59 protein-coding genes, 2 tRNA genes and 1 pseudogene (2 of these 62 cut by a window edge) are annotated in these 56,726 nt (G+C 52.4%); 26 read left to right on the top strand and 36 right to left on the bottom strand.

Going from position 1 to position 56,726, the window contains the following annotated elements:
* The 10 genes from agaW to HV345_RS02820 form a co-directional block, all read left to right on the top strand.
* Positions 1-683: the 3' portion of a PTS N-acetylgalactosamine transporter subunit IIC gene (agaW, locus tag HV345_RS02865; protein WP_181636226.1), read on the top strand. It extends 97 nt beyond the left edge of the window; only the last 683 of its 780 coding nucleotides appear in the window; the start codon falls outside the window, past its left edge; its stop codon occupies positions 681-683.
* Positions 673-1,551: a PTS N-acetylgalactosamine transporter subunit IID gene (gene agaE, locus HV345_RS02860; protein ID WP_181546435.1), complete on the top strand. Its 879-nt coding sequence runs from the start codon at positions 673-675 to the stop codon at positions 1,549-1,551. The genes agaW and agaE overlap by 11 nt, the downstream gene beginning before the upstream one ends.
* A 16-nt stretch (positions 1,552-1,567) precedes the next feature.
* Entirely contained in the window at positions 1,568-2,002 is a 435-nt protein-coding gene (agaF, locus tag HV345_RS02855) for a PTS galactosamine/N-acetylgalactosamine transporter subunit IIA (protein ID WP_016157552.1), read from the top strand.
* On the top strand, positions 1,999-3,132 hold the full coding sequence (gene nagA, locus HV345_RS02850) for an N-acetylglucosamine-6-phosphate deacetylase (protein WP_181636225.1): 1,134 nt from the start codon (positions 1,999-2,001) through the stop codon (positions 3,130-3,132). The genes agaF and nagA overlap by 4 nt, the downstream gene beginning before the upstream one ends.
* Before the next feature lie 301 nt (positions 3,133-3,433).
* Positions 3,434-4,588 carry an AgaS family sugar isomerase gene (locus tag HV345_RS02845; protein ID WP_181636224.1) on the top strand — a complete coding sequence of 385 codons (1,155 nt, stop codon included), beginning with the start codon at positions 3,434-3,436 and terminating at the stop codon, positions 4,586-4,588.
* A gap of 12 nt (positions 4,589-4,600) precedes the next feature.
* The gene (kbaY, locus tag HV345_RS02840) at positions 4,601-5,476 is read left to right on the top strand and encodes a tagatose-bisphosphate aldolase subunit KbaY (RefSeq protein ID WP_181636223.1); all 876 of its coding nucleotides are present in this window, start codon (positions 4,601-4,603) and stop codon (positions 5,474-5,476) included.
* A 185-nt stretch (positions 5,477-5,661) separates the two neighbouring features.
* Complete coding sequence (agaB, locus tag HV345_RS02835) at positions 5,662-6,138, top strand: PTS galactosamine transporter subunit IIB (protein WP_047413959.1); 477 nt, start codon at positions 5,662-5,664, stop codon at positions 6,136-6,138.
* A 54-nt stretch (positions 6,139-6,192) separates the two neighbouring features.
* Complete coding sequence (gene agaC, locus HV345_RS02830; protein ID WP_181636222.1) at positions 6,193-6,993, top strand: PTS galactosamine transporter subunit IIC; 801 nt, start codon at positions 6,193-6,195, stop codon at positions 6,991-6,993.
* Positions 6,983-7,774, top strand: a complete 792-nt coding sequence (gene agaD / locus HV345_RS02825) for a PTS galactosamine transporter subunit IID (RefSeq protein WP_047499692.1) — start codon at positions 6,983-6,985, stop codon at positions 7,772-7,774. Before agaC ends, agaD begins: the two co-directional genes overlap by 11 nt.
* A 53-nt stretch (positions 7,775-7,827) precedes the next feature.
* Complete coding sequence (locus tag HV345_RS02820; RefSeq protein WP_181636221.1) at positions 7,828-8,547, top strand: galactosamine-6-phosphate isomerase; 720 nt, start codon at positions 7,828-7,830, stop codon at positions 8,545-8,547.
* A 137-nt stretch (positions 8,548-8,684) separates the two neighbouring features.
* Here the strand turns inward: HV345_RS02820 and rsmI are convergent, their stop codons facing one another.
* Positions 8,685-9,548 carry a 16S rRNA (cytidine(1402)-2'-O)-methyltransferase gene (gene rsmI / locus HV345_RS02815; RefSeq protein ID WP_016154652.1) on the bottom strand — a complete coding sequence of 288 codons (864 nt, stop codon included), beginning with the start codon at positions 9,546-9,548 and terminating at the stop codon, positions 8,685-8,687.
* Between the two features lie 63 nt (positions 9,549-9,611).
* On the opposite strand from rsmI, the gene HV345_RS02810 reads away from it, so the two are divergent.
* From HV345_RS02810 to dolP, 4 genes are read left to right on the top strand one after another with little or no spacing between them, the layout of a single operon-like run.
* Positions 9,612-11,663 (top strand): penicillin-binding protein activator, encoded by a 2,052-nt coding sequence (locus HV345_RS02810; protein WP_181636220.1) that lies wholly within the window; start codon positions 9,612-9,614, stop codon positions 11,661-11,663.
* Positions 11,621-12,016, top strand: coding sequence for a YraN family protein (locus HV345_RS02805; protein ID WP_019077774.1), 396 nt, complete (start codon positions 11,621-11,623; stop codon positions 12,014-12,016). Before HV345_RS02810 ends, HV345_RS02805 begins: the two co-directional genes overlap by 43 nt.
* 34 nt (positions 12,017-12,050) lie before the next feature.
* Positions 12,051-12,641, top strand: a complete 591-nt coding sequence (gene diaA / locus HV345_RS02800) for a DnaA initiator-associating protein DiaA (RefSeq protein ID WP_003024948.1) — start codon at positions 12,051-12,053, stop codon at positions 12,639-12,641.
* A gap of 9 nt (positions 12,642-12,650) precedes the next feature.
* Positions 12,651-13,226 (top strand): division/outer membrane stress-associated lipid-binding lipoprotein, encoded by a 576-nt coding sequence (gene dolP / locus HV345_RS02795; RefSeq protein ID WP_003024954.1) that lies wholly within the window; start codon positions 12,651-12,653, stop codon positions 13,224-13,226.
* Positions 13,227-13,275: 49 nt separating this feature from the next.
* Here the strand turns inward: dolP and HV345_RS02790 are convergent, their stop codons facing one another.
* The gene (locus tag HV345_RS02790; protein ID WP_016154656.1) at positions 13,276-13,911 is read right to left on the bottom strand and encodes an NAD(P)H-binding protein; all 636 of its coding nucleotides are present in this window, start codon (positions 13,909-13,911) and stop codon (positions 13,276-13,278) included.
* 37 nt (positions 13,912-13,948) lie between these two features.
* Positions 13,949-14,377, bottom strand: a complete 429-nt coding sequence (locus HV345_RS02785; RefSeq protein WP_016154657.1) for a YhbP family protein — start codon at positions 14,375-14,377, stop codon at positions 13,949-13,951.
* 43 nt (positions 14,378-14,420) lie between these two features.
* Between HV345_RS02785 and HV345_RS02780 the strand changes: the two are divergent.
* Positions 14,421-14,730 (top strand): annotated as a pseudogene (locus HV345_RS02780) (GIY-YIG nuclease family protein).
* Here HV345_RS02780 and HV345_RS02775 read toward each other — a convergent pair.
* Positions 14,717-15,220, bottom strand: a complete 504-nt coding sequence (locus HV345_RS02775) for a GNAT family N-acetyltransferase (protein ID WP_016154659.1) — start codon at positions 15,218-15,220, stop codon at positions 14,717-14,719. The pseudogene HV345_RS02780 and the gene HV345_RS02775 sit on opposite strands and share 14 nt — an antisense overlap.
* Positions 15,214-15,738, bottom strand: a complete 525-nt coding sequence (locus tag HV345_RS02770; protein ID WP_016154660.1) for an SCP2 domain-containing protein — start codon at positions 15,736-15,738, stop codon at positions 15,214-15,216. The genes HV345_RS02775 and HV345_RS02770 overlap by 7 nt, the downstream gene beginning before the upstream one ends.
* A 219-nt stretch (positions 15,739-15,957) precedes the next feature.
* Here HV345_RS02770 and HV345_RS02765 point away from each other — a divergent pair, with 219 nt between their 5' ends.
* The 3 genes from HV345_RS02765 to HV345_RS02755 all read left to right on the top strand — a co-directional run bounded on the left by HV345_RS02765 (position 15,958) and on the right by HV345_RS02755 (position 18,928).
* Positions 15,958-16,953 carry a peptidase U32 family protein gene (locus HV345_RS02765; protein ID WP_016154661.1) on the top strand — a complete coding sequence of 332 codons (996 nt, stop codon included), beginning with the start codon at positions 15,958-15,960 and terminating at the stop codon, positions 16,951-16,953.
* Between the two features lie 8 nt (positions 16,954-16,961).
* Positions 16,962-17,840 (top strand): U32 family peptidase, encoded by an 879-nt coding sequence (locus HV345_RS02760; RefSeq protein ID WP_019077776.1) that lies wholly within the window; start codon positions 16,962-16,964, stop codon positions 17,838-17,840.
* Between the two features lie 80 nt (positions 17,841-17,920).
* Positions 17,921-18,928: a luciferase-like monooxygenase gene (locus HV345_RS02755; RefSeq protein WP_181636219.1), complete on the top strand. Its 1,008-nt coding sequence runs from the start codon at positions 17,921-17,923 to the stop codon at positions 18,926-18,928.
* A gap of 89 nt (positions 18,929-19,017) precedes the next feature.
* Here HV345_RS02755 and mtr read toward each other — a convergent pair whose 3' ends face one another.
* The 12 genes from mtr to HV345_RS02695 all read right to left on the bottom strand — a co-directional run bounded on the left by mtr (position 19,018) and on the right by HV345_RS02695 (position 32,978).
* Positions 19,018-20,262 carry a tryptophan permease gene (mtr, locus tag HV345_RS02750; RefSeq protein ID WP_016154664.1) on the bottom strand — a complete coding sequence of 415 codons (1,245 nt, stop codon included), beginning with the start codon at positions 20,260-20,262 and terminating at the stop codon, positions 19,018-19,020.
* Positions 20,263-20,415: 153 nt separating this feature from the next.
* On the bottom strand, positions 20,416-22,347 hold the full coding sequence (locus tag HV345_RS02745) for a DEAD/DEAH family ATP-dependent RNA helicase (protein WP_016157565.1): 1,932 nt from the start codon (positions 22,345-22,347) through the stop codon (positions 20,416-20,418).
* On the bottom strand, positions 22,340-22,420 hold the full coding sequence (gene yrbN, locus HV345_RS02740) for a protein YrbN (protein ID WP_010723222.1): 81 nt from the start codon (positions 22,418-22,420) through the stop codon (positions 22,340-22,342). The genes HV345_RS02745 and yrbN overlap by 8 nt, the downstream gene beginning before the upstream one ends.
* Before the next feature lie 106 nt (positions 22,421-22,526).
* Positions 22,527-23,411, bottom strand: coding sequence for a lipoprotein NlpI (nlpI, locus tag HV345_RS02735; RefSeq protein WP_003024982.1), 885 nt, complete (start codon positions 23,409-23,411; stop codon positions 22,527-22,529).
* Between the two features lie 109 nt (positions 23,412-23,520).
* Positions 23,521-25,653 carry a polyribonucleotide nucleotidyltransferase gene (gene pnp / locus HV345_RS02730; RefSeq protein ID WP_008785911.1) on the bottom strand — a complete coding sequence of 711 codons (2,133 nt, stop codon included), beginning with the start codon at positions 25,651-25,653 and terminating at the stop codon, positions 23,521-23,523.
* Between the two features lie 246 nt (positions 25,654-25,899).
* On the bottom strand, positions 25,900-26,169 hold the full coding sequence (rpsO, locus tag HV345_RS02725; RefSeq protein ID WP_000059465.1) for a 30S ribosomal protein S15: 270 nt from the start codon (positions 26,167-26,169) through the stop codon (positions 25,900-25,902).
* A 272-nt stretch (positions 26,170-26,441) separates the two neighbouring features.
* Positions 26,442-27,386 (bottom strand): tRNA pseudouridine(55) synthase TruB, encoded by a 945-nt coding sequence (gene truB / locus HV345_RS02720; RefSeq protein ID WP_047358518.1) that lies wholly within the window; start codon positions 27,384-27,386, stop codon positions 26,442-26,444.
* Positions 27,386-27,790: a 30S ribosome-binding factor RbfA gene (rbfA, locus tag HV345_RS02715; RefSeq protein WP_003024988.1), complete on the bottom strand. Its 405-nt coding sequence runs from the start codon at positions 27,788-27,790 to the stop codon at positions 27,386-27,388. The genes truB and rbfA overlap by 1 nt, the downstream gene beginning before the upstream one ends.
* Positions 27,791-28,010: 220 nt before the next feature.
* Positions 28,011-30,701: a translation initiation factor IF-2 gene (infB, locus tag HV345_RS02710; RefSeq protein WP_016154667.1), complete on the bottom strand. Its 2,691-nt coding sequence runs from the start codon at positions 30,699-30,701 to the stop codon at positions 28,011-28,013.
* Positions 30,702-30,725: 24 nt separating this feature from the next.
* Complete coding sequence (gene nusA, locus HV345_RS02705) at positions 30,726-32,213, bottom strand: transcription termination factor NusA (protein ID WP_003024992.1); 1,488 nt, start codon at positions 32,211-32,213, stop codon at positions 30,726-30,728.
* A gap of 28 nt (positions 32,214-32,241) precedes the next feature.
* A complete protein-coding gene (rimP, locus tag HV345_RS02700; RefSeq protein ID WP_003024996.1) occupies positions 32,242-32,694 on the bottom strand; it encodes a ribosome maturation factor RimP in 453 nt (150 codons plus the stop codon).
* 207 nt (positions 32,695-32,901) lie between these two features.
* Positions 32,902-32,978, bottom strand: a tRNA-Met gene (locus tag HV345_RS02695).
* A gap of 334 nt (positions 32,979-33,312) precedes the next feature.
* Here HV345_RS02695 and argG point away from each other — a divergent pair.
* Positions 33,313-34,656 carry an argininosuccinate synthase gene (gene argG, locus HV345_RS02690; RefSeq protein WP_003024998.1) on the top strand — a complete coding sequence of 448 codons (1,344 nt, stop codon included), beginning with the start codon at positions 33,313-33,315 and terminating at the stop codon, positions 34,654-34,656.
* A gap of 205 nt (positions 34,657-34,861) precedes the next feature.
* Here argG and HV345_RS02685 read toward each other — a convergent pair.
* The 3 genes from HV345_RS02685 to HV345_RS02675 form a co-directional block, all read right to left on the bottom strand.
* A tRNA-Leu gene (locus HV345_RS02685) sits at positions 34,862-34,948 on the bottom strand.
* Between the two features lie 9 nt (positions 34,949-34,957).
* Complete coding sequence (gene secG, locus HV345_RS02680; RefSeq protein WP_003025000.1) at positions 34,958-35,290, bottom strand: preprotein translocase subunit SecG; 333 nt, start codon at positions 35,288-35,290, stop codon at positions 34,958-34,960.
* 167 nt (positions 35,291-35,457) lie between these two features.
* Positions 35,458-36,351 carry a LysR family transcriptional regulator gene (locus HV345_RS02675; protein WP_181636218.1) on the bottom strand — a complete coding sequence of 298 codons (894 nt, stop codon included), beginning with the start codon at positions 36,349-36,351 and terminating at the stop codon, positions 35,458-35,460.
* Between the two features lie 148 nt (positions 36,352-36,499).
* Between HV345_RS02675 and iadA the strand changes: the two genes are divergently transcribed.
* Entirely contained in the window at positions 36,500-37,633 is a 1,134-nt protein-coding gene (gene iadA / locus HV345_RS02670) for a beta-aspartyl-peptidase (protein WP_181636217.1), read from the top strand.
* Between the two features lie 10 nt (positions 37,634-37,643).
* A complete protein-coding gene (gene dcuC / locus HV345_RS02665; RefSeq protein WP_181636216.1) occupies positions 37,644-39,110 on the top strand; it encodes a C4-dicarboxylate transporter DcuC in 1,467 nt (488 codons plus the stop codon).
* A 45-nt stretch (positions 39,111-39,155) separates the two neighbouring features.
* Here the strand turns inward: dcuC and glmM are convergent, their stop codons facing one another.
* The 4 genes from glmM to rlmE all read right to left on the bottom strand — a co-directional run bounded on the left by glmM (position 39,156) and on the right by rlmE (position 44,096).
* A complete protein-coding gene (glmM, locus tag HV345_RS02660) occupies positions 39,156-40,493 on the bottom strand; it encodes a phosphoglucosamine mutase (RefSeq protein ID WP_181636215.1) in 1,338 nt (445 codons plus the stop codon).
* On the bottom strand, positions 40,486-41,334 hold the full coding sequence (gene folP, locus HV345_RS02655) for a dihydropteroate synthase (protein ID WP_181636214.1): 849 nt from the start codon (positions 41,332-41,334) through the stop codon (positions 40,486-40,488). Before folP ends, glmM begins: the two co-directional genes overlap by 8 nt.
* Before the next feature lie 98 nt (positions 41,335-41,432).
* Positions 41,433-43,367, bottom strand: a complete 1,935-nt coding sequence (gene ftsH / locus HV345_RS02650; protein WP_019077783.1) for an ATP-dependent zinc metalloprotease FtsH — start codon at positions 43,365-43,367, stop codon at positions 41,433-41,435.
* Positions 43,368-43,466: 99 nt separating this feature from the next.
* Positions 43,467-44,096, bottom strand: coding sequence for a 23S rRNA (uridine(2552)-2'-O)-methyltransferase RlmE (rlmE, locus tag HV345_RS02645; RefSeq protein ID WP_003025015.1), 630 nt, complete (start codon positions 44,094-44,096; stop codon positions 43,467-43,469).
* A 125-nt stretch (positions 44,097-44,221) separates the two neighbouring features.
* Between rlmE and yhbY the strand changes: the two genes are divergently transcribed.
* Complete coding sequence (gene yhbY, locus HV345_RS02640) at positions 44,222-44,515, top strand: ribosome assembly RNA-binding protein YhbY (RefSeq protein WP_003025016.1); 294 nt, start codon at positions 44,222-44,224, stop codon at positions 44,513-44,515.
* Between the two features lie 153 nt (positions 44,516-44,668).
* Here the strand turns inward: yhbY and greA are convergent, their stop codons facing one another.
* Positions 44,669-45,145 (bottom strand): transcription elongation factor GreA, encoded by a 477-nt coding sequence (greA, locus tag HV345_RS02635; RefSeq protein WP_016154674.1) that lies wholly within the window; start codon positions 45,143-45,145, stop codon positions 44,669-44,671.
* A gap of 248 nt (positions 45,146-45,393) precedes the next feature.
* Here greA and dacB point away from each other — a divergent pair, with 248 nt between their 5' ends.
* The gene (gene dacB, locus HV345_RS02630; RefSeq protein ID WP_181598822.1) at positions 45,394-46,827 is read left to right on the top strand and encodes a serine-type D-Ala-D-Ala carboxypeptidase; all 1,434 of its coding nucleotides are present in this window, start codon (positions 45,394-45,396) and stop codon (positions 46,825-46,827) included.
* Between the two features lie 95 nt (positions 46,828-46,922).
* On the opposite strand, the gene cgtA is transcribed toward dacB, so the two are convergent.
* The 4 genes from cgtA to rplU form a co-directional block, all read right to left on the bottom strand.
* Positions 46,923-48,095 carry an Obg family GTPase CgtA gene (gene cgtA, locus HV345_RS02625; protein WP_016154676.1) on the bottom strand — a complete coding sequence of 391 codons (1,173 nt, stop codon included), beginning with the start codon at positions 48,093-48,095 and terminating at the stop codon, positions 46,923-46,925.
* A 15-nt stretch (positions 48,096-48,110) separates the two neighbouring features.
* Complete coding sequence (locus HV345_RS02620; protein ID WP_016154677.1) at positions 48,111-49,076, bottom strand: DMT family transporter; 966 nt, start codon at positions 49,074-49,076, stop codon at positions 48,111-48,113.
* Between the two features lie 127 nt (positions 49,077-49,203).
* Complete coding sequence (gene rpmA / locus HV345_RS02615) at positions 49,204-49,461, bottom strand: 50S ribosomal protein L27 (RefSeq protein WP_003025030.1); 258 nt, start codon at positions 49,459-49,461, stop codon at positions 49,204-49,206.
* Between the two features lie 19 nt (positions 49,462-49,480).
* A complete protein-coding gene (gene rplU / locus HV345_RS02610) occupies positions 49,481-49,792 on the bottom strand; it encodes a 50S ribosomal protein L21 (RefSeq protein ID WP_003025032.1) in 312 nt (103 codons plus the stop codon).
* Positions 49,793-50,049: 257 nt separating this feature from the next.
* On the opposite strand from rplU, the gene ispB reads away from it, so the two are divergent.
* Together ispB and sfsB are read left to right on the top strand one after the other, a co-directional pair.
* Positions 50,050-51,021, top strand: a complete 972-nt coding sequence (gene ispB / locus HV345_RS02605; RefSeq protein ID WP_046276012.1) for an octaprenyl diphosphate synthase — start codon at positions 50,050-50,052, stop codon at positions 51,019-51,021.
* Positions 51,022-51,242: 221 nt separating this feature from the next.
* Complete coding sequence (sfsB, locus tag HV345_RS02600; RefSeq protein WP_016154679.1) at positions 51,243-51,527, top strand: DNA-binding transcriptional regulator SfsB; 285 nt, start codon at positions 51,243-51,245, stop codon at positions 51,525-51,527.
* Between the two features lie 59 nt (positions 51,528-51,586).
* Here the strand turns inward: sfsB and murA are convergent, their stop codons facing one another.
* From murA to mlaF, 7 genes are all read right to left on the bottom strand, one after another.
* Positions 51,587-52,846 carry a UDP-N-acetylglucosamine 1-carboxyvinyltransferase gene (gene murA, locus HV345_RS02595; RefSeq protein WP_003839949.1) on the bottom strand — a complete coding sequence of 420 codons (1,260 nt, stop codon included), beginning with the start codon at positions 52,844-52,846 and terminating at the stop codon, positions 51,587-51,589.
* Between the two features lie 53 nt (positions 52,847-52,899).
* Positions 52,900-53,154, bottom strand: coding sequence for a BolA family iron metabolism protein IbaG (gene ibaG / locus HV345_RS02590; RefSeq protein ID WP_003025040.1), 255 nt, complete (start codon positions 53,152-53,154; stop codon positions 52,900-52,902).
* A gap of 169 nt (positions 53,155-53,323) precedes the next feature.
* Positions 53,324-53,617, bottom strand: coding sequence for a lipid asymmetry maintenance protein MlaB (gene mlaB / locus HV345_RS02585; protein ID WP_016154680.1), 294 nt, complete (start codon positions 53,615-53,617; stop codon positions 53,324-53,326).
* On the bottom strand, positions 53,617-54,252 hold the full coding sequence (gene mlaC / locus HV345_RS02580) for a phospholipid-binding protein MlaC (RefSeq protein ID WP_016154681.1): 636 nt from the start codon (positions 54,250-54,252) through the stop codon (positions 53,617-53,619). Before mlaC ends, mlaB begins: the two co-directional genes overlap by 1 nt.
* Before the next feature lie 18 nt (positions 54,253-54,270).
* The gene (gene mlaD / locus HV345_RS02575; protein WP_016154682.1) at positions 54,271-54,828 is read right to left on the bottom strand and encodes an outer membrane lipid asymmetry maintenance protein MlaD; all 558 of its coding nucleotides are present in this window, start codon (positions 54,826-54,828) and stop codon (positions 54,271-54,273) included.
* Positions 54,829-54,832: 4 nt separating this feature from the next.
* Entirely contained in the window at positions 54,833-55,615 is a 783-nt protein-coding gene (mlaE, locus tag HV345_RS02570; protein WP_003025053.1) for a lipid asymmetry maintenance ABC transporter permease subunit MlaE, read from the bottom strand.
* Positions 55,616-55,622: 7 nt separating this feature from the next.
* Positions 55,623-56,435 (bottom strand): phospholipid ABC transporter ATP-binding protein MlaF, encoded by an 813-nt coding sequence (mlaF, locus tag HV345_RS02565; protein ID WP_016154683.1) that lies wholly within the window; start codon positions 56,433-56,435, stop codon positions 55,623-55,625.
* A gap of 214 nt (positions 56,436-56,649) precedes the next feature.
* On the opposite strand from mlaF, the gene HV345_RS02560 reads away from it, so the two are divergent.
* Positions 56,650-56,726: the 5' end (the start) of a calcium/sodium antiporter gene (locus tag HV345_RS02560; RefSeq protein WP_016154684.1), read on the top strand. It continues 901 nt past the right edge of the window; 77 of the gene's 978 nt are visible here — the first part of the coding sequence; it begins with the start codon at positions 56,650-56,652; its stop codon lies off the right edge, out of view.

Raw genomic sequence — 56,726 nt, 5'->3', positions numbered from 1 at the left:
TTGTTCTCGGGCCGCTGGTCGGCCTGATTCTGGGCGATCTGCATACCGGTATTTTGACAGGTGGTACGCTGGAACTGGTGTGGATGGGCCTGGCCCCGCTGGCTGGGGCTCAGCCGCCAAACGTGATTATCGGCACTATCGTGGGAACCACGTTTGCCATAACGACAGGAGTAAAACCCGAAGTTGCCGTAGGAGTGGCGGTACCGTTCGCCGTCGCGGTACAGATGGGGATTACCTTCCTGTTCTCTGTGATGTCAGGGGTGATGGCTCGGTGCGATCGCATGGCAGCAAATGCCGATACCGCAGGAATTGAGCGGGTCAACTATTTGGCGATGCTGGCGCTGGGGACCTTCTATTTTTTATGCGCGTTCCTGCCGATTTACTTTGGTGCGGAACATGCCAAAACCGCTATAGATGTTCTGCCGACTCGTCTGATTGACGGCCTCGGCGTGGCAGGCGGCATCATGCCAGCTATCGGCTTCGCCGTACTGCTGAAAATCATGATGAAAAACGTCTATATCCCCTACTTCATCCTGGGTTTTGTAGCCGCAGCCTGGCTCAAACTCCCTGTGCTGGCGATCGCAGCAGCAGCACTGGCAATGGCGCTGATCGATTTTCTGCGTAAATCACCTGAACCTACAGCTCCCGCAGCACAAAAAGAGGAATTCGAAGATGGCATCTAATCAAACGGCTCTGCCGAACGTTTCCGAAACCGAAGAAACGCTGCTGTCCGGCATCAATGAAAACGTCTACGAAGACCAGAATATCGGTGCCGAGCTGACGAAAAAAGATATCAACCGTGTTGCCTGGCGTTCAATGTTATTACAAGCCTCTTTTAACTACGAACGTATGCAGGCATCAGGATGGTTGTACGGCCTGTTACCTGCACTGAAAAAGATCCATACCAACAAGCGCGATCTGGCGCGTTCGATGAAAGGCCATATGGGCTTCTTCAACACGCACCCGTTCCTGGTCACGTTTGTTATCGGGATTATCCTTGCGATGGAACGCTCCAAGCAGGATGTAAACAGTATTCAAAGCACCAAGATTGCCGTAGGTGCTCCACTTGGCGGTATCGGTGATGCCATGTTCTGGTTAACGTTATTGCCTATTTGCGGTGGTATCGGGGCCAGTCTGGCGCTGCAAGGTTCTATTCTTGGCGCAGTTGTCTTTATTGTTATGTTTAACGTGGTTCATCTTGGTCTGCGCTTTGGGCTAGCACACTATGCTTATCGAATGGGCGTTGCTGCCATCCCGCTAATAAAAGCTAACACCAAAAAGGTTGGACATGCTGCATCCATCGTTGGGATGACGGTGATCGGCGCGCTGGTAGCGACCTATGTTCGCCTGAGCACTACGCTGGAAATTACTGCTGGCGACGCGGTTGTGAAACTGCAAACAGACGTTATAGACAAATTGATGCCAGCATTTTTACCGCTGGTCTACACATTGACTATGTTCTGGCTGGTCCGTCGTGGCTGGAGTCCTCTTCGTCTTATCGCCATTACCGTGGTGCTTGGCGTCGTAGGTAAGTTCTGTCACTTCCTGTAAATATAAGGGGTTGTAGATGTTAGGTATTATTTTGACGGGCCATGGCGGGTTTGCCAGCGGAATGGAAAAAGCGATGAAACAGATTTTGGGTGAACAGACTCAGTTCATCGCCATCGACTTTCCGGAAACCTCAACCACAGCCTTACTCACCTCGCAACTTGAACAGGCAGTGAGTGAACTGGATGCTCAGCAAGACATCGTGTTTCTAACAGACCTGTTGGGCGGGACGCCATTTCGCGTAGCTTCTACGCTGGCCATGCAAAGGCAAGGTACTGAAGTGATCACCGGTACCAATCTACAACTGCTACTGGAGATGGTGCTGGAGCGCGACGGCCTGAGCAGCGAAGCGTTTCGTGTGCAGGCGTTGGAGTGCGGACACAGGGGTTTAACCAGTCTGGTGGACGAGCTGGGACGCTGTCGCGAGGAAAACCCCGTTGAGGAAGGGATATGACAAAGCGATTGCGCGCCAGGCGTCTACTAACCGAACAAGGATGGCTGGATGATCATCAGTTATATATTGAAGACGGTATCATTGCAGCAATAGAGCCAATCCCATCCGGAGTTATGAAGCGCGACGCTGAACTGCTTTGTCCAGCTTACATTGATACCCACGTACATGGTGGTGCAGGCGTCGATGTGATGGATGAGGCACCGGATACGCTCGACAAACTGGCGATGCACAAAGCGCGTGAAGGGGTAGCCAACTGGCTACCCACTACCGTCACCGCTCCTCTACCGGATATTCACAGTGCGCTGGAGCGTATTGCCCGTCGCTACCATTGCGGCGGGCCTGGCGCACAGGTGCTGGGCAGTTATCTTGAAGGCCCATATTTTACGCCGCAGAACAAAGGGGCGCACCCGCCTGAGCTTTTCAGGGAACTGGAGCTCAGTGAACTGGATGAACTGATTACGGTTTCCCAGCACACATTGCGCGTCGTTGCGCTGGCACCAGAAAAAACTGGCGCATTGCAGGCTATCGAATATCTGAAGCGGCGCAACGTCCGAGTGATGCTGGGCCACAGCGCAGCCAACTGGGAACAAACCCGCGCGGCCTTTGATGCAGGTGCTGACGGATTGGTTCACTGCTATAACGGTATGACTGGCTTACATCACCGGGAGCCCGGTATGGTTGGCGCAGGGTTAACCGACCCTCGCGCCTGGCTGGAGCTTATCGCTGACGGACACCATGTCCACCCGGCGGCCATGAAGCTGTGCTGCTGTTGCGCGAAAGAGAGACTGGTGCTGATCACAGATGCCATGCAGGCTGCAGGAATGCCTGACGGGCGCTATTCGCTCTGCGGTGAGCAAGTGGAAATGCGCAGCGGAATTGTGCGTACCACGTCCGGTGGCCTGGCTGGCAGCACGCTCTCGGTTGATGCAGCCGTACGAAATATGATCGAGTTCACCGGGATAACGGCAGAAGAGGCAATTCATATGGCCTCTCTCCACCCTGCACGTCTGTTGGGAATCGATCGCCAACTGGGATCGTTAGCAGTGGGTAAACGTGCCGACGCGATCGCGCTTAATAGCGGGCTGCATTTACAACAGATCTGGATTCAGGGTCAGGCTCTCCCCCTTTGACCTTTCATTTTGTCTTGTGTTGGCCTGCGATCCTTGATCGCAAGGCCTTTCTTTTCCTTTCGCTTAAGGAAATACTCAACCACCTTACAACAACTCTTATCTTTATAGATCAATAAGATAATTACATTCCTCGCTCTCACGATCACAATTTTCGTTTTATTTCATTTCATCTTATTGACCTTTCGATTTCTTTTCTATAGATTTTAATTAATAGATTATATGAGCAAGTGAAACGAAACGAAAGATAGCGATATTTTCGCCAGCGTCTTATGTGGATTTTACAAGACTAAGGACTTAAGTTATGCCAGAAACCTATACCCCTGTTACTGCGGTAACGGGCACCTGGACCGAAGAAGAGATCCGTCAACAACCTGCCAGTTGGATCCGTTCTCTCACCAATATCGACAATATTCGATCCGCCATTGATAGCTTTCTTGCGCCATTGTTGCGCAAAAACGATCTGCGGATCGTACTAACCGGGGCCGGGACCTCAGCATTCATTGGCGACATCATCGCCCCGTGGCTGGCAAGCTACACCGGAAAAAACATCACTGCCGTTCCGACCACTGACCTGGTCACCAATCCGATGGATTATCTGAATCCCGCACATCCACTGCTGCTAGTTTCTTTCGCTCGCTCAGGTAACAGCCCAGAAAGCGTTGCTGCAGTAGAACTGGCTAATCAGTTTGTATCTGAGTGTTATCACCTGCCAATCACCTGTAACGAAGCTGGTTGCCTGTATCAAAACGCAGTCGCAAGCGACAATGCCTTTGCTCTGTTAATGCCCGCAGAGACACATGACCGTGGTTTTGCCATGACCAGCAGCATTACCACCATGATGGCCAGTTGCCTGGCAGTATTCGCCCCAGAGAAAATCAATAGTCAGACCTTCCGCGACGTAGCCGATCGGTGCCAGGCGATCCTGACTTCACTGGGCGATTTCAGCGACGGTGTGTTCGGCAATGATCCGTGGAAACGGATCGTCTACCTTGGTAGCGGTGGATTACAGGGAGCTGCGCGTGAATCGGCACTGAAAGTTCTGGAACTGACTGCGGGTAAACTGGCTGCATTTTATGACTCCCCGACCGGCTTTCGTCACGGTCCAAAGTCGCTGGTTGATAACGAAACGCTGGTAGTGGTTTTTGTTTCCAGCCACCCCTATACACGTCAGTACGATCTCGATCTATTGGCAGAGTTACGCCGCGATCGTCAGGCGCTACGAGTTGTCGCAATTGCCACACAAACCCATGAAGTGATTGAAGCTGGCCCACATATTCTGCTGCCGCCAGCACGCTCTTTCATTGATATGGAATTAGCGTTCTGCTTCCTGATCTACGCCCAGGTCTTTGCTTTGACGCAATCCATTAACATCGGCAATACACCGGATACGCCTTCTGCCAGCGGCACTGTGAACCGCGTTGTACAGGGCGTTGTTATTCATCCCTGGAACGCCTAAAAGGATCGTTATATGAGCATTATTTCCACAAAATACCTCCTGCTGGATGCACAAAAAAAAGGCTACGCCGTACCCGCCTTCAACATTCATAACGCCGAGACGATCCAGGCGATCCTTGAAGTATGCAATGAAATGCGATCGCCGGTGATCCTCGCCGGAACCCCAGGTACCTTTAAGCATATTGCACTGGAAGAGATCTATGCACTGTGCAGCGCTTATTCCACCAGCTACGACATGCCGCTGGCGTTACATCTCGATCATCATGAGTCTCTGGACGATATTCGCCGCAAAGTAAATGCAGGAGTACGCAGCGCAATGATCGACGGCAGCCATTTCCCGTTTGAAGAAAACGTGAAACTGGTTAAATCCGTCGTAGATTTTTGCCATGCCAAAGATTGCAGCGTCGAAGCAGAGTTAGGTCGCCTCGGCGGTGTTGAAGATGACATGAGCGTGGATGCCGAAAGCGCCTTCCTCACCGATCCACAAGAAACCAAACAGTTTGTTGAGCGTACCGGCGTAGACAGCCTTGCTGTCGCCATTGGTACGGCTCACGGCCTCTACACCAAAACGCCTAAAATCGATTTCCAACGGCTGGGTGAAATTCGTGAAGTAGTCGACGTTCCACTGGTACTACATGGCGCAAGCGATGTCCCTGACGAATACGTCCGCCGCACGATCGAACTTGGTGTGTGCAAAGTTAACGTTGCTACCGAGCTGAAGATTGCTTTTGCCGATGCAGTCAAAGCGTGGTTTGCGGAAAATCCACAAGGTAATGATCCCCGTTATTATATGCGGGTCGGTATGGATGCGATGAAAGAAGTGGTGCGTAGCAAAATTAATGTATGCGGCTCAGCAAACAAATTGATGGCTGTCCGCGAATTATCGTGACCATCGTTATATTTCTTTTTTATTCTTGAGTGCTATCTGCATAATGTCTTTTAGCACTCATTATTCGAATAATAGAGATATATAGCGTTTAAATTACGCTGAATAAATTCACAAACTTGATACTGCAATAATAATATATTTCAATAATCTATGTAATTCAATCTTTTTATGGTGAGGATTAAAATATGAGTGGTCCAAAAATTCTGTTAACCCGCATTGATAACCGATTAGTACATGGACAGGTTGGTGTCACATGGACATCCACAATTGGTGCTAACTTGTTGGTCGTTATTGATGATGACGTTGCTCAAGATGAAATTCAGCAGAAATTAATGAGCATCACTGCTGAAACTTACGGTTTTGGCATCCGCTTTTTTTCCATAGATAAAACCATAAACGTTATCGGTAAGGCCGCACCACATCAGAAAATTTTTCTTATTTGTCGGACGCCACAAACAGTAAGAAGATTGCTCGAAGGAGGTATTCAACTGAACGATGTCAATGTGGGTAACATGCATTTCTCTGAAGGCAAAAAACAGATAAGCAGCAAAGTTTACGTTAATGAACAAGATCTTGATGACCTGCATTTTATAAAAAAACAGGGTGTTAATATTTTTATTCAGGATGTCCCTGGAGATCAAAAAGAACAGATTCCTGATTAAAAGGCTAAACAACTTTTTCATAATAAAAGGATTTATTTTCTTGAGGTGATATATATGCATGAAATAACCCTTATTCAGGGTATATCCCTGGCTGCATTAGTTTTCTTTCTTGGAATCGACTTTTGGCTGGAAGCCTTGTTTTTATTCAGACCGATTATTGTATGTACTTTAACCGGCGCTATTCTGGGTGATATTCATATTGGCCTAATAACAGGTGGTTTGACCGAGTTGGCTTTTGCTGGCCTAACCCCCGCAGGAGGCGTACAGCCACCCAATCCAATAATGGCCGGTTTAATGACCACTGTTATCGCATGGTCTACCGGCGTGGATGCCAAAACGGCCATCGGTCTTGGTTTGCCCTTCAGCCTTCTAATGCAATACGTAATATTGTTCTTTTACTCAGCATTCTCTCTGTTTATGGCAAAAGCCGATAACTGTGCGAGAGAAGCAAACACAAGCGCATTTACGCGTCTGAACTGGCTGACAACACTGATTGTTGCTTCTTCATACGCCATCATCGCCTTCCTGTGTACGTATCTGGCACAGGGCGCTATGCAGTCACTGGTAAAAGCCATGCCCGCCTGGTTAACACATGGATTTGAAGTGGCGGGGGGCATTTTGCCTGCTGTTGGTTTTGGTTTGTTGCTCCGCGTGATGTTCAAAGCACAGTACATACCTTACCTGATTGCTGGCTTCCTCTTCGTCTGCTACATCCAGGTTAACAACCTACTGCCCCTCGCCGTATTGGGCGCAGGCTTCGCCGTATATGAATTTTTCAATGCGAAAGCCAAACAGCAGGCTCAACTTGCCACTAATAAAAACAATGAAGAAGGGGACTATAGCAATGGGATCTGAAATCAGTAAAAAAGACATTACTCGCCTTGGCTTTCGCTCGTCATTTCTTCAGGCCAGCTTTAACTATGAAAGGATGCAGGCAGGTGGTTTTACCTGGGCTATGCTCCCGGTACTAAAAAAAATTTATAAGGATGATAAAGCCGGTCTAAGCGCGGCGATGAAAGATCATTTAGAATTTATCAATACCCACCCTAATCTGGTCGGTTTTCTGATGGGATTATTGATCTCAATGGAAGAAAAGGGGGAAAACCGCGACACAATTAAAGGCTTGAAAGTGGCGCTATTTGGACCTATCGCCGGGATCGGCGATGCCATTTTCTGGTTCACCTTACTACCTATTATGGCGGGGATCTGTTCATCTTTCGCCAGCCAGGGAAACATACTGGGGCCAATTTTGTTTTTCGCCGTTTATTTGATGATCTTTTTCTTGCGCGTCGGCTGGACGCATGTCGGTTACTCGGTAGGTGTTAAAGCTATCGACAAAGTACGAGAAAATTCGCAGATGATCGCCCGCTCAGCAACGATCCTCGGGATCACAGTTATTGGCGGGCTTATCGCATCCTATGTGCACATTAACGTTGTAACTTCTTTTGCAATCGACAGTACCCACAGCGTGGCATTACAGCAGGATTTTTTCGATAAAGTATTCCCGAATATTTTACCGATGGGCTACACGTTACTGATGTACTACCTGTTGCGGGTGAAAAAAGCACATCCAGTACTGTTAATCGGCGTGACGTTTGTACTGTCAATTATCTCTTCAGCACTCGGCATACTTTAAACGAAATAAGGGTGAAGCAGCCTGCAACACCCTACTTCAAAAGGACTCGAAAAATGCAATATATTCAGTATTGCGACAATTATGATGTATTGAGCGATCGCGCCAGCGAACAGTTAATTACGCTGATACAGAATAAACCTGATGCAACCATCTGTCTGGCAACAGGAGGCACCCCCCTTCTCACATATCGCTACTTTGTCGAGAAAATTAACCAACGTAATATCGATTTTAATCGAGTGGTTTTCGTGAAATTGGATGAGTGGGTCGGTATTCCGTTGAACTCTCCTGCAACGTGTGAATCTTTCCTGCAACAACACATCGCTCAACCGCTGGGTTTACGAGCTGAACAGTTGGTTGGTTTTCAATCTGAAAATGTTAACGAGCAGGAATGCGAGCGCATCACAGAGATTATTGCCAGCCGAGGCGGCCTCGATTTATGTCTGCTCGGAATAGGCAAAAATGGCCATTTGGGATTGAATGAACCCACAGAGCTCCTGGAGCCGTTTTGCCATATCAGCGTACTTGAGGAGAAAACACGCCATCATGACATGTTAAAAACAGCTGGTAGTCGTGTGACTCACGGCATTACGCTGGGATTGAAAGACATCCTGAATGCAAAAGAGATTTTGTTGCTGATAGCAGGTGATGGGAAGCACGATGCGGTAGAAAAATACCTAGCCGCCTCCGTTACTACTACTATTCCTGCTTCATTTTTATGGTTGCACCGCAATGTCAGTTGCCTGATTGACGGCTCACAATATCCTGATAAATAAAATTTACAGCAACCGCCACATCCCCCTGACGCAGCAACGCGTTGCAGTTTGCCTTTTAACTGCAACGCTTTCAGCGATTTCTTCCGACATTTCTTCCGACATTTCTTCCGACAAGCCGGTGATTAATGCAGGCCTTCTTACTCCCCCTGCTGTTCCAGCGCGTACTTATACAGCGCATTCTTCTTCACGCCGTGGATCTCAGCGGCCAGTGCGGCGGCCTTTTTCAGCGGCAGTTCTGCCTGCAATAAGGCCAACGTACGCAGCGCATCAGCCGGAAGGTCGTCTTCTTGCGCTTTGTGTCCTTCGACAATCAGCACCATTTCGCCTTTACGACGGTTTTCATCTTCCTTGACCCACGCCAGCAGTTCGCCGACCGGCGCACCGTGAATGGTTTCCCAGGTTTTGGTCAACTCACGCGCCAACACCACGTAGCGGGATTCGCCCCAGACGGCAACCATATCTTCCAGGCTATCCAGCAAACGGTGGGTGGATTCATAAAAAATAAGCGTACGCGGTTCAGCCTCAATGGCTTTCATCGCATCACGACGCCCTTTCGATTTGGCAGGCAGAAAACCTTCATAGCAAAAGCGGTCTGAAGGCAGACCTGCAGCGCTCAGGGCAGCAATCGCCGCGCAAGGGCCTGGCAGGGGAACAACGCGGATCCCTGCTTCGCGGCAGGTCCGTACCAGATGGTAGCCAGGATCGTTAATCAGCGGCGTTCCGGCATCGGAAACCAGCGCAATGTTTTGCCCTTCTTTAAGCTTCGCCACCAGCGTTTCGGCCTTTTGTTGCTCGTTGTGGTCATGTAAAGCGAACAAACGCGCGTTAATCGCGAAGTGTTGTAACAAGAGTCCTGTATGACGAGTGTCTTCAGCGGCAATCAAATCAACGGCTTGTAAAACTTCGAGCGCTCGTTGGGTAATATCAGCCAAATTTCCTATAGGAGTAGGTACAATAAAGAGTTGGCCTTGAGAATTATCCGCCGATTCGTGTTGTTTCATTGTGTCGTCCGTATTGCCGATTTAATATTGAGCATTGAGTAAAAAAATATCACTGGATACAGTATGGTACCCTCAACATTTTCTCGTTTGAAAGCCGCACGCGCGCTACCAGTCATTCTGGCTGCACTGATTTTTGCAGGCTGTGGCACCCAGGCACCAGACCAGAGTGCAGCCCATATGCAGGGCACTGCGCAGGCTGATTCCGGCTTTTATCTGCAACAAATGCAGCAAAGCTCAGATGATAGCAAGACCAACTGGCAATTACTCGCCATTCGTGCACTGCTGAAAGAAGGCAAGAGCCAGCAGGCTTTCGAGCTGTTCAACCAGCTACCACAGAAGCTAAGCGATACCCAGCGTCGTGAGCAGTCACTGCTGGCTGTCGAAATTAAGCTCGCGCAGAAAGATGTCGCTGGCGCACAGGCCCTGCTGGATAAGCTAACCCCCGCCGATTTTGATCAAAACCAGCAGGCGAGATACTGGCAGGCGCAAATCGACGTCAACCAGGGTCGTCCATCGCTGACTTTACTGCGCGCCCTGATCGCCCAGGAACCGCTGCTGGCCGCGAACGCTAAGCAGAAAAACATGGATGCCACCTGGCAGGCGCTGTCATCCATGACCCAGGAGCAAGCGCAGACGCTGGTCATCAATGCGGATGAAAACGTGCTGCAAGGCTGGTTGGATCTCCAGCGCGTCTGGTTCGATAACCGTAACGATCCAGACATGATGAAAGCCGGTATTGCTGACTGGCAGAAACGTTATCCACAAAACCCGGGGGCAAAACTATTGCCAACGCAGTTGGTTAACGTGCAGAGCTTTAAACCCGCTTCCACCAGCAAAATTGCTCTGCTGTTGCCGCTGAACGGTCAGGCCGCTGTATTTGGCCGTACTATTCAGCAAGGCTTTGAAGCTGCGAAAAATATGGGTACTCAACCCGTAGCGGACCCTGCTGTTGCCGCGCCTGCTGCGGATACAGCGGCTGCGACGACCACGGAACAGCCGCAAACGACTGACGGTGTTGCCAGCCCGGCTCAGGCGTCAGTAAGCGATCTGACCAACGAGACGCCAGCACAGCCAGAAGCTACAGCTCCACAACCAACAGCGCCTGCACAGCCAACAACCGCCAGCGCACCAGCGAATCCGTCCGCAGAGCTGAAAATCTACGACACGTCATCACAGCCGCTGAATCAGATCCTGACTCAGGTTCAGCAGGATGGCGCCAGCATCGTGGTTGGCCCACTGTTGAAGAACAATGTTGAAGAGCTGATGAAAAGCAACACGCCATTAAACGTCCTGGCGCTTAATCAGCCGGAGTCGGTAAAAAACCTGCCGAACGTCTGCTACTTCGCTCTGTCGCCAGAAGATGAAGCGCGCGACGCAGCACGCCACATTCGCGATCAAGGAAAACAGACGCCGCTGTTGTTGATCCCGCGGAGTTCGTTAGGCGATCGCGTTGCCAACGCCTTTGCACAGGAGTGGCAAAAACTGGGTGGCGGCGTGGTGCTGCAGCAGAAGTTCGGCTCCACCACTGAGCTGAAAATGGGCGTCAACGGCGGCTCGGGGATCTCCCTGACGGGCAGCCCGGTCGCCTCTTCTGTACCCGCGCAGCCTGGCGTGACGATTGGCGGTCTGACCATTCCGGCAGCACCTACCGATGCGCAAATCACCGGCGGCAGCGGTCGTGTTGATGCCGTATATATTCTGGCAACGCCGGAAGAAATTGCATTTATAAAGCCGATGATCGCCATGCGCAACGGTAGCCAGAGCGGTGCCACGCTGTACGCCAGCTCCCGTAGCGCGCAGGGAACTGCCGGCCCGGATTTCCGTCTGGAGATGGAAGGCTTGCAGTACAGCGAAATTCCGATGCTGGCAGGCGCTAACGCCCCTCTCATGCAGCAGGCGCTGGGCGCGGTTCGTAACGACTACTCGCTGGCACGTATGTACGCGATGGGCGTCGATGCCTGGTCGCTTGCCAACCACTTCTCGCAAATGCGTCAGGTGCAGGGTTTCGAAATTAACGGCAACACCGGAGCCTTAACCGCAACGCAGGATTGTGTGATTAACAGGAAGTTATCATGGCTCAAATACCAGCAAGGACAAGTCGTCCCCGCCAGTTAACGAGTAAACAGACCGGTGACGCGTGGGAATCCACCGCGCGTGACTGGCTGCAGAGCAAGGGACTGCATTTTATCGCCGCCAACGTGCATGAGCGTGGCGGCGAAATCGACCTGATAATGCGTGAAGGCAACACCACCGTATTTGTTGAGGTTCGCTATCGGCGCTCAGCCCAGTTTGGCGGTGCAGCGGCGAGTGTGACCCGGAGCAAACAACACAAATTATTACAGACTGCCCGCTTGTGGCTTGCGCGCCACAATGGAAGTTTTGATACTGTGGATTGCCGGTTCGATGTGTTAGCCTTCACCGGAAATGATGTTGAGTGGTTTAAGGACGCGTTCAACGACCGCTCATAGTTGAAGATTCAGAGCCTGGTTCTTAAGGATTAGCGTGTTAGATAGAATTAAAGTCTGCTTTACAGAAAGCATTCAAACTCAGATAGCTGCGGCTGAAGCACTTCCGGATGCGATCTCCCGTGCAGCCATGACGCTGGTTCAGTCCCTGCTCAATGGCAACAAAATTCTCTGTTGTGGTAATGGGACGTCCGCTGCCAACGCACAGCATTTTGCTGCCAGCATGATCAATCGTTTTGAAACAGAGCGCCCAAGTTTACCTGCGATTGCACTAAATACTGATAATGTGGTCTTAACTGCGATTGCCAACGATCGCCTGCACGATGAAGTTTATGCAAAACAAGTCCGTGCGCTGGGACATGCAGGTGATGTTCTGCTGGCAATCTCTACGCGTGGTAATAGCCGCGATATCGTAAAAGCCGTTGAAGCCGCCGTGACACGCGACATGACAATTGTCGCACTGACCGGGTATGACGGAGGGGAGCTGGCCGGGTTACTGGGGCCGCAGGATGTTGAAATCCGTATCCCTTCACACCACAGCGCCCGCGTTCAGGAAATGCATATGCTGACGGTCAACTGCCTTTGCGATCTCATCGATAACACGCTTTTCCCTCACCAGGATGATTAAGGAGTACACATGAAGGCATTTTCGCCGCTTGCTGTGATTATCGCTGCCCTGCTACTGCAAGGCTGTGTCGCTGCCGCCGTTGTCGGAACTGCTGCTGTCGGCACCAAAGCCGCGACGGATCCTCGCAGTGTAGGCACCCAGGTAGATGACGGAACCCTGGAATTACGCGTCAATACCGCGTTGTCGAAAGATGCCCAGATCAAGAAAGAGGCGCGTATCAACGTGAGCGCGTATCAGGGTAAAGTGCTGCTGGTCGGTCAGTCGCCAAATAGCGAACTGTCTGCGCGAGCAAAACAGATTGCGATGGGCGTAGAAGGTACCACTGAGGTCTTTAACGAGATCCGTCAGGGTCAGCCAATCGGCCTGGGCGATGCGTCTAACGATACCTGGATAACCACTAAAGTACGTTCCCAGTTGCTGACCAGCGATCAGGTGAAATCCTCTAACGTGAAAGTCACCACCGAAAACGGGGAAGTGTTCCTGTTGGGTCTGGTAACTGAACGTGAAGCGAAGGCTGCGGCAGACATCGCCAGCCGGGTAAGCGGCGTGAAACGCGTCACGACGGCTTTTACGTTTATTAAGTAAGACTGCTACAAATGCCGGATGGGGACGCCAGAGCGTCCTCTCCGGCATTTTATTTGGCTCTTTCGCGCAGTTCGGAAGAGGTCAGGATCGAAACGCCTTCATGTCCAGGCGCCAGTGCCTCCGCCAGCATAGCCCGGGCTACATCACGCGCCTCAATCGACTTCCAGTTCCCCGGTAGCAGCCGAAATAACGGCGCTAAAAACCTCTCATTCGCCCGCTGTTTATCCCGTTCTCCGAGTAACATTGAAGGCCGAACAATCGTCAGCCGCGGCCAATTTTGCGCGATCAGCGCCTGCTCCATTTCCCCTTTCACCCGGTTATAAAAAAACGGTGAATTGGCATTGGCACCCATCGAACTGACCACCAGCATATGCTGAGCGCCCAACCGACGCCCCGTCAGGGCCGTGTCCACCACCAGCGTATAGTCAGCATGGATAAACGCTTCTTTGCTACCCGCTTCACGCCGGGTGGTTCCCAGACAACAAAAGACAATATCTACCGGATCGGTGACCTGCGCCAGCGCATCGGTTAGCTGCGGATCATAGGGATTATAGACGCCAGCCGTATCAGCCAGCGGTCGACGTGTCGGCGCCGTGATGGCATTGACCCGGGGTTCATTGAGCAGCATACGCAGCAAATTTCCGCCTACCAGCCCCGTTGCGCCTGTTATTAATACCTGACTCATCGCTAATCTTCCCCTGACTCTTTAATCACTCTATTAACTATAGATCACGTTGCCAGTGCATTTTTTTGCCAAAGCCCAGCGTGTTGTCCGTGAATTTGACTTCATCCAGTCGAATCTCCCACACGGGCGCAGGCAGCATTCTGGCAACCGGGAAACGGCGGTTGTAGGCATTACGCGCGGCTTCACTCTCCTGCCCTTCAAGACGCCGGATTTCCCCTTTAAACTGTACGCCACGAATCAGGGCGACCGTTTTGGGCTGACCATTTACCGTGCCGGCAATCGCCGCGCGCGGCCCGGACATCTGCGCATGGCGCGTTTTCTCTTCGGTCAGCACATAGAACACCATCTTCTGCGCATCAAACAGGTAAAACGCATTGGCGCACCATAATTCACCGTCATGATGTACACACCAGGTCACGACGTGCTGCTTTGCCAGCCAGCGGGTCACCGCAGTCAGTGTTTCCATTTCTGTTCTCTTTTATACTGTAGGCCTGAAAATTATCACGTCGATGGTGACAATGACACCCTGGTATCTGTACCTGATCCGTACTGCGGACAACGCCTTATACACCGGAATAACCACCGATGTGCAGCGCCGCTATAAGCAGCATCAAAGTGGGAAAGGCGCGAAGGCGCTGCGCGGAAAGGGGGAACTCACGTTGGCATTTGCGGCTCAGGTCGGCGACCGTTCGCTGGCCCTGCGCTTAGAATATCGCGTCAAACAGCTTACAAAGCGGCAGAAAGAGCGCCTTGTTGAAGGCGAAGGGCTTGAGGCACTACTGAGCAGCCTGCAAACCCCCGGCGCTTAAAAACGATTGAAGTAGTCGTGGTATTCCACAAGGCCCGTCACACCCTCCAGCGCATCTTCCGCCAGGCGATGAACCTGGAACGCGCTTTCGGTGCCCGGCCAGCGGCAACGTAGGTCATGATGGGCAGCCAGCTCAAAACCAAAGCGGCTGTACAGCGCCGGATCGCCCAGCGTAACCACCGCGGCGTAACCAAACTCGTTCAGGGAATCGAGTCCTTCATAGACCAGCTGACGCGCCAGGCCCTGCCCACGGTAGTTTTCATCCACCGCGAGCGGCGCCATGCCGACCCATTGCAGGTCTTCGCCCTGGACATCGACAGGGCTGAACGCGACGTAACCCACTACCTGACCTTCGTCATCGGTAGCAACCAGACCCAGCGTTATGAAACCGTCTTCACGCAGGTCGTGCACTAATTTGGCTTCCGCATCGCTCTCAAATGAACGACGCAGCAATGCATCAATACCTGGGGCATCAATGGGAATTTCAACTCGAATCAGCATGGCTCACCTACCGAAGTCTGTTTGGTTTCTGGCGACGTTTTCATTCCCGCCTCAACAAAATCCGCCAACTGCATCAGCATGACGCGCAACGCTTTAGGCATCTGATCCAGTTCGATGGCGTCCATCAGATTTTTAACATACAGCCCTAATTCTGTATCACCTTCAATCACCAGGCGACGCTGGAAGAACAGCGTATCCGGATCCTGCTTACGCGCCGCGATCATCAGGAGATCGCTGGCATCCGCGCTAAAACTCACATCCGCCTCTGCATTCTGGCTGACGATAAGTTTATCGTTCTCAACAGAGGTATACCATTTAAGGCCAATGTCACGCACATGAATGCTCAGCCAGCGACCGTCGAGAAACTCCAGCTCCCCATCGGCCAGCGCCTGACTAAACTGCCAGCTCAGGACCTGCTCCAGAACCTGGCGCTTCAGCGCAAAGGGCGTCAGTTTAACCGGTACACTCATCAGAGAAGGACCAAAATGTACTAAGCGTGAACGCAGTTTATCCAACACGAGCTTTACTCCCTGTTTCAATTATCCTGCTATTTTGCCATATCAAATAAACGACATAGCGGCATAAATCAACAATTCGCTACGAAATTGTTACCTCTTATTGGTATCACCAATACGACTTTAACTGCCTCAAATCAAAAATTGTCTCAGCAAGGTTAACTAAAATCCCTCTTCGTTAACATTTCTGCGCCCTTTACGGCGCAACGTTCAGGATAAATTATGGAGCTGCTCTGCCCTGCCGGAAACCTCCCGGCGCTTAAGGCGGCCATCGAGAACGGCGCTGATGCGGTCTACATCGGGCTGAAAGATGATACCAACGCCCGTCATTTCGCCGGCCTTAATTTTACCGAGAAAAAATTGCAGGAAGCGGTGAGTTTTGTCCATCAGCACCGCCGTAAGCTGCACATCGCGATTAACACCTTTGCGCATCCGGATGGTTACGCGCGCTGGCAACGTGCCGTAGATATGGCGGCGCAACTGGGTGCGGATGCGCTGATCCTCGCCGACCTCGCCATGCTTGAGTATGCCGCAGAGCGCTACCCGCATATTGAGCGTCATGTCTCTGTTCAGGCATCTGCAACCAATGAAGAGGCGATTAATTTCTATCATCGCAACTTTGATGTCGCCCGCGTGGTACTGCCGCGCGTACTGTCTATTCACCAGGTGAAGCAGCTCGCTCGCGTCACGCCAGTTCCCCTGGAAGTGTTCGCCTTTGGCAGTCTGTGCATTATGGCGGAAGGCCGCTGCTATCTTTCATCCTATCTGACGGGCGAGTCTCCTAATACGGTTGGCGCCTGCTCCCCTGCCCGTTTTGTTCGCTGGCAGCAGACCCAACAAGGGCTGGAATCCCGTCTTAATGAAGTGCTGATCGACCGCTATCAGGACGGAGAAAACGCCGGTTATCCGACGCTGTGTAAAGGCCGCTATCTGGTTGATGGCGAGCGCTATCATGCGCTGGAAGAACCCACCAGCCTGAATACGCTGGAGCTGCTGCCAGAACTGCTGGCGGCCAATATTGCCTCGGTGAAAATCGAAGGGCGTCAGCGTAGCCCGGCCTACGTCAGCCAGGTGGCGAAAGTGTGGCGCCAGGCGATCGACCGCTGTATGGCCGACCCGCAAAACTACGCCCCACAGGCCGCGTGGATGGAAACGCTCGGTTCAATGTCCGAAGGCACGCAGACCACGCTTGGCGCGTATCACCGTAAATGGCAGTGAGAGAAGCAATGAAATATTCCTTAGGGCCGGTGCTGTGGTACTGGCCGAAAGAAACGCTGGAAGATTTTTATCAGCAGGCCGCCACCAGCCAGGCCGACGTTATCTACCTTGGCGAAGCGGTGTGCAGTAAACGCCGCGCCACCAAAGTAGGCGACTGGATCGATATGGCGAAATCGCTCGCTGGCAGCGGTAAACAGGTGGTGCTGTCAACGCTGGCGCTGGTGCAGGCCTCCTCTGAGCTGGGAGAACTGAAACGCTATGTCGAAAACGGCGACTTCCTGCTGGAAGCCAGCGATCTCGGCGTGGTAAACATGTGTGCCGAGCGTAAGCTGCCGTTTGTCGCCGGGCATGCGCTCAACTGCTACAACGCGGTAACCCTGCGTTTGCTGCTCAGGCAGGGCATGGTGCGCTGGTGTATGCCGGTAGAACTGTCCCGTGACTGGCTAGTCAATCTGCTCAACCAGTGTGAAGAGCTGGGTATTCGCAATCAGTTTGAAGTAGAGGTACTGAGCTACGGGCATCTGCCGCTGGCGTACTCTGCCCGCTGCTTTACCGCACGCTCTGAAGACCGTCCAAAAGACGAGTGTGAAACCTGCTGCATCAAATACCCGAATGGGCGCGATGTGCTGTCGCAGGAGAATCAGCAGGTCTTTGTCCTCAACGGCATCCAGACCATGAGCGGCTATGTCTATAACCTGGGTAACGAGCTGACGTCCATGCAAGGCCTGGTTGATATTGTGCGTCTGTCCCCTTCAGGCAGCGACACGTTCGCCATGCTCGATGCCTTCCGCGCCAATGAAAATGGCACTGCCCCATTACCGCTTGCTGCCCACAGCGACTGCAATGGCTACTGGAAGCGGCTGGCAGGTCTTGAACTACAGCCGTGATTAATAGCTCACTTTGTTAACAACATTCGCTAATCTTTAATGCAGTATTAAAAGATTAACCGGTAACAAAGTGAGCCGTTATGACTGACAAAACTATTCCGTTCTCGGTGCTGGATCTGGCGCCGATCCCTGAAGGATCTTCGGCAAAAGAGGCCTTCACACACTCGCTTGATCTCGCTCGACTGGCCGAAAAGCGCGGCTACCACCGCTACTGGCTGGCAGAACATCACAACATGACCGGCATCGCCAGCGCGGCGACCTCTGTGCTGATTGGCTATCTGGCTGCCAATACCACCACGCTGCATCTTGGTTCTGGCGGCGTTATGCTGCCCAACCATTCGCCGCTGGTGATCGCCGAGCAGTTCGGTACCCTGAATACGCTGTATCCGGGGCGAATCGATCTCGGGCTTGGCCGCGCGCCGGGTAGCGACCAGCCGACCATGCGCGCGTTGCGCCGCCATATGAGTGGTGATATCGATAACTTCCCGCGCGACGTAGCTGAACTGGTGGACTGGTTCGACGCCCGCGATCCAAATCCTCATGTACGCCCGGTTCCCGGCTACGGCGAGCAGATCCCGGTCTGGTTATTAGGCTCCAGCCTGTACAGCGCACAGCTGGCAGCCCAGCTCGGCCTGCCATTTGCCTTCGCCTCGCACTTTGCTCCGGATATGTTGCATCAGGCGCTGCATCTGTATCGCACCCAGTTCAAGCCCTCAGCGCGTCTGGCAAAGCCGTATGCGATGGTGTGCATCAACATCATTGCCGCCGACAGCAACCGCGATGCCGAATTTCTTTTCACCTCAATGCAGCAGGCGTTTGTGAAACTGCGTCGTGGCGAAACCGGCCAGCTACCGCCACCGGTAGAGAATATGCATCAGCTGTGGTCCGCTTCCGAGCAGTACGGCGTACAACAGGCTCTGAGCATGTCGCTGGTTGGTGATAAGGCGAAAGTGCGACACGGTCTCGACGCCATTTTGCGTGAAATCCAGGCCGATGAAATTATGGTTAACGGCCAGATTTTTGATCATCAGGCACGTCTACATTCGTTTGACCTGGCGATGCAGGTGAAAGAAGAGTTGGTGGGGTAATCGTTGTTTTGCCCGGTGGCATTTGGCTTACCGGGCCTACGAGATCGTATAGGCCGGATTAGGCGCAACCGCCATCCGGCACTAAAAGGTTACTGGTACACAGGCAACAAATTCACGCTCGACAGAATATGGATAACCGCGTTGCCGATACCGAATACCAGGATCAGCGCAATCATCGGCTTGCCGCCCCAGACACGGAATTTCGGGCTGCCAAAACGCTCGCGGGATTTACGGGCCAGCAGCGCCGGAACAATGGCGGCCCAGATGGTCGCGGCAAGCCCTGCATAGCCAATGGCGTACAGGAAACCGTTCGGCCACAGCAGGCCACCGACAATCGGCGGGACAAACGTCAGCAATGCCGTTTTAAAACGTCCCATTGCCGAGTCATCAAAGCCAAACAGATCCGCCAAATAGTCAAACAGACCGAGCGTGACCCCGAGGAATGAACTCGCCACCGCAAAGTTGGAGAACACCACCAGCAGCAGATCCAGACTGCGGCTGTTCAGCACGCCGCTCAGCGCCTGTACCAGCACATCAATGTTACCGCCCTGCTGCGCAATACCGATAAATTCCGGACGCGGGATGTTACCCATCGTCCCCAGCAACCATACGGTATACAGCACCAGCGCCAGCAGCGTGCCGTACACCAGGCACTTAACGATGGTCTTCGGATCTTTGCCGTAATACTTCATCAGGCTCGGGACGTTGCCGTGATAGCCGAATGAGGCCAGGCAGAACGGTAACGTCATCAGCAGGTACGGCGTATACGAAGCGTTGCTCTGCGCCACGTTAAACAGCGTAGTGGGCGTAACATGCCCCAGCAGACTGCCGAAGGTCAGGAAAAAAGTAATCACCTTCGCGCCCAGCACAATCGCCGTCATGCGGCTAACCGCTTTGGTGCTTAACCACACCACGAACGCCACCAGCAGCGCAAAACCAAGACCCGCCGCACGCGCCGGAACGTTCAGCGACATCTCCGAGAAGGTGTGATGCAGGATCGAACCACTCGCCGAGATATACGCATAGGTAAGGATATAGAGAACGAAAGCAATCGAGATGCCGTTCACAACGTTCCAGCCTTTGCCCAGCAGATCTTTCGTGATGGTGTCAAAGCTGGAACCAATGCGGTAATTGAGGTTAGCTTCCAGGATCATCAGCCCGGAGTGCAGCATGCAAAACCAGGTGAAGATCAGCGCCGCCATTGACCAGAAGAACCACGCCCCGGACATGACCACTGGCAGAGAAAACATCCCCGCGCCAATAATGGTGCCGCCGATGATCACCACGCCGCCAAGCAGCGAAGGTGACGTTTGGGTGGTGGTTAGTGTTGCCATTTAGCCATCTCTCCAGTCATTTATATTGTGACTACATTTCAATGTGCTGCACTGTACCAGTACACGAGTACAAATGAAATAAAAAAAGCCCCGATTGTTGAGATCGGGGCTGTATATTTTACTTTACGGTATTAAACCGTAATTTCGCATGGATTACGCATCACCGCCGAAACGACGACGACCAGCGGAATCATCACGACGCGGAGCAGAAGAATCGTCACGACGCGGACCGCGGTTGCCTTCACGACGTTCGCCGCTGAAACGGCGACCTTCGCTACGACCGCCTTCACGACGCTCGCCGCTGAAACCACGACCTTCGCCACGACCGCCTTCACGACGCTCACCGCTGAAACGGCCACCGCCACGACGCTCACCACCGGTGTGCGGAACTGCATCGCCAACCAGCTGCATGTTCATCGGCTTGTTCAGGATGCGAGTACGGGTAAAGTGCTGCAGCACGTCGCCCGGCATACCTTTCGGCAGCTCGATGGTTGAGTGGGAAGCAAACAGCTTGATGTTACCGATGTAACGGCTGCTGATATCGCCTTCGTTAGCAATCGCACCAACGATATGACGGACTTCAACACCGTCATCACGGCCCACTTCAATGCGGTACAGCTGCATATCGCCAACGTCACGACGTTCACGACGCGGACGGTCTTCACCACCACGGTCATTACGGTCACCACGCGGGCCACGATCGTTGCGGTCACGCGGACCACGATCGTCACGGTCGCGGAATTCGCGTTTCGGACGCATCGGCGCATCTGGCGGCAGGATCAGCGGACGTTCGCCCTGAGCCATTTTCAGCAGTGCGGCTGCCAGCGTTTCGATATCCAGTTCTTCTTCCGGCTGCATTTTCGCCAGCAGAGCACGGTACTGATCCAGATCGCTGCTTTCCAGCTGCTGCTGTACTTTAGCGGCGAATTTTTCCAGACGGCGTTTGCCCAGCAGGTCTGCGTTCGGCAGTTCTACTTCCGGAATAGTCAGCTTCATGGTGCGTTCGATGTTACGCAGCAGACGACGCTCACGGTTCTCAACGAACAGCAGCGCACGACCCGCACGGCCCGCACGACCAGTACGGCCGATACGGTGAACGTAAGATTCGGAATCCATCGGGATGTCGTAGTTAACAACCAGGCTGATACGCTCAACGTCCAGGCCACGGGCCGCAACGTCGGTAGCAATCAGAATATCCAGACGGCCATCTTTCAGACGCTCCAGAGTCTGCTCACGCAGGGACTGGTTCATGTCGCCGTTCAGTGCAGCGCTGCTATAACCGCTACGCTCCAGCGCTTCTGCCACTTCCAGGGTCGCATTTTTGGTACGAACGAAGATAATCGCCGCATCAAAGTCTTCTGCTTCCAGGAAACGCACCAGCGCTTCATTTTTACGCATGCCCCAGACGGTCCAGTAGCTCTGGCTGATGTCAGGACGGGTAGTTACGCTGGACTGAATGCGTACTTCCTGCGGCTCTTTCATAAAGCGGCGGGTAATACGACGAATCGCTTCCGGCATAGTCGCGGAGAACAGAGCGGTCTGATGACCTTCCGGGATCTGCGCCATGATGGTTTCAACGTCTTCGATGAAGCCCATACGCAGCATTTCATCAGCTTCGTCCAGTACCAGACCGCTCAGTTTGGAGAGGTCCAGAGTACCGCGCTTCAGGTGGTCCAGCAGACGGCCCGGCGTACCGACAACGATCTGTGGTCCCTGACGCAGGGCACGTAATTGCACGTCATAACGCTGGCCGCCGTACAGGGCAACCACGTTCACGCCGCGCATGTGTTTAGAGAAATCCGTCATGGCTTCTGCAACCTGAACCGCCAGTTCGCGGGTCGGTGCCAGCACCAGAATCTGAGGTGCCTTCAGCTCAGGATCAAGATTGTTGAGCAGCGGTAAAGAGAACGCTGCAGTTTTGCCGCTACCCGTCTGGGCCATACCCAGAACATCGCGGCCGCCCAGCAGATGCGGAATGCACTCTGCCTGGATTGGAGATGGTTTTTCGTAACCCAGATCGGTAAGGGCTTCAAGGATAGGAGCCTTCAGGCCCAGATCTGCAAAAGTGGTTTCGAATTCAGCCATGTAGTACGTGTGCCTCAAAATTAATGGCGGCCAGTCTACATAACTCATCATGAAATTGATCTGCAATTTTCATTGAAAAGTGTGAACCGGCTCAAAGTAGGTGTATTAACGAACAACAACGCCCTCACCCGTGAAGGTGATGGCAATCAAAAAAGATTACGGGCTGATGTGTACGTCAGCTATTGCTGGTCCGATTCTGCCAGGTCATCTTGGTCCTGGCCCAGGAGCGATAATTCCAACAATGCGTATCGGTGCTCAACAAAGTTATGAACGTTGTTAGCCACCGCCAGTTTGAACAATGCCGTAGCGTTGTCCAAATCCCCCAGACTTAGGTAGTACTTACCTAAATAGAAGTTGGTTTCACTGAGATGCTCAGCGAGCGAGGTGTTATCCGTTGCGTCCGCCTTTAGGCGTTCCATCAGCGTTGCTTCGCTAATGTTGCCCAGGTAGAACTCGACAATGTTCCATCCCCATTGCTCTTTATCCGATTTCTCAAAGCGTTGCTTTAACGCTTCTTTAGCCTGCTTCTCATCGAGCTTCTGCTCGGCGAGATAAAGCCACAGACTACGGAAAGGATCATTGGGATCGTCTTGATAAAACGCTAGCAGATCATCTTGCGCTAACTTGTCGCGACCGCCGTAATACAATGCGATACCGCGATTTAAGTGCGCGTAGTTGTAAGTTGGATCAAGCTCAAGTACAGAATCAAACGCTTCATAGGCAGCATCAAAATTGCCTGCCTGCGTTAAATATATACCTAAGTAATTGAATACTTCAGGCATATCTGGTCGGATTGCCAGCGCTTGTGAAAAATCATTTCGCGCCAGTGCCCTCAGACCGAGACTATCATACAACACTCCGCGCTCATATAAAAGCTGTGCGCGTTCGTCATCGGTTAAAGCCCGACTGGCAAGAATTTGTTCCATACGTGCCAGAATCACTTCCTGCTGCAAAGTCGGTTGCAATGGTACTGCGAGGACTTCACTCTTACGCCAGGCGGAATTACTGCATCCAGCCAGCGTGAGTGCTGTCGCAACGAAACACCAGCGCAAAAAAGGCTTCATTTCCCACTCCCGAAGACAACGATTGAATGAACGTCCAGGTTCCCCGGTTGCTAACAAGGCGTCCTGCCGGGTTAAAAGCCCTCCGCTTTCACGGAGGGCAATGGCAACCTTACTCGCCCTGGCTTGCCGGAGCTTCCGGTTCGCCTGCAGGCTGAGACTGCTCAGTTGCTTCTTTAATGCTCAGACGTACACGGCCCTGGCGATCAACTTCCAGAACTTTGACCGGTACTTCCTGGCCCATCTGCAGGTAATCGGTCACTTTCTCAACGCGTTTGTCAGCGATCTGAGAGATGTGTACCAGACCTTCTTTACCGCCACCAATGGCAACGAATGCGCCAAAGTCAACGATACGGGTCACTTTACCATTGTAGATACGGCCTACTTCGATCTCTGCGGTGATCTCTTCGATACGACGGATAGCATATTTCGCTTTCTCGCCGTCGGTCGCAGCAATCTTCACAGTACCATCATCTTCAATTTCAATGGTGGTGCCGGTTTCTTCGGTCAGAGCACGGATAACAGAACCGCCTTTACCGATAACGTCTTTGATCTTGTCCGGGCTGATCTTGATGGTGTGGATACGCGGAGCGAACTGAGAAATGTCACCACGCGGTGCGTTGATCGCTTGTTCCATCACACCCAGGATGTGCAGACGCGCACCTTTAGCCTGGTTCAGAGCAACCTGCATGATCTCTTTGGTGATACCTTCAATTTTGATATCCATCTGCAGTGCAGAGATACCGTCGCGGGAACCCGCCACTTTGAAGTCCATATCGCCCAGGTGGTCTTCGTCGCCCAAGATGTCAGACAGAACAACAAAGTTGTCGCCTTCTTTCACCAGACCCATCGCGATACCCGCAACGGCAGCTTTGATCGGCACGCCTGCGTCCATCAGCGCCAGAGAAGCACCACATACGGAAGCCATGGAAGAAGAACCGTTAGATTCGGTGATTTCAGAAACCACACGTACGGTGTACGGGAATTTATCCAGTTCCGGCATCACTGCCAGTACGCCACGCTTCGCCAGACGACCGTGACCAATCTCACGACGCTTCGGAGAACCGACCATACCGGTTTCACCTACGCAGTACGGAGGGAAGTTGTAGTGGAACAGGAAGTTGTCAGTACGCTCGCCCATCAGCTCGTCAAGGTTCTGCGCATCACGAGTGGTGCCCAGGGTCGCAGTAACCAGCGCCTGAGTTTCACCACGGGTGAACAGTGCGGAACCGTGGGTACGCGGCAGAACGCCAGTACGCACGTCCAGACCACGGATCATGTCTTTTTCACGACCATCGATGCGCGGCTCGCCTGCCAGTACGCGGCTGCGAACAACATTTTTCTCGATAGCGTGCAGGATTTCACCCAGTTCGTTAGCGTCCAGGGTTTCGTCTTCAGCCACCAGAGTTGCGATGGTTTCAGATTTGATCACGTCAACCTGAGCGTAACGCTCTTGTTTGTCGGTGATACGGTAAGCATCGCTCAGACGAGCTTCTGCCAGTGCGGCAACGCGTGCGTTCAGCGCTTCGTTGACGGCTTCTGGCTGCCAGTCCCAACGCGGTTTGCCAGCTTCTTTCGCCAGCTCGTTGATAGCCTGAATAACAACCTGCTGCTGTTCGTGGCCGAATACTACAGCGCCCAGCATCTGGTCTTCGCTCAGCAGTTCAGCTTCGGATTCAACCATCAGTACGGCAGCTTCAGTACCAGCAACAACCAGGTCCAGCTTGCTTTCTTTCAGTTCGTCCTGAGTCGGGTTCAGTACGTACTGGTCATTGATGTAACCAACACGTGCAGCACCGATCGGGCCGTTGAATGGGATGCCAGACAGAGTCAGCGCAGCAGATGCACCAATCATTGCCACGATATCCGGGTTAACCTGCGGGTTAACGGAAACAACGGTCGCGATAACCTGAACTTCGTTAACGAAGCCTTCCGGGAACAGCGGGCGAACCGGGCGGTCAATCAGACGCGCGATCAGAGTTTCGCCTTCACTCGGACGGCCTTCACGACGGAAGAAGCTACCCGGGATACGGCCAGCAGCGTAAGTACGCTCCTGATAGTTAACGGTCAGTGGGAAAAAGTCCTGGCCTGGTTTCGCTTTTTTCTGGCCAACAACGGTAACGAATACCGCAGTGTCATCCATGCTAACCATAACAGCGGCAGTCGCCTGACGCGCCATCATGCCGGTTTCCAGCGTAACGGTATGCTGACCGTACTGGAATTTACGAACGATCGGATTAAGCAAATTAATATCCTTTCTCTATTTTTTGACGGCACATTTTTGCGCCATCGTTAATACCCGATCTTCTGCGCATCCTCGCGACTAATGACAACCCTAACCCATAAGCATGAGTAAAGCCTCTCATTAGCCGCGCGAACCTCTGCAACGGAAGATCATTCATAGCAACAATACATTAGTTTCCAGCGAATTGCTGCCATCTGCTGGAAAAAAGGGGCCATGAAGGCCCCCTCTTTCTGAAACTCGAAAGAATTAGCGACGCAGACCCAGACGCTCGATCAGCGCGGTGTAACGTGCAACATCTTTACGTTTCAGGTAGTCGAGCAGTTTACGACGCTGAGAAACCATGCGCAGCAGACCACGACGGCTGTGGTGATCTTTTTTGTGCTCTGCAAAGTGGCCCTGCAGGTGGTTAATCTGTGCAGTCAACAGAGCAACCTGAACATCGGTAGAACCGGTGTCGTTTGCATCACGACCAAACTCAGAAACGATTTTAGCGGTAGCTTCAGTACTTAGAGACATTTTAAAACTCCAAAGTGTTAAGAATGAAAGGATGCCGATCTCTAATTCAGCTATCCCAGTGTATACACGCCTTCTTCAAACTGACCCTGCGCTGGCTGTGTCCGCTCACCTCGGTCACTTACCTGAGTAAGCTCCTGAGGATCCTCAGACCTGCCGCCTTGATGCAGCTCGAATGATTTTGTGTACACGCCACGCAGATTGTTAAACAATTTACGCGACGTTAAGCGGCAGTATTCTACTCGCAGCGCCCTTTTATCGCAAGACAGAGAGCGCTATGCAGGATACTCAACCACCAGGCGACGAGGGGCGACACGACCTTCATCGTCCATCTCCCCCATGCCGATAAACTTGCCGTCATCGCCTTCCGTGACGCGCACCAGCCCTTCCAGCGGCGCACCTGACGTCCGTACCGGGTTACCATTTTTAAAGTAAACCGACGATGTTAAAGGCAAATTAACAACAGGGTAGTCCGATGCAGGACTGTCCATTGGCATCAGCAAAGGATCAAGCAGCTGTGCCGCCGGAATGTTCTGCTGTTCGGCCTGTTCAACCAGCTCATGCAGATGTTCCAGCGTAACCATACGATCCACCGGATACTTGCTGACCGTCAGACGACGCAGATACGTTACGTGCGCGCCGCATCCGAGCTTCTCACCGAGATCGTCAACGATGGTGCGAATATAAGTGCCTTTGGAGCAGTGAACTTCCAGCTCCAGCTCGTTACCTTCGTGGCGAATAAACAGCAGCTCATAGACGGTAATCGGGCGCGCTTCACGCGGCACTTCAATGCCCTGACGCGCATATTCGTACAGCTTTTTACCCTGGTACTTCAGCGCCGAATACATTGACGGAATCTGCTCGATATCGCCGCGGAAAGTCTCCAGCGCGCTGGCAAGCTGCTCTGCGCTGAAGGTTACCGGACGCTCCTGCACGATTTGCCCATCGGCATCGGAGGTGTCGGTACGCTGGCCCAGACGGGCAACCACACGATAGCGTTTGTCAGAATCCAGCAAATACTGGGAAAACTTAGTCGCTTCACCGAGGCAGATAGGCAGCATGCCTGTCGCCAGCGGATCCAGCGCGCCGGTATGTCCCGCGCGGTTGGCATTGTAGATGCGCTTTACTTTTTGCAGTACGTCATTGCTGGACATGCCCTGCGGCTTATCCAGCAGTAGAACACCGTGAATGTCGCGACCACGACGACGAGGACGACTCATCAGTCCTCCTTGCTGTCGTCCGCTGGGTTCACACGACGCTCATCGTCATGTTTCACCACGCTGGTCACCAGGTTGGACATGCGCATCCCTTCAACTAACGAATTGTCGTAGAAGAAGGTCAGCTCAGGCACGATACGCAGACGCATTGCTTTACCCAGCAGAGAGCGGATAAAACCAGAGGCTTCCTGCAGTGCCTTAATGCCGTTTTTCACGGCAGCTTCGTCCTGATCGTTGAGGAAAGTCACGAACACTTTAGCGTATGCCAGGTCTCGGGACATCTCAACACCCGATACGGTGGTCATCATACCAACACGCGGGTCTTTGATTTCGCGTTGCAGGATGAGTGCGATTTCTTTCTGCATCTCCTGCGCGACACGCTGTGGGCGACCAAATTCTTTCGCCATAATAAATTCTCCAGAATAAAGACAAAAAAGGGGCCATAAGCCCCTTTTTAAATTTCTTGCCGGGTGGCGCTTCGCTTCCCCAGCCTACACTTAATCATCTTCTAAGGATTTTGGGTTGCAGCAAGGCGGCAAACTCGTAAATCCCCGGGAGCATAGATAACTATGTGACCGGGGTGATCGAGCGCAGCCAACGCAGTTGCGGCCCAAAAGACGACGAAGATTATGCGATGGTACGTTTGATCTCGATAATCTCGAACACTTCGATCATATCGCCAACGCGAACGTCGTTGTAGTTCTTAACGCCGATACCACATTCCATGCCGTTACGGACTTCGTTGACGTCATCCTTGAAGCGGCGCAGGGATTCCAGCTCGCCTTCATAGATAACCACGTTGTCGCGCAGTACGCGGATTGGGTTGTGACGTTTAATCGTGCCTTCGGTAACCATACAGCCTGCGATAGCGCCGAATTTCGGTGATTTGAACACATCACGAACTTCAGCCAGACCAATGATCTGCTGTTTCAGTTCCGGAGACAGCATGCCGCTCATCGCTGCTTTCACTTCGTCGATCAGATGATAGATGACGGAGTAGTAACGCAGATCCAGGCTTTCTGATTCGATAACTTTACGTGCAGAGGCATCAGCACGGACGTTGAAGCCAACCAGAATCGCGTTGGATGCCGCAGCCAGGGTCGCGTCGGTTTCGGTGATACCACCTACGCCAGAACCGATAATCTTCACTTTTACTTCGTCGGTAGACAGTTTCAGTAAAGAGTCGGAAATCGCTTCTACAGAACCCTGAACATCGGCCTTCAGAACGATGTTCACTTCGTGAACTTCGCCTTCGGTCATGTTGGCGAACATGTTCTCCAGTTTAGATTTCTGCTGACGAGCCAGTTTAACTTCACGGAATTTGCCCTGACGGTACAGTGCAACTTCACGGGCTTTCTTCTCGTCACGAACAACGGTAACTTCGTCACCCGCAGCCGGAACACCGGACAGACCCAGGATTTCCACCGGAATGGATGGACCCGCTTCCAGTACTTCCTGACCCAGTTCGTTACGCATCGCACGAACACGGCCGTATTCGAAACCACACAGTACGATGTCGCCTTTGTTCAGCGTACCTTCACGTACCAGCACGGTAGCAACCGGACCACGACCTTTATCCAGGAAGGATTCGATAACCGCACCGCTCGCCATACCTTTACGCACAGCTTTCAGTTCCAGTACTTCGGCCTGCAGCAGGATAGCATCCAGCAGTTCGTCGATACCGGTACCCGCTTTCGCAGAAACGTGGACGAACTGGCTCTCGCCGCCCCAATCTTCCGGCATGATGCCGTACTGGGACAGTTCGTTTTTAACGCGATCTGGATCCGCTTCTGGTTTATCGATTTTGTTGACTGCAACCACTACCGGCACACCTGCCGCTTTCGCGTGCTGGATAGCTTCGATAGTCTGCGGCATCACGCCGTCATCTGCTGCAACAACCAGAACAACGATATCCGTTGCCTGAGCACCACGAGCACGCATGGAGGTAAACGCGGCGTGACCCGGGGTATCCAGGAAGGTGATCATACCGTTGTCAGTTTCAACATGGTACGCACCGATGTGCTGAGTAATGCCGCCCGCTTCGCCAGAGGCAACTTTCGTGGAGCGAATGTAGTCCAGCAGAGACGTTTTACCGTGGTCAACGTGACCCATGATGGTCACTACCGGTGCGCGCGGTTCTGCCGCAGCGCCGGTGTCACGGTCGCTCATTACTGCTTCTTCCAGCTCGTTTTCACGACGCAGGATAACTTTGTGACCCATCTCTTCGGCAACCAGCTGTGCGGTTTCCTGGTCGATGACCTGGTTAATGGTCGCCATTGCGCCCAGCTTCATCATCGCTTTGATGACCTGAGAACCTTTGACTGCCATCTTGTTCGCCAGATCGCCAACGGTGATGGTTTCGCCGATCACAACGTCACGGTTAACGGCCTGAGCCGGCTTCTGGAAGCCCTGCTGCAGAGCGGAACCTTTACGCTGCTTACCGCCTTTACCGCCGCGAACCGCTGCACGCGCTTCTTCACGGTCAGCTTTAGATTCAGCGTGTTTGTTACCTTTCTTCGCCGGACGCGCTGCTTTCGTGCTGCGAGTACGACCACGACCGCCTTCTACTTCACGATCGTTCTCGTCTTCTGCCTGGCGAGCATGCTGAGAGGTGGTGACGTGATAATCGCTGGTATCTTCAACAGGTTCAGCGTTATTCACACCATTCTTCTCGTTTTCTTCCGCCATACGGCGAGCTTCTTCCGCTACGCGGCGCGCTTCTTCTTCAAGCTTGCGACGTGCTTCTTCTTCCGCTTTACGCTTCAGTTCTGCGGCTTCATTTTCACGGCGGGCTTTTTCGGCCTGGGCGGTTTTAGTCATATCGTCGGTCTGTTGATTGCTCACTTTGTCTTTTTCCGCAGCTTCACGTTTCGCTTTATCAGCGGCTTCACGCTTAGCTTGTTCTGCGGCCTCACGTTCGGCTTTTTGTTGCGCCTCGCGTTTGGCAGCTTCTTCTGCCTCACGACGGGCTTGCTCTTCCGCTTCACGCTGCGCCTGCTCTTCCGCGGCAAGGCGTTCAGCCTCTTGCGGATCGCGTTTCACAAAGGTGCGTGTCTTGCGGACTTCGATTTGTACCGATTTGCTTTTTCCACCGGTACCTGGAATATTGAGAGTACTGCGCGTTTTACGCTGCAATGTCAACTTATCGGGCGCTGAGCCGTTTTCACGGTTCAGATGCGCCAGTAAGGTTTGTTTCTCTTGTGCGGACACAGAGTCGTCAGCAGACTTCGGGATACCTGCATCAGCAAATTGCTGTACCAGGCGATCCACGGAGGTCTGTATCTCTGCAGCCAGCGTTTTTACGGTTACATCTGTCATACTGTTCCTTCCTGCTACAGTTTATTACGCTTCGTCGCCGAACCAGCAAATATTACGGGCAGCCATAATCAGCTCACCGGCTTTTTCGTCGGTCAACCCTTCGATATCAGCCAGATCATCAATGCCCTGTTCAGCGAGATCTTCCAGCGTACAAACACCACGGGCAGCCAGTTTGAAGGCCATCTCACGATCCAATCCTTCCAGATTCAGCAGATCGTCAGCCGGTTTGTTATCACCGAGACTTTCTTCCTGGGCCAGTGCCAGAGTGGTCAGTGCGTTTTTAGCACGCTCGCGCAGCGCTTCAACGGTCTGTTCATCCAGGCCGTCAATTTCCAGCAGCTCTTTCATTGGCACGTAGGCCAGTTCTTCCAGCGTCGCAAAACCTTCTTCCACCAGAACTGTCGCGAAATCTTCATCGATATCGAGATATTTGGTGAAGGTATCAATGGCTGCATGTGCTTCAGCCTGATGCTTCGCCTGCAGGTCATCAACGGTCATCACGTTGAGTTCCCAACCGCTCAGTTGTGAAGCCAGGCGGACGTTCTGACCATTACGTCCAATCGCCTGAGCCAGATTACCGGCTTCAACCGCGATATCCATGGTGTGTTTGTCTTCATCCACCACGATAGAAGCGACGTCTGCTGGCGCCATTGCGTTAATCACGAACTGCGCCGGATTATCATCCCACAGGACAATATCGATACGCTCACCGCCCAGTTCGGTAGAAACCGCCTGAACGCGCGCACCGCGCATACCCACACAGGCACCGACCGGATCAATACGCTTGTCGTTGGTCTTAACGGCGATTTTCGCACGTGAACCCGGATCGCGAGCAGCCGCTTTAATTTCGATCACTTCTTCGCCAATTTCCGGCACTTCAATGCGGAACAGCTCTATCAGCATTTCCGGTTTGGAACGGGTTACGAACAGCTGCGCACCGCGCGCTTCCGGGCGTACAGAGTAAAGAACGCCACGAATACGGTCACCTGGGCGGAAGTTTTCACGCGGCAGCATGTCTTCACGCAGGATCACGGCTTCAGCATTGCTGCCCAGATCCAGAGAAATGTTGTCGCGGTTAACTTTCTTCACCACACCGGTGACGATTTCGCCTTCGTGTTCGCGGAACTGATCGACAACCATTGCGCGTTCGGCTTCACGTACTTTCTGTACGATAACCTGTTTCGCGGTCTGGGTGGTGATACGGTCAAAGGTGACAGATTCAATCTGATCTTCAACATATTCGCCCACGTTCAGACTTTCGTCTTCGAAGCGTGCCGCTTCCAGCGTAATTTCTTTGGTCGGCTGAGTAACTTCTTCTACGATTACCCAACGACGAAAGGTATCGAAATCACCGCTTTTACGATCGATTTCTACGCGAACGTCGATCTCTTGCTCATATTTTTTCTTTGTTGCTGTAGCCAGCGCACTTTCCAGCGCTTCAAAAATTTTCTCGCGTGGCAGCGCTTTTTCGTTGGATACGGCTTCAACAACAGCCAAAATTTCTTTGTTCATCGCGGGCTTTTCACCTCAATCCAGACTGTTAAAAGTGGGGAACCAGGTTCGCCTTCTGGATATTACTCAGCGCGAACACTTCATCTTTACCTTCGACTGTGACCGTGATCATCTCACCATCCACCGCTTTGATAACGCCCTGCCATTTACGACGGTTTTGTACCGCCATACGAAGAACCAGCGTCACTTCTTCACCCAGGAAACGCACGTAGTGTTCAGCTGTGAACAGAGGACGGTCGAGACCCGGAGAGGAGACTTCCAGGTTGTAGGCAACGGTGATTGGGTCTTCGACATCCATCACGGCGCTTACCTGATGGCTCACATCAGCACAATCATCAACATTGATGCCATCTTCACTATCAATATAGATGCGCAGTGTGGATGTGCGACCACGAATAAATTCGATGCCGACCAACTCGTAGCCCAGGGCTTCAACTGGCGCTGTAATCATCTCTGTTAATTTTTGCTCTAATGTGGACAAGCCCACCCCCAAGACATAAAAAAAGGGCCTAAAGCCCAGTTATTCTGTAGTCAGATAACAAAAAACCCCGATAAATCGGGGCTTTATATAACTGAACCCTATAACCGCACCTGCGGTTCGGAAAACCTTCCGAAAGAATTTTTTTCAAATCCAGCTACGAAGGCCTAAGTCTTCACAGTATATTTGAAAAAGAACTCTAAGGGAAAGTGGTTGCGGGGGCCGGATTTGAACCGACGACCTTCGGGTTATGAGCCCGACGAGCTACCAGGCTGCTCCACCCCGCGCCTGAAACGTGGCAAATTTTACTCGTTTTGGGTAAAAAATGCAAATACTGCTGGGATTTGGTACCGAGGACGGGACGTAAAATCTGCGCACAGTATATTGATTCACTATGCGGTATGTCAACCTTGTTACGACTATGCAAATCAATGAATGCTGTCCAGCGAATATTCGACCAGATAAATGTGTCACCCGCGCCGTTATTTAACGAAATTATCACTAAACTCTTCCTGTCATCCAGAAAAGATGATTAAATGAAAACTCACTTATTTTGCATAAAAATGCAATTAGTATAATAAACCGACCTCTTCACCAGTCTATCAAGCAGGGTTTTATTTTATGACGACGATTCTCAAGCATCTCCCGGTAGGTCAACGTATTGGTATCGCTTTTTCCGGCGGCCTGGACACCAGTGCAGCACTGCTGTGGATGCGACAAAAAGGGGCTGTCCCATATGCATATACTGCGAATTTGGGCCAGCCGGATGAGGATGACTATGACGCCATTCCTCGCCGTGCAATGGAATATGGTGCTGAGAATGCTCGCCTGGTAGATTGCCGTAAGCAGCTGGTTGCCGAAGGGATTGCTGCGATTCAGTGCGGTGCATTCCACAACACCACCGGCGGACTGACCTATTTCAATACCACTCCGCTGGGCCGTGCTGTCACCGGCACCATGCTGGTTGCGGCCATGAAAGAAGATGGCGTTAATATCTGGGGTGACGGTAGCACCTATAAAGGTAACGATATTGAACGTTTCTATCGTTACGGTCTGCTGACCAACGCCGAACTGCAGATTTACAAACCATGGCTGGATACCGATTTTATCGATGAACTCGGCGGTCGCCATGAGATGTCCGAATTTATGATTGCCTGTGGTTTCGACTACAAGATGTCCGTTGAGAAAGCGTACTCCACGGACTCCAATATGCTCGGGGCGACCCACGAAGCAAAAGACCTCGAGTTTCTGAACTCCAGCGTCAAAATCGTCAACCCGATCATGGGCGTGAAATTCTGGGATGAGAGCGTGAAGATCCCGGCAGAAGAAGTCACCGTGCGTTTTGAGCAGGGTCATCCGGTTGCGCTGAACGGTAAAACCTTCAGCGACGACGTTGAGATGATGCTGGAAGCCAACCGCATCGGCGGCCGTCACGGTCTGGGTATGAGCGATCAGATTGAAAACCGTATCATTGAAGCGAAAAGCCGGGGCATCTACGAAGCTCCGGGGATGGCATTGCTGCACATCGCCTATGAGCGTTTGCTGACCGGGATTCACAACGAAGACACCATCGAGCAGTATCACGCGCACGGTCGCCAGCTTGGTCGTCTGTTGTATCAGGGCCGCTGGTTTGACTCTCAGGCGCTGATGCTGCGTGACGGTCTGCAGCGTTGGGTTGCCAGCCAGATTACGGGTGAAGTGACGCTGGAACTGCGTCGCGGTAATGATTACTCCATCCTCAACACCGTGTCTGACAATCTGACTTACAAACCAGAACGTCTGACGATGGAAAAAGGCGACTCAGTATTCTCTCCGGATGATCGTATCGGTCAGTTGACCATGCGTAATCTGGATATCACTGATACCCGCGAGAAGCTGTTCGGTTATGCGCAGTCTGGCCTGCTGACCGCCTCTTCCACAACCGGCCTGCCGCAGGTTGAGAATCTGGAAAACAAGGCAAAGTAAATATTCATCATCTTCAGGCCGCGAAAGCGGCCTTTTTTATGCGCAGAAAATAGGGATGTTCTGTTACCCTGGGGGCCTGATAAGCCTGGCATCATCAGGTATTGTAATAGTCGGACGGCGTCCTAAATGTCTTATCCGACCTACAGAACTACCACAAATGACAGACGAAAAAAAAGACGCTTTGCAGCGTCTTTTTTTTGGAATTTGGTACCGAGGATGGGACTCGAACCCACAAGCCCGTTAGGGCACTACCACCTCAAGGTAGCGTGTCTACCAATTCCACCACCTCGGTACAGAATACTTAGCGTGGGATATCGCTGGTCGGCTGAGCCGGAGCAGCTGGCTGAGTTTGCTCGGTTTTCGCCGGTGCACTCAGATTTTCCCACTCACTTCCTTTATTGGTCTTATTGCTGTTCATGTTACCCAGCACCAGACTGATGATGAAGAACAAGGTTCCCAATACAGCTGTCATGCGGGTCATGAAGTTACCAGAACCACTTGAACCAAACAGAGTACCAGAAGCGCCTGCGCCAAAAGAGGCTCCCATATCAGCGCCTTTGCCTTGCTGCAGCATGATCAAGCCTACCAGGCCAATTGCCACAATAAGGAAAACTACTAAAAGAGCTTCGTGCATAATCAACCTGTTCCTTGCGGATTTGCCGCGTACAATGCTTCGACCATTAAAGCGGGAATGTTTACTGTTTCCCACTGAAGCGGGTGTGAATACTAACCAAAGCGAATAACCTTCGCAAGGGCAATTTGTTGGCATTGTATCAACTGCGGAAAAAATCGCCATATCAATCAAAAACGCAGCAACTTCTCCCAGCATCTCTGCATGACGGCGCGTTGATCGTCAAGATTCGCCCATACCACAACGGGAATTTCACAAATCAGGTCAGCGTTTTCTGGCCAGCAGTGAATAATTTGCTGGTTCACCAACTCTTCCGCCACCATCGATTCGGGTAACCATGCCATTCCCATATGCCGCAGCACCATTTCTCGTATCGTTTCGCTTAAACCACTCTCAAACACTTTTTTCAGACGTGGGCGGACGCGTTGTTCAGCTGGCTCAATAATGCGTCTGACAAAGGTGTAATCGCTATAGCATAGCCATGGGAGCGGCACATGCGGAGCGTTAAGCGCATTAGCCAACTGCGCAGAAATAACCGGTATAAATCGCTCATACCGCCATAGTGAACGTTTTAACCCTCCGGCAATCTCCAGCCCCGGCTGCGAAGACGGTAAATCGTAGGTCACCAGCAGATCGATTTGCCTATCTATCAAGGCGTTAAAATGGTTGTCTATCCCCTGAATACTGGCATTAACCGTAAAATTTAACTGCGGTTCGCTCTGTCGCAGATAGTTGATCATATCCGGCAGGATATTCACCGACAGCGTATGCAGGCTAACCATCACCAGCGTATTGTCCGTTGCTGGCGTCATCGCCGATAGCTCGTGGCGCGCCTCTGTTAGTGTACTGAGGACGTGCCGGGCATAGGGTTCAAAGCGTTCACCGTAGCGTGTCAGCGTAACGGGGGTCGTGGTCCGGTCAAACAACGGCACCCCTAACACCTCTTCCAGCGCCTTTATACGCCGACTGAGTGCAGGTTGAGTAATATGCCGCTGCGCCGCGGCCTGAGAGTAGTTTCCATGCTGACTCAATGCCAGAAAATCTTCCAGCCACTTACAATCCACGTTGAACTCTCCACCATGCCATAACCGCATCCTCCAATACCAAATCGGTAATAGTCATAGTTATAGTAATGGCTTTATGGTGGGCATCATAACAACAATATTCCTTTTCACCTGCCGACTCTCACCCACGACGTTTGACAGGACCGATATGTTTACTTTATTGACCAATGCCCGTGTTTTTTCTCCCGAGGATTTAGGCCTCTGCTCCCTGCTCATTCATGCCGACCGAATTGTGGCGGTAGAAAAAGATATTTCCCTGTTTGATGGCGTCGACGAGGTCATCGATTGTCATGGCAAATGGGTTATCCCAGGCATAATCGATCAACATGTCCATCTTACCGGTGGCGGTGGCGAGGCTGGATTTGCCAGCCGAACGCCAGCCGTCAAGCTACGCGATCTGATTCAGGCAGGTATTACCACGGTTGTCGGCGTGTTAGGTACCGATGCCATTTCTCGTTCGCCCAAAGACCTCTACGCCAAAATGCAGTCTCTCAACCTTGAAGGATTACGCGCATTTATGCATACGGGAGCCTACGCGGTACCCAGCCCAACCATTACGCGATCCATCCGCGATGACATGACCTTCATTCCGGCGATTCTTGGCGTCAAAATCGCCCTCGCCGATCACCGTGGTTCTTACCCCTCTTTCCAGGAGTTGCTGAGAATAGTAAGCGATATCCGCGTGGCTTCCCTGCTGGCAGGCAAAAAAGGGTTACTGCATGTACATCTGGGAAATCTGCCGGAAGGGATGTCGCAGCTTAATGAGCTGTGTGATGCAGGCATTCCGATTCACCACATTTCACCGACCCATGTTGCGAGAACAGCGCCCTTGTTCGAACAGGCGATTGCGTTCGCTCATCGTGGCGGCCATATCGACGTTACGTCTGGCGGTAGTCGCTTTATGCCTCAGGAGCAGGCAATCCTCCACGCTCTGGAAGCCCAGGTTCCAGCCGATCGCATCACGATCAGCTCTGATGGTAATGGCAGCGTTCCGCGCTTTAACGCCCAGGGTATTGTGGAAGGCTTAAGCGCGGCACCGGTCGCAGGTAACCTTAATCTTCTTCCTCGTCTGATTGATGTGGGGATCCCAGTGCCACAAGCGATCGCGATGTTGACGGCAAACGTTGCGCGCTCGCTGGGTATTTCCGGCGGCGTGCTCTGCGCCGGGGAACGTGCCGATATCTGTGTACTCAATGATGACCTCTCGCTGGCCCATCTGTTCGCTGCGGGTAAGCCGTTGCTGCGGGATGGCGAGTGTCTGGTTACTGGCAACTTCGAGTAAGGGGGCAAGAATGTCATTATTACTGGCGCTAATTGCCATCATTTTTGCTGGACGTCTGATCCTCAAAAAATATCACCCCCAGTCAGTGTTGCTGTTGACCGGGATTGTGCTGCTGCTTATCGCGCATTTTAGCGGGATGACCACGCTCAGTGACCTGGTGAAAAAAAACACCGGATTCGGCCCCTTTGATGCCTTCGAGTTTATTCGCGATACCCTGAGCGTGCGCCTCGGCGGCCTTGGGCTGCAAATTATGCTGATTGGTGGTTTCGCTACATATATGTCGGCCATTGGCGCAAGCCAGGTGCTGGTTCGGGTGACATCTCGCCCTTTGCAACGCCTGAACTCACCGTATCTGCTGTTGGGGCTGGCGCTGTTGCTGGGTCAATTCCTGTCGCTGTTTATCAGCAGCGCCACCGGGCTGGGTCTGCTGTTGATGGCGACGCTCTACCCGCTGCTGACCCGTCTTGGCTGTAGCCGCGCTGCCGTTGCCGCCGTTATCGCCAGTACCTGTGCGGTTGAATTTGGTCCAGGTTCCGGCAACTCGGTTCTCGCCGCCAAAACTGCAGGCATCGAGGTGGTGAACTATTTCGTGCAGGATCAGTTGCCGATCGTCGTCCCCGTTATTCTGTTCATCGCCCTGCTACATATTGTTGTGCAACGCTTTTTCGACCATCGGGAAAGCGGTGACGGTGTGGCTCAGCAGATGCAGACATTAACGTCGACCGATGAAACTGAAGCACCGATCGCCTGGCTTTTTCTGCCCATGTTGCCGCTGGTGTTGATGCTGGTGTGCAGTGATTTAGTATTCAGTTCGCTCAAAATTACGCTGGATACCGCCGTACTGATAAGCCTCGCCATTACCCTGGTTTGTGAGTATTGCCGTCATCGTAAGGCGCGCGAGGTGATGGCAGGCGTACAAAAAGTCTTTGACAGCATGGGCAGCGTTTTTGCCACCGTCGTCACGCTGATTATCGCCGGTGAAGTCTTTTCAGCCGGACTGAAAGCCATTGGCGCCGTCGATGCGCTGCTGTCGCTTTCCGGTGAATTTGGCCTCAGCGCCGCCTCTATTATCCTGCTGATGACCCTTATCACCTTTGCAATTTCAGCGCTAATGGGCTCAGGAAATGCGGCGTTTTTCTCCTTCGCCCCGATGGTACCGGACATCAGCCGTCATATCGGTAGCGACATCGCAGTCATGATGTTGCCTATCCAGATATCGGCGGGTATTGGTCGTACGTTATCCCCCATTTCCGGCGTCATCATTGCTATCGCGGGAATTGCAGGCGTCTCACCTGTGGACATTGTTAAGCGCACCGCGATTCCGATGCTGGGCGGTTGGTTACTGATGATTGTGCTGACCTTTGCCCGGTCAGGGCATTTGCTGGCGGTTCTGCCGTGGCTGGCAGTCCTTGTAATATTAATGATCGGTGGTTACTTCTGGCAGCGCCGACATAAACAGTCGCTTCCCGTACAGTAATAAAAAACCGGAGTCCCAGACTCCGGTTTTCACTGTCTTTAGTGATTACACCGCTTTGACGGCATCGGCAATACGGTGAGCGAATTCAGTCACCTGCGCTTCATCTTCACCTTCAACCATCACGCGAATTAACGGTTCAGTACCTGACTTACGCAGCAGAACACGTCCGCGATTGCCCAGTGCAGCTTCAACTTCAGCCATCACCGCTTTCACGTTTTCATGTTCCAGCGGATCGCCGCTACCTGCGGTGTAACGTACGTTAACCAGCAGTTGCGGGAACATTTTCATGCCGCTGCACAGGTCGTGCAAACTCATATGGTTACGCACCATCGCCGCCAGTACCTGCAGACCTGCAACGATACCGTCACCGGTGGTGGTTTTGTCCAGCAGGATCACATGGCCTGAGTTTTCAGCACCGATACGCCAGCCTTTTTCCTGCATTTTTTCCAGTACGTAGCGGTCGCCGACTTTCGCACGGGCAAACGGAATACCCAACTGTTTCAGCGCCAGCTCGAGGCCCATATTGCTCATCAGCGTGCCTACCGCGCCACCGCGCAGTTGCCCCTGACGCAGGGCTTCACGGGCAATGATGTACATGATCTGATCGCCATCGACCTTATTGCCTTCGTGGTCAACCATAATGACGCGGTCGCCGTCACCATCCAGCGCAATACCCAGATCAGCTTTTTCCGCCATCACGCGCGCCTGCAGGCCACGGACGTCGGTAGCGCCGACTTCTTCATTGATATTCACACCGTTTGGCTCACAGCCAATAGCAATCACGTTTGCGCCCAGCTCACGCAGTACATTTGGCGCAATGTGGTACGTCGCACCATTAGCGCAATCCACCACAATTTTAAGCTCACTCAGACTCAATTCATTCGGGAAGGTGCCTTTGCAAAACTCGATATAACGACCGGCAGCATCAACGATACGGGTAGCTTTACCCAGGTCAGCCGAGTCCACGCAGGTGATCGCTTTTTCCATTTCGGCTTCGATAGCTTCTTCAACCGCATCCGGCAGTTTGGTCCCATCGATGGAGAAGAATTTAATCCCGTTGTCATAGTACGGGTTGTGCGAAGCGGAGATAACAATCCCAGCTTCAGCACGGAAGGCGCGCGTCAGATACGCAATGGCGGGTGTTGGCATTGGGCCCGTGAAAGAAGCCGACAGTCCGGCGGCAGCCAGACCCGCTTCCAGTGCGGACTCCAGCATATAGCCAGAAATACGCGTATCTTTGCCGATAATAATTTTACGTGAACCATGACGTGCCAGCACTTTTCCTGCAGCCCAACCCAGTTTGAGCACAAAGTCAGGGGTAATTGGGGCGTCGCCTACGCGACCACGGATCCCATCGGTGCCAAAATATTTACGATTACTCATAGCGTTTATTTTCCTTTGCAGACAATGTGGCTTCCACCACACGCATCGCTTCTACGGTTTCTTTGACGTCATGGACACGAACGATATGCGCCCCCTGCATTGCCGCAATGACCGCGCACGCAAGGCTCCCGCTCAAGCGTTCGGATGGCCCCACATTCAACAACTGGCCAACCATTGATTTTCGTGACATTCCAACCAGCAATGGCAGATTAAAATGATGAAACTCAGCCAAACGTGCCAGTAATGTGTAGTTATGAGAGAGATTTTTACCAAATCCGAACCCAGGGTCGAGCAACAATTTATCTTTTGTGATTCCAGCCCGCTCGCAGCGTGCTATTTGTTCAACAAAGTAACGGTTTACATCAGCAAAAACATCCTCGTACTTTGGTGCTTCCTGCATGGTTTTCGGCTGACCCTGCATATGCATCAGACAAACCGGTAATCCCGTTTCTGCTGCGGCTTCCAGCGCCCCAGGTTCCGAGAGTGAGCGAATGTCATTGATGATATGTGCGCCGACTCTGGCGCACTCGCGAATCACTTCTGCTTTTGAAGTATCGACCGAAATCCACACTTCAAAACGTTGAGCAATCGCCTCCACCACCGGGATCACTCGCTGCAACTCTTCTTCCACGCTCACATCTGCCGCGCCTGGACGCGTGGATTCACCACCCACATCAATGATAGTCGCCCCAGCGTTAATCATCAGGTTTGCGTGTTTTACCGCCTCAACCAGAGAGTTGTGCGCACCACCATCGGAGAAGGAATCTGGCGTGACGTTCAAAATCCCCATGACGTGTGGATGGCTGAGATCCAGTGAAGACCCCTGAGCAAAGAGTTTCATAGTTTTATCCCTGATAACATCTTGAATATACAAATAAGAAAAACCCCGGGGCAAGCCCCAGGGTTTTAAATTAGAACACGGTCATCATCAACGATAACTTATTTGTCGCCCAGTTGCTCTGACATGGTGCCAGAGTCCGGCGCACGCGGTTCATCAACCGGACGCGGCGCACTCGGCTTGCCGGTGCTGCCAGAGTTGTTGTTAGAAGAACCCGGTTCTTCCCAACCCGCTGGCGGACGTACCTCGCGGCGAGCCATCAGATCATCAATCTGCGGCGCATCGATGGTCTCATATTTCATGAGCGCATCTTTCATCGAGTGCAGAATGTCCATGTTTTCGTTCAGCAGACGACGCGCACGGTCATAGTTACGCTCAATCAGCAGTTTAACTTCCTGATCGATAATACGAGCCGTTTCATCGGACATATGTTTAGCTTTCGCCACAGAACGTCCCAGGAACACTTCGCCTTCTTCTTCAGCGTACAGCAACGGACCGAGTTTCTCGGAGAAGCCCCACTGAGTAACCATGTTACGCGCCAGGTTAGTCGCGACTTTAATGTCGTTCGACGCACCGGTAGAAACATGTTCAACACCGTAGATGATCTCTTCGGCCAGACGACCGCCGTACAGCGTGGAGATCTGACTTTCAAGTTTCTGGCGGCTGGCGCTGATTGCGTCGCCTTCAGGCAGGAAGAAAGTCACACCCAGCGCACGACCGCGCGGGATAATCGTCACTTTGTGCACCGGATCGTGTTCCGGTACCAGGCGACCGATAATCGCGTGGCCTGCTTCGTGATACGCGGTAGATTCTTTCTGCGCTTCCGTCATCACCATGGAGCGACGTTCCGCACCCATCATGATTTTGTCTTTCGCTTTCTCGAATTCAACCATCGATACAACACGCTTGTTGCCACGAGCTGCAAACAGCGCCGCTTCGTTGACCAGGTTCGCGAGATCTGCACCGGAGAAGCCAGGCGTACCACGTGCAATGATTGCCGCATCGATATCCGGAGACAGCGGTACGCGACGCATATGCACTTTCAGGATCTGTTCACGACCGCGGACATCCGGCAGACCAACCACAACCTGACGGTCGAAACGGCCTGGACGCAGCAGCGCAGGGTCAAGAACGTCCGGACGGTTAGTTGCCGCGATAACGATAATGCCTTCGTTACCTTCGAAGCCGTCCATCTCAACCAGCATCTGGTTCAGTGTCTGCTCACGTTCATCGTGACCACCGCCCAGACCTGCACCACGCTGGCGACCTACGGCGTCGATTTCATCGATGAAGATGATGCACGGTGCCGCTTTCTTGGCTTGTTCGAACATGTCACGCACACGAGATGCACCGACACCCACGAACATTTCCACGAAATCAGAACCGGAAATGGTGAAGAAAGGAACCTTCGCTTCACCTGCGATAGCTTTCGCCAGCAGGGTTTTACCCGTACCCGGAGGACCGACCATCAGGACGCCTTTCGGGATTTTACCGCCCAGCTTCTGGAAACGGCTCGGTTCGCGCAGATACTCAACCAGCTCAGCAACTTCTTCTTTTGCTTCGTCGCAACCAGCAACGTCAGCAAAAGTCGTTTTGATCTGATCTTCCGTCAGCATGCGCGCTTTGCTCTTACCGAACGACATGGCACCTTTGCCACCACCGCCCTGCATTTGACGCATGAAGAAGATCCAGACACCAATCAGCAGCAGCATTGGGAACCAGGAAATGAAGATAGAAGCCAGCAGGCTCGGCTCTTCAGGCGGTTCACCAACAACCTTGACGTTTTTGGTCAGCAGGTTATCAAGCAGCTTCGGATCGTTAACCGGAATGTAGGTCGTGTAACGGTTACTATCTTTCTTGGTAACGTTAATCTCACGTCCGTTGATCTTCGCTTCACGAACCTGGTCCTGATTGACCTCTTGCAGGAAGGTAGAGTAATCAACCTTACGGCCATTAGACTCGCTGGGCCCAAAGCTCTGGAATACTGACATCAGCACAACGGCAATGACCAGCCAGAGAATTAGGTTTTTCGCCATGTCACTCAAGGGATTAACCTCATATTACAACTGTGTTAAAAACAGCGTCAGGATACTCTATATCCAGTTTCTTTCAAACTTTCGTTTGAAATCTACCGGTTATGGTTTACGCCCGGTCGCTACAATATACACTTCACGCGAACGGGCGCGAGAAGAGTCCGGCTTACGAACTTTGACCTTCGTAAACAGGGAGCGAATCTCTCTTAGATACTCATCGAAGCCTTCGCCCTGGAACACCTTCACTACAAAACTACCACCTGGCGCTAATACATCACGAGCCATTCCAAGCGCCAGCTCTACCAGATACATGGCCCGGGGAATATCCACCGCCGGTGTTCCACACATATTTGGCGCCATATCAGACATGACAACTTGTACTTTACTGTCACCTACGCGCTCAAGTAACGCTTTCAGGACTAATTCATCACGAAAGTCGCCCTGAAGAAAGTCCACACCAACGATTGGATCCATAGGTAAAAGATCGCAAGCGATAATGCGGCCAGTGTTGCCGATCTGCGTAACCGCATATTGCGACCAGCCACCGGGAGCAGCACCGAGATCAACAATCGTCATCCCCGGTTTAAAAATTTTGTCACTTTGCTGTATTTCATCAAGTTTAAACCAGGCACGGGAACGTAACCCCTTTTTCTGCGCCTGCTGAACATATTTATCGCTAAAGTGTTCCTGAAGCCAGCGACTCGAGCTGGCAGAACGCTTTTTACCTGTCATTTCACATTCCCAAAGGGCAGTTCATCGTAACCAATGGTGTAAATTTCTACACAGCTATTTGGTGATATATGGGAGATGGCGGTAGAATGACCCGTTTTCAATCCCAACGTAAGCAAAAATATACGATGAATCTGAGTACTAAACAAAAACAGCACCTGAAAGGTCTGGCACATCCGCTCAAGCCTGTAGTTATGCTTGGCAACAATGGTTTGACCGAAGGGGTACTGGCCGAGATTGAACAAGCGTTAGAGCACCATGAACTTATCAAGGTGAAAATCGCCTCGGAAGATCGCGATACTAAAACCTTGATCGTGGAAGCTATCGTACGCGAAACCGGTGCCTGCAATGTACAGGTCATCGGTAAAACGCTGGTACTGTATCGCCCGACTAAAGAACGTAAAATCTCGCTGCCACGCTAAGAATATCCCAAAGTTGCACACGAAGTTTGTGTAAAACGCGGGATTTTCCGCTAGCAGGAGAGCAAAATGCCACGCTCTCTTCGTTGATAAAAGGCCGCTATGCGGCCTTTTTCCTTTCTTTACAATGTATCAACATCTTAACCAAGATGCGAATTACAGGTATTCTACCTTCGTTACTTCATATTCCACTTCACCGCCCGGCGTTTTGATAACCACCACGTCATCCTGCTCTTTACCGATCAGGCCACGAGCAATAGGCGAGTTCACCGAAATCAGGTTCTGTTTAAAATCGGCTTCATCATCGCCGACAATACGCCAGGTCTGCTCTTCGTCGTTATCGAGATTCAGCACGGTAACCGTCGCGCCGAAAACTACGCGACCATTGTTCGGCATTTTTGTGACGTCGATAACCTGCGCGTTGGACAGTTTAGCTTCGATATCTTTAATGCGCCCTTCGCAGAAACCCTGCTGTTCGCGCGCCGCGTGATACTCTGCATTTTCTTTCAGGTCGCCATGCTCGCGCGCATCTGCGATAGCGGCAATGATTTCAGGACGGCGCACCGATTTCAGAAAATCCAGTTCTTCGCGCAGTTTTTCAGCACCACGTAAGGTCATTGGGATAGCTTGCATTTGTTATACCTCTTGAACATTCCTGTAGGGGGCGGCTGCTCTCACCCCGGCTGCTAAGCCCACTCTGGCATACGCCATGCCAGAGTCAGAAGCAAAAAAATACCGACCCGGGGCTCAGGGTCCCAGGTCAGCTACAATTCTCTATTTGATGATCATTTTACCCTGGAGTTCCCTATGGGTCATCGTTTACTTTTTGGGGCGTTGCGCCGTAGTATGACGGCCTGTTTCCAGGTTGTTAGCGCGAGATTATGCGATTTTCCAGATTTACCATTGGATTGACTGCCAGTATAGCGTTCAGCGTTCAGGCTGCGAACGTCGACGAGTATATCAATCAGCTCCCTGCCGGGGCCAACCTCGCCCTTATGGTACAGAAGGTTGGCGCACCTGCTCCTGCTATTGATTACCATAGCCAGCAGATGGCGCTGCCGGCCAGTACACAAAAAGTGATCACCGCGCTGGCGGCATTGATTCAGCTCGGGCCTGACTTTCGTTTTAGCACCACGCTTGAGACTAAAGGCAACGTGGAAGGCGGCGTTTTGAAAGGTGACTTAGTGGCGCGATTTGGTGCCGATCCGACGCTAAAACGTCAGGATATTCGCAATATGGTGGCAACCCTGAAAAAATCAGGCGTGACGCAAATTGCCGGAAATGTCATGATCGACACCTCCATTTTCGCCAGCCATGATAAAGCGCCTGGCTGGCCCTGGAACGACATGACGCAGTGTTTTAGCGCACCGCCCGCGGCAGCCATTGTCGATCGTAACTGTTTCTCGGTTTCACTCTATAGCGCGCAAAAACCTAACGATCTCGCCTTTATCCGCGTGGCATCTTACTACCCGGTCACCATGTTCAGTCAGGTGCGTACTCTCGCTCGTGGCTCTGCCGAAGCGCAATATTGTGAACTGGACGTGGTTCCAGGCGATCTCAACCGCTTTACGTTGACCGGATGCCTGCCCCAACGAGCCGATCCGCTGCCGCTGGCATTCGCTATTCAGGACGGCGCCAGCTATGCCGGGGCGATTATCAAAGATGAGCTAAAACAAGCCGGTATCACTTACAGCGGGACTCTGCTGCGCCAGACGCTGGTCAACGAGCCGGGGACCGTGGTAGCCAGTAAGCAGTCGGCGCCGCTGCACGACCTGCTTAAGATTATGCTGAAAAAATCGGACAACATGATTGCTGATACCGTTTTCCGTATGATTGGCCATGCACGATTTAACGTGCCAGGTACCTGGCGAGCAGGTTCTGATGCCGTACGCCAGATTCTGCGTCAGCAAGCGGGTATTGATATCGGCAACACCATTATTGCCGACGGTTCTGGGCTCTCGCGCCATAACCTGATTGCCCCAGCAACCATGATGCAGGTGCTGCAGTATATCGCTCAGCACGATAACGAGCTGAATTTTATCACCATGCTGCCGCTGGCAGGCCATGACGGCTCTTTGCAATACCGTGCGGGTCTGCATCAGGCTGGCGTAGATGGCAAAGTATCGGCGAAGACAGGCTCACTGCAGGGGGTCTATAACCTGGCAGGCTTCATCACCACGGCAAGCGGTCAGCGCATGGCATTTGTGCAGTATCTGTCTGGTTATGCGGTAGAGCCAGCCGATCAGCGTAATCGCCGTATTCCACTGGTCCGCTTCGAGAGCCGGTTATACAAGGATATTTATCAGAATAACTGAGTATGTTTGCCGGATGGCAGCGCTAACGCACCTAATCCGGCCTTCTGAAACCTGGAAACAAAACCCCGGCAACATGGCCGGGGTTTTTAATGTGATTAACGCTTGTAGATGAACTCAACGCCTTCTTCGTCGTCTTCGTCCCAATCGTCATCCCAGTCATCTTCTGCTTCGTCTTCGACTTCAGCGAGCTGCTGGCGGTGATAATCATCCCACATGAACTCGACTTTCTCTGGCTGTTTCGCTTCTTCAGCCTGAACAATCGGGTTCTCGATGATAAAGGTCATCACATCCCAGCAGAGATCCTTCACGCCCAACTGGCTGGCGGCGGAGATCAGGTAATATTTACCTTCCCAGCCTAACGCTTCGGCGATCGCTTTCGCTTTCTCTTCCGCTTCAGCCTTGTCCAGCAAATCAATTTTGTTGAACACTAACCAACGCGGTTTAGACGCCAGATCCTGGCTGTATTTTTCAAGCTCGCCAATAATGATACGGGCATTTTCAACCGGATCGGAACCGTCAATCGGATCGATATCAATGAGGTGTAGCAGTACGCGGCAGCGTTCCAGGTGTTTCAGGAAGCGGATACCCAAGCCTGCGCCTTCAGCCGCGCCTTCAATCAGACCCGGAATGTCGGCAACCACGAAGCTCTTTTCGTTGTCCATACGCACCACACCCAGGCTCGGAACCAGAGTGGTGAACGGATAGTCAGCGACTTTCGGCTTCGCCGCGGACACCGCACGGATAAACGTCGATTTACCGGCGTTTGGCATGCCCAGCATCCCCACGTCCGCCAGCAACATCAGCTCCAGCATCAGATCGCGTTTATCGCCCGGTGTACCCATCGTTTTCTGACGCGGAGTACGGTTGACCGAGGATTTGAAACGGGTGTTGCCCAAACCGTGCCAGCCGCCTTTAGCGACCATCAGACGCTGACCGTGTTTGGTCATGTCGCCCATGGTTTCGCCCGTGCCCTGATCGATTACACGCGTACCTACAGGCACTTTAATCGTGACATCTTTACCACGCTTGCCGGTGCAATCACGGCTCGCGCCATTCTGTCCACGTTCCGCGCGGAATGATTTTTCAAAACGGTAATCGATCAGCGTGTTCAGGTTTTCGTCGGCTTCCAGCCAAACGTCACCACCATCACCACCGTCTCCACCGTCCGGACCGCCTTTTGGGATGTACTTTTCGCGGCGGAAGCTGACGCAACCATTACCGCCATCACCTGCAACGACCAGAATCGATGCTTCATCAACAAACTTCATTTTACTCTCCGTAAATCATTCGCCTGAGCGGGGCTGCGAAACCACCGTTTCATGCTTACGTAAACCGCCCCAAATTCGATGACCAATGGCGGAATACATCGCGCCCGCAACCACGATAAACGCACCGAGATAACCTAATAGGTTTAGCATCGGTCTGGCGAAGAAATCGGGCCAGGCCAGTGATAATAAATCTGAAAATAACAACGTAAACAGCGGAGTGAGCGTAATAATGGCGCTCACCTGTGCCGCCTGCCAACGCGCCATCGCTTCCGCGAGAGCACCGTATCCTACCAGCGTATTCAGGCCGCAGAATACAAGGCATGCCAGCTGCCAGTCACTGAGCTGCGTGATGACACCGGGTTTAGCCAACGGCAACAACGCAATCGTACATAAAGTGTACAGTAAAAACAGGATCTGCGGTGATGCCAGACGGCGCAATAACACCTTTTGCGCGACCCCATAGCTCACCCAGACCATCGCCGCACCAACACCAAAGATAACGCCCCAGGTGTAATCGGTGAGACGGGTAAAAATTTCGATCAGACTGGTATTAAAAAACAGAACCAGGCCGCTCAGAAGCATAATGGCGCCAATCACCTGCGTACCGCGCATCTTTTCTTTCAGGATAAAGACGCTGGCAATCATCATACCAACCGGTGACAGCTGACCGATAACCTGCGAAGCCGTTGGGCTCAAATATTGCAAGGATGAACTAAACAGAATGAAGTTACCGAACAACCCACCGGTAGCGATAGCCAACAGGATCAGCCAACGCGCTTTGCGAAAAATACGCAACGGAGGGAGCTTTTTTTTAACCGCAAGAATAGCGCCAAGGCCAATGCTTGCCATTAAAAAACGGTAGAACACCACGGTAGGAGGCTCCATCACCTCCAGCACTTGCTTCATCGCTATTGGCAAAGCGCCCCAACATACTGCCGTTGTGAGTGCTAACAGAATACCAATACCTGCCTGCTGCTTCATGCCGTATTCCCTGCAAGGGCTCGTTTCCGGGTTATCACGGCGCGACGAGCGTATTTACCGGCCGTCGAATGTAAAAAGCCCCGCAACGTGTTGCGGGGCTTTTATCCGTTACCGGGACGCGAAAAACTTATTCAGCAACGATGCTGATGAATTTACGGTTTTTCGGGCCTTTCACTTCAAATTTCACTTTACCGTCTGCTTTAGCAAACAGAGTGTGGTCTTTGCCGCAACCAACGTTGGAGCCAGCGTGGAATTTAGTACCACGTTGACGAACGATGATGCTACCAGCCAGAACTGTTTCACCGCCGAAGCGTTTTACGCCCAGACGTTTAGCTTCTGAATCGCGACCGTTACGAGTCGAGCCGCCAGCCTTTTTATGTGCCATTTAATCTGCTCCCCTTAACTTAAGCGCTGATGCCAGTGATTTTTACATCAGTGAACCACTGACGATGGCCCTGCTGCTTACGGTAGTGTTTACGACGACGAAACTTAACAATTTTAACTTTCTCGCCACGACCGTGAGCAACAACTTCAGCTTTGATAACGCCGCCATCAACGAAAGGAACGCCGATTTTGACTTCTTCACCGTTTGCGATCATCAGAACTTCTGCGAATTCAACAGATTCGCCAGTTGCGATGTCCAGCTTTTCCAGGCGAACGGTCTGACCTTCGCTTACTCGGTGTTGTTTACCACCACTTTGGAAAACCGCGTACATAAAAAACTCCGCTTCCGCGCACACCTTTTTGATGATTCAGAGTGCGCTATAAATATTCACAATAGGGCGCGAATATTACGCAAAACGCGAGCCTTTGACAAGTGCTACGTCAATACATGAAGAAAAAAAACACAACACGTACGGTAACGTTTATCTATGGCGTTTTTTCAGTACAATCAGCATATATTTATAACCCTAAACCCGACGTTACCTTCCGATACAGTGAGGTAATCGGGGCGAGAAGCCCGGCTTTTGCGATGAATTTAGAAAAAATCAATGAGTTAACCGCGCAAGATATGGCGGGGGTCAATGCGACAATCCTTGAACAGCTCAATTCCGACGTGCAGCTGATCAATCAACTGGGGTACTACATCGTTAGCGGCGGCGGAAAACGCATTCGCCCAATGATCGCCGTACTCGCCGCGCGTGCAGTTGGCTACCAGCAAAATGCACACGTTACGATTGCAGCCCTCATCGAGTTTATCCACACCGCGACCCTGTTGCACGACGATGTTGTGGATGAGTCCGACATGCGCCGCGGAAAAGCCACGGCGAATGCGGCGTTTGGCAATGCGGCCAGCGTGCTGGTCGGCGATTTTATCTATACCCGCGCTTTTCAGATGATGACCAGCCTCGGTTCGCTGAAAGTGCTGGAAGTCATGTCGAAAGCGGTCAACGTCATCGCCGAAGGTGAAGTCTTACAGTTGATGAACGTCAACGACCCGGACATCACTGAAGAAAACTATATGCGCGTTATCTACAGTAAGACCGCGCGTTTGTTTGAAGCGGCTGCCCAATGCTCTGGCATTCTGGCTGGTTGCAGCGAAGAACAAGAGAAAGGGTTGCAGGATTATGGCCGTTATCTCGGTACCGCTTTCCAGTTAATTGACGATTTGCTGGATTACAACGCGGATGGTGAGCAACTGGGTAAAAACGTCGGTGATGACCTCAACGAGGGCAAACCAACGCTGCCGCTGCTGCATGCCATGCGCCACGGCACCCCTGAACAAGCACAAATGATCCGCCAGGCTATTGAGCAGGGTAATGGCCGTCACCTTCTGGAGCCTGTTCTGGAAGCGATGAACGCCTGTGGTTCCCTGGAGTGGACTCGCCAACGTGCAGAAGAAGAGGCTGATAAGGCCATCGCTGCGCTGCAGGTACTGCCTGATACGCCGTGGAGAGAAGCGCTGATTGGTCTGGCGCATATCGCCGTACAGCGCGACCGTTAATACCCTGCGGCATCTTTCATCATCCCGTGCCCTGCACGGGATGCTTTTATAAATTCCAATAAACACGTCCCCCTCTCCAGCAACCTTCGCATAAATTTGGCATATTCTGAATATACTCACACTTTACATGAACATTTTAGAACATTCGTTCTCCGGGCGTTATAGTATCTCCACAACCGATCGTGGAACCATAAGTCGATAACCAAAGGAGAGATGAGTTTATGGAAAACAAGCTGATTGACTGGCATCCGGCCGATATCATCGCCGGACTGCGCAAGAAAGGGACCTCAATGGCCGCTGAATCACGTAAAAATGGATTAAGCTCATCAACGCTGGCCAATGCGTTAACACGCCCATGGCCAAAAGGTGAGTTGATTATCGCCCGATCGTTGGGAACCGACCCGTGGGTGATTTGGCCGTCACGCTATCACGATGCAAAAACACATGAGTTTATCGACAGAACGCGGATGATGAGGGGACGCAAAGAGAAACAGAATCCTGAATGAACACTGATGAGTAGTAACCCCCGGTTCACAGAACTGGGGGTTACAAGAGACGTAGACGATTACTCGCCTTTCACGCGCTCAATGTTTGCGCCCAGCGCGCGCAGTTTATCTTCGATGCGCTCATAGCCGCGATCGATGTGATAAATACGATCGACTACCGTCGTACCTTCAGCAATACACCCTGCCAGCACGAGGCTTGCAGATGCGCGCAGATCGGTCGCCATAACCTGTGCGCCGGAGAGCGTTTCCACGCCGTGGCAAATCACGGTATTGCTTTCGATTTCTGCGTGAGCGCCCATACGGCTCAGCTCAGGCACGTGCATAAAGCGGTTCTCAAACACGGTTTCCGTGATGAAACCCGTCCCTTCTGCCACCAGGTTCAGCAACGTGAACTGGGCCTGCATATCGGTAGGGAACGCCGGGTGCGGTGCCGTGCGCACATTGACCGCTTTCGGACGTTTACCGTGCATATCCAGGCTGATCCAGTCGTCACCAACTTCGATATCCGCTCCCGCATCACGCAGCTTCGCCAGAACGGCATCCAGCGTGTCAGGTTGTGCATTGCGGCAGATAATTTTGCCGCGAGAAATTGCCGCTGCGACCAGGAAAGTACCGGTTTCGATGCGGTCAGGCAGAACGCGATACACACCGCCGCCGAGGCGCTCAACGCCTTCGATGGTAATACGATCGGTACCCTGGCCTGTGATTTTTGCGCCCAGCGCAATCAGGAAGTTCGCGGTATCCACGATCTCCGGTTCACGCGCGGCGTTTTCGATGATGGTAGTGCCTTCGGCAAGCGTTGCTGCGCACATGATAGTGACCGTCGCGCCGACGCTCACTTTGTCCATGACGATATGTGCGCCTTTCAGGCGGCCATCAACTGACGCTTTCACATAGCCTTCTTCAAGCTTAATAGTCGCGCCTAACTGCTCCAGACCAGTAATGTGCAGGTCAACCGGACGCGCGCCGATGGTGCAGCCGCCCGGCAGTGAAACCTGGCCCTGGCCAAAGCGGGCAACCAGCGGCCCAAGCGCCCAGATGGATGCACGCATGGTTTTGACCAGATCGTACGGCGCACAGAAGACGTTCACGTCACGTGCATCAATGTGCACAGAACCATTACGCTCAACTTTCGCCCCCAACTGGCTCAGCAGCTTCATTGAGGTGTCAACATCCTTCAGTTTCGGGACGTTCTGGATCTCTACAGGTTCTTCAGCCAGCAGCGCCGCAAACAGGATCGGCAGCGCGGCGTTTTTAGCGCCTGAAATTGTGACTTCGCCCTGGAGCTTGGTTGGCCCCTGAACACGAAATTTATCCATTATTCTGTTCTCTGTTAAGAATTTATCTTCGCTACCGGCATATCACCCGTAGCTCAAAAACCGTTAAGTTTGCGATCGCGCGCCCATTCCGCTGGAGTAAACGCCTTAATCGACACGGCATGAATGCGGTTGTCCGCAATGTACTCCATCAACGGGCCATAGACCGATTGCTGTTTCTTGACCCGGCTCATGCCTTCAAACATCTCACCCACGGCAATAACCTGAAAGTGACTGCCGTCGCCAGAAACGTGGACTTCCTGGAGGGAGAGTGCATTCATCAGCACGCTCTGAATTTCATTATTTTCCATGGGCTCTTCATTCGTCAGATAGTGAAAACAGCCCAACATCTTAGAGCAAAGTGGCGCTGTCATAAATAAGCAAAAAGCCCCGCTGATAAATCAGACAAGGCTTTAGTGGCAGATCCCCCGCAGAGGATTTGCCGGATGGCGGCACAAGACCTTATCCGGCTTACAAAAATTAACGCGGAAGAACGTCGTCAGGCAAATTGTAAAGCTGCGCCAGCGTGTACACTTTATCGTTAACGCCAGCGAGCGAAACGCTGTTCCCCTGCTGCTTGCCCTCATTAATCAGGTGCAGCAGTAATGCCAGACCACCGGTATCCACCCGGGAAATCTGGTTCAGGTCGATGCAGGATACCCCTTTCATCGCCTCAACTCGCGCATCCCATAATGGGTTTAACACGTCCTGATCCAGCTCTCCCACCAGCACCAGCTTGTCGCCTTCACGCATCCAGGTGAGTGACTGCGTCATTATTTTTTCTCTTCCAGCGTGATTTTCTGCTGAGAAATAGATTTCAGCTGTGCCGTCAGGCCATCAATACCTTTCGTACGCAGCAGGTCGCTCCACTCATTCTGTTTGGTGGTGATCATACTTACGCCTTCAGCAATCATGTCATACGCCTGCCAGTTACCCGTCTGGGAATTTTTACGCCACTGGAAATCCAGACGTACCGGAGGACGACCGTTTGGATCGATGATGGTTACGCGGATAGGCACGATGGTCGCATCACCCAGCGGCTGCTCAGGGGCAATCTGATAGGTCTGGCCGTGGTACATCGCCAGCGCCTGACCGTAAGCCTGCTTCAGATATTCACGGAATGCGGCGAAATAGGCGTCACGCTGAGCCGGGGTCGCATCTTTGTAGTAGCGGCCAAGTACCAGTGCGCCTGCATACTTAACCTGCACGTAAGGCAGCAGTTCCTGATCGACCACCTGACGCAGGTAATCCGGGTTGGAACGGATTTTAGGTTGCTCGTTCTTCAGACGGTCAAACGTCTTCTGCGCCGCCTCATCCATCAGTTTGTACGGGTTCGTCTGGTCCGCTGCGGTTGCCGCGCTAAGTGGAGCAATCACCAGCATAGCCACCATCATCAATCGTTTAAACATACGTCGATTCTCCTGAGATTATTTCGTTGCGCCCGCAGGCGTAGTGGCTTCATTATTGCCTTCAGTTGCGGCTGGCGCATCGCCAGAATTCTTATTGTCATCACCTTTACTGTTGCTGTTGTAAAGGAACTGACCAATCATATCTTCCAGCACCATCGCAGATTTCGTGTCCTGAATCGTACCGCCATCTTTGAGGATAGACGTTCCCAGCTCAGGATCTTCAAAACCTACGTTCAATGCCAGATACTGTTCGCCCAACAGACCGGAAGTACGGATGCTCAGAGAACTGGTGTCAGGAATATGGTTAAAACGCGATTCAATTTCCAGCGTCACGCGCGGCAGGTACGTTTTCTGATCTAACGAGATGTCCGATACGCGTCCTACCACGACCCCGCCAATCCGCACCGGAGAGCGCTCTCTCAGACCGCCGATATTATCAAAGGTCGCATAAATCGTATAAGTCGGTTCAGTACGCATTGAGGTGACGTTCGCCGCCTTCAGGCAGACAAACAGCGCGGCCAGCAGCGCAACCAGCAGGAATAACCCAACCCAAATTTCATTTTTTTTCGTTTGCATGAACTCAATTCCCAAACATCAGTGCGGTCAGCACAAAATCCAGCCCCAGAACGGCAAGAGAGGCGTGCACTACGGTGCGTGTCGTTGCCCGGCTAATCCCGGCAGAGGTCGGGATAGCATCATAACCATTGAACAATGCAATCCAGGTGACCGTAATGGCAAAAACCACGCTCTTAATCAGGCAGTTGACCAGATCCAGACGCCAGTCGACGGCATTTTGCATAGCCGACCAGAAAAAGCCTGCATCAATACCTTTCCAGCTTACGCCAACCAACGACCCACCCCAGATCCCCACCGCGACAAATATAATCGTCAGCAGCGGCAATGAAATGACACCGGCCCAAAAACGCGGGGAGATCACTCGGCGCAGTGGATCGACGGCCATCATTTCCAGGCTGGAAAGCTGCTCGGTCGCCCGCATCAGGCCAATCTCTGCGGTTAAGGCCGATCCGGCCCGCCCGGCAAACAACAGCGCCGCAACCACCGGCCCCAGCTCACGTAGCAATGACAGCGCCACCAGCATACCGAGGCTGGTTTCCGCACTGTAGGTCGTCAGCACCAGGTATCCCTGCAACCCCAGCACCATGCCGATGAACACGCCAGAAACAATAATGATCAGCATCGATAAGACACCGACATTATAGAGCTGGCGTATCAGCAGCGGCGCATGTTTGCGAAACTCCGGCTTGCCGACAACTGCATTGAACAACATTAATCCGGCTCGCCCGAACGTCCTGAGGGTTTTTATTCCCCGATGTCCGAGTGATGCCAGCGCATTTAACAACATGGGTGGCTTAACTCCCTGTTTTGAGTAAATCGATGTGGTAGTCGCCCGCCGGGTAACGGAACGGAACCGGTCCATCGGCAATGCCATCGAGGAACTGACGCACACGCGGATCGGCATTTTCTTGCAGCGCCTGAGCACTACCGTAGGCCACTATTTTTTTGTCCGCCATAATATAGGCGTAATCCGCAATACTCAGCACTTCTGGCACATCATGGGAAACCACCACGCAGGTGACGCCCAGCGCGCTGTTCAGTTCAGAAATCAGCTTCACCAGCACGCCCATGGTGATGGGATCCTGGCCGACGAACGGCTCATCAAACATAATAAGGTCTGGCTCCAGCGCGATAGCACGTGCTAACGCGGCACGACGCGCCATCCCACCGGATAATTCAGAAGGCATTAATTTTGCCGCGCCCCGCAGGCCAACGGCCTCGAGCTTCATCATTACCGTGCTTTTCAGCAGCGGCGCAGGCAGCGTTGTATGCTCGCGCAACGGGTATGCAACGTTGTCAAACACATTCATATCAGTAAACAGCGCACCAGACTGGAATAGCATGCTCATGCGCTTACGCACGGTAAATAAACGCGAACGGGACATGGCCGGGACATTTTCGCCGTCAAACAGGATCTCGCCCTTATCGGGGGAGATTTGTCCGCCGATCAGACGCAACAGCGTCGTTTTGCCGATGCCTGATGGCCCCATGATCGCCGTCACCTTACCACGCGGCACCGTCAGGGAAATATTATCAAAGATGCAGCGGTCGCCTCGGGAAAAGCTGACATCGCGCATATCGATTAGATTCGCCACAGACTGACCCATTGATTCATCCTTTACTATTGCCTCGTTGATCGAAGAGCTTGGCGCTCAATTTAGCCCTGAACCCAACATATTTACAGATTATTACCTGTCCAGGTTAGCGAAAGCTGGCATTTGTTTTACTTTTTAGCCGCATAAAGTCAAAATTAAGAATTCGTGACGGCTTCCAGAAATCCTTCAAGTGGACCGGCGAGTATACCTGAAGAAAGGACTTTAGATGCTTTTAGCGACGGCGCTGTTAATAATTGGTTTACTTCTGGTGGTCTACGGTGCCGACCGACTGGTATTTGCCGC

This window comes from Citrobacter sp. RHBSTW-00986 (genome assembly GCF_013783065.1).
Classification (GTDB): Bacteria; Pseudomonadota; Gammaproteobacteria; order Enterobacterales; family Enterobacteriaceae; genus Citrobacter; species Citrobacter braakii.
The sequence above is the reverse complement of the archived record's forward strand: the minus strand, read 5'-3'. Positions and strand labels throughout refer to the sequence as shown.

Bases quoted from the DNA above. Each gene is read 5' to 3' on its own strand.
- agaE (WP_181546435.1), top strand. From the start codon at position 673: ATGGCATCTAATCAAACGGCTCTGCCGAACGTTTCCGAAACCGAAGAA.
- agaF (WP_016157552.1), top strand. From the start codon at position 1,568: ATGTTAGGTATTATTTTGACGGGCCATGGCGGGTTTGCCAGCGGAATG.
- nagA (WP_181636225.1), top strand. From the start codon at position 1,999: ATGACAAAGCGATTGCGCGCCAGGCGTCTACTAACCGAACAAGGATGG.
- HV345_RS02845 (WP_181636224.1), top strand. From the start codon at position 3,434: ATGCCAGAAACCTATACCCCTGTTACTGCGGTAACGGGCACCTGGACC.
- kbaY (WP_181636223.1), top strand. From the start codon at position 4,601: ATGAGCATTATTTCCACAAAATACCTCCTGCTGGATGCACAAAAAAAA.
- agaB (WP_047413959.1), top strand. From the start codon at position 5,662: ATGAGTGGTCCAAAAATTCTGTTAACCCGCATTGATAACCGATTAGTA.
- agaC (WP_181636222.1), top strand. From the start codon at position 6,193: ATGCATGAAATAACCCTTATTCAGGGTATATCCCTGGCTGCATTAGTT.
- agaD (WP_047499692.1), top strand. From the start codon at position 6,983: ATGGGATCTGAAATCAGTAAAAAAGACATTACTCGCCTTGGCTTTCGC.
- HV345_RS02820 (WP_181636221.1), top strand. From the start codon at position 7,828: ATGCAATATATTCAGTATTGCGACAATTATGATGTATTGAGCGATCGC.
- rsmI (WP_016154652.1), bottom strand. From the start codon at position 9,548: ATGAAACAACACGAATCGGCGGATAATTCTCAAGGCCAACTCTTTATT.
- HV345_RS02810 (WP_181636220.1), top strand. From the start codon at position 9,612: ATGGTACCCTCAACATTTTCTCGTTTGAAAGCCGCACGCGCGCTACCA.
- HV345_RS02805 (WP_019077774.1), top strand. From the start codon at position 11,621: ATGGCTCAAATACCAGCAAGGACAAGTCGTCCCCGCCAGTTAACGAGT.
- dolP (WP_003024954.1), top strand. From the start codon at position 12,651: ATGAAGGCATTTTCGCCGCTTGCTGTGATTATCGCTGCCCTGCTACTG.
- HV345_RS02790 (WP_016154656.1), bottom strand. From the start codon at position 13,911: ATGAGTCAGGTATTAATAACAGGCGCAACGGGGCTGGTAGGCGGAAAT.
- HV345_RS02785 (WP_016154657.1), bottom strand. From the start codon at position 14,377: ATGGAAACACTGACTGCGGTGACCCGCTGGCTGGCAAAGCAGCACGTC.
- HV345_RS02775 (WP_016154659.1), bottom strand. From the start codon at position 15,220: ATGCTGATTCGAGTTGAAATTCCCATTGATGCCCCAGGTATTGATGCA.
- HV345_RS02765 (WP_016154661.1), top strand. From the start codon at position 15,958: ATGGAGCTGCTCTGCCCTGCCGGAAACCTCCCGGCGCTTAAGGCGGCC.
- HV345_RS02760 (WP_019077776.1), top strand. From the start codon at position 16,962: ATGAAATATTCCTTAGGGCCGGTGCTGTGGTACTGGCCGAAAGAAACG.
- HV345_RS02755 (WP_181636219.1), top strand. From the start codon at position 17,921: ATGACTGACAAAACTATTCCGTTCTCGGTGCTGGATCTGGCGCCGATC.
- mtr (WP_016154664.1), bottom strand. From the start codon at position 20,262: ATGGCAACACTAACCACCACCCAAACGTCACCTTCGCTGCTTGGCGGC.
- HV345_RS02745 (WP_016157565.1), bottom strand. From the start codon at position 22,347: ATGGCTGAATTCGAAACCACTTTTGCAGATCTGGGCCTGAAGGCTCCT.
- yrbN (WP_010723222.1), bottom strand. From the start codon at position 22,420: ATGAAAATTGCAGATCAATTTCATGATGAGTTATGTAGACTGGCCGCC.
- nlpI (WP_003024982.1), bottom strand. From the start codon at position 23,411: ATGAAGCCTTTTTTGCGCTGGTGTTTCGTTGCGACAGCACTCACGCTG.
- rpsO (WP_000059465.1), bottom strand. From the start codon at position 26,169: ATGTCTCTAAGTACTGAAGCTACCGCTAAAATCGTTTCTGAGTTTGGT.
- truB (WP_047358518.1), bottom strand. From the start codon at position 27,386: ATGAGTCGTCCTCGTCGTCGTGGTCGCGACATTCACGGTGTTCTACTG.
- rbfA (WP_003024988.1), bottom strand. From the start codon at position 27,790: ATGGCGAAAGAATTTGGTCGCCCACAGCGTGTCGCGCAGGAGATGCAG.
- infB (WP_016154667.1), bottom strand. From the start codon at position 30,701: ATGACAGATGTAACCGTAAAAACGCTGGCTGCAGAGATACAGACCTCC.
- nusA (WP_003024992.1), bottom strand. From the start codon at position 32,213: ATGAACAAAGAAATTTTGGCTGTTGTTGAAGCCGTATCCAACGAAAAA.
- argG (WP_003024998.1), top strand. From the start codon at position 33,313: ATGACGACGATTCTCAAGCATCTCCCGGTAGGTCAACGTATTGGTATC.
- secG (WP_003025000.1), bottom strand. From the start codon at position 35,290: ATGCACGAAGCTCTTTTAGTAGTTTTCCTTATTGTGGCAATTGGCCTG.
- iadA (WP_181636217.1), top strand. From the start codon at position 36,500: ATGTTTACTTTATTGACCAATGCCCGTGTTTTTTCTCCCGAGGATTTA.
- dcuC (WP_181636216.1), top strand. From the start codon at position 37,644: ATGTCATTATTACTGGCGCTAATTGCCATCATTTTTGCTGGACGTCTG.
- glmM (WP_181636215.1), bottom strand. From the start codon at position 40,493: ATGAGTAATCGTAAATATTTTGGCACCGATGGGATCCGTGGTCGCGTA.
- folP (WP_181636214.1), bottom strand. From the start codon at position 41,334: ATGAAACTCTTTGCTCAGGGGTCTTCACTGGATCTCAGCCATCCACAC.
- ftsH (WP_019077783.1), bottom strand. From the start codon at position 43,367: ATGGCGAAAAACCTAATTCTCTGGCTGGTCATTGCCGTTGTGCTGATG.
- rlmE (WP_003025015.1), bottom strand. From the start codon at position 44,096: ATGACAGGTAAAAAGCGTTCTGCCAGCTCGAGTCGCTGGCTTCAGGAA.
- yhbY (WP_003025016.1), top strand. From the start codon at position 44,222: ATGAATCTGAGTACTAAACAAAAACAGCACCTGAAAGGTCTGGCACAT.
- greA (WP_016154674.1), bottom strand. From the start codon at position 45,145: ATGCAAGCTATCCCAATGACCTTACGTGGTGCTGAAAAACTGCGCGAA.
- dacB (WP_181598822.1), top strand. From the start codon at position 45,394: ATGCGATTTTCCAGATTTACCATTGGATTGACTGCCAGTATAGCGTTC.
- cgtA (WP_016154676.1), bottom strand. From the start codon at position 48,095: ATGAAGTTTGTTGATGAAGCATCGATTCTGGTCGTTGCAGGTGATGGC.
- HV345_RS02620 (WP_016154677.1), bottom strand. From the start codon at position 49,076: ATGAAGCAGCAGGCAGGTATTGGTATTCTGTTAGCACTCACAACGGCA.
- rpmA (WP_003025030.1), bottom strand. From the start codon at position 49,461: ATGGCACATAAAAAGGCTGGCGGCTCGACTCGTAACGGTCGCGATTCA.
- rplU (WP_003025032.1), bottom strand. From the start codon at position 49,792: ATGTACGCGGTTTTCCAAAGTGGTGGTAAACAACACCGAGTAAGCGAA.
- ispB (WP_046276012.1), top strand. From the start codon at position 50,050: ATGAATTTAGAAAAAATCAATGAGTTAACCGCGCAAGATATGGCGGGG.
- sfsB (WP_016154679.1), top strand. From the start codon at position 51,243: ATGGAAAACAAGCTGATTGACTGGCATCCGGCCGATATCATCGCCGGA.
- murA (WP_003839949.1), bottom strand. From the start codon at position 52,846: ATGGATAAATTTCGTGTTCAGGGGCCAACCAAGCTCCAGGGCGAAGTC.
- ibaG (WP_003025040.1), bottom strand. From the start codon at position 53,154: ATGGAAAATAATGAAATTCAGAGCGTGCTGATGAATGCACTCTCCCTC.
- mlaB (WP_016154680.1), bottom strand. From the start codon at position 53,617: ATGACGCAGTCACTCACCTGGATGCGTGAAGGCGACAAGCTGGTGCTG.
- mlaC (WP_016154681.1), bottom strand. From the start codon at position 54,252: ATGTTTAAACGATTGATGATGGTGGCTATGCTGGTGATTGCTCCACTT.
- mlaD (WP_016154682.1), bottom strand. From the start codon at position 54,828: ATGCAAACGAAAAAAAATGAAATTTGGGTTGGGTTATTCCTGCTGGTT.
- mlaE (WP_003025053.1), bottom strand. From the start codon at position 55,615: ATGTTGTTAAATGCGCTGGCATCACTCGGACATCGGGGAATAAAAACC.
- mlaF (WP_016154683.1), bottom strand. From the start codon at position 56,435: ATGGGTCAGTCTGTGGCGAATCTAATCGATATGCGCGATGTCAGCTTT.